52 protein-coding genes, 1 other RNA gene and 1 pseudogene (2 of these 54 cut by a window edge) are annotated in these 56786 nt (G+C 63.9%); 27 read left to right on the plus strand and 27 right to left on the minus strand.

The annotated features are described in order from the left end of the window. The 10 genes from LPB260_RS00240 to LPB260_RS00285 all read right to left on the minus strand — a co-directional run. Positions 1-1235, minus strand: the 5' portion of a protein-coding gene (locus tag LPB260_RS00240; protein ID WP_208706652.1) for an NCS1 family nucleobase:cation symporter-1. Its footprint begins 244 nt before the window's first position; the window shows 1235 of its 1479 coding nt (coding positions 1-1235); its start codon is at positions 1233-1235; the stop codon falls past the left edge of the window. Between the two features lie 396 nt (positions 1236-1631). Further along, on the minus strand, positions 1632-2504 hold the full coding sequence (locus LPB260_RS00245; protein WP_208706653.1) for an outer membrane protein OmpK: 873 nt from the start codon (positions 2502-2504) through the stop codon (positions 1632-1634). An 89-nt stretch (positions 2505-2593) separates the two neighbouring features. After that, positions 2594-2833 carry a hypothetical protein gene (locus LPB260_RS00250; RefSeq protein ID WP_208706654.1) on the minus strand — a complete coding sequence of 80 codons (240 nt, stop codon included), beginning with the start codon at positions 2831-2833 and terminating at the stop codon, positions 2594-2596. Positions 2834-3093: 260 nt separating this feature from the next. Next, entirely contained in the window at positions 3094-4644 is a 1551-nt protein-coding gene (locus LPB260_RS00255; RefSeq protein WP_208706655.1) for a cation:proton antiporter family protein, read from the minus strand. Positions 4645-4830: 186 nt separating this feature from the next. Next, positions 4831-6120: a urate hydroxylase PuuD gene (locus LPB260_RS00260; protein WP_208706656.1), complete on the minus strand. Its 1290-nt coding sequence runs from the start codon at positions 6118-6120 to the stop codon at positions 4831-4833. A gap of 49 nt (positions 6121-6169) precedes the next feature. Then, a complete protein-coding gene (locus LPB260_RS00265) occupies positions 6170-6673 on the minus strand; it encodes an ureidoglycolate lyase (protein ID WP_208706657.1) in 504 nt (167 codons plus the stop codon). A 60-nt stretch (positions 6674-6733) separates the two neighbouring features. Beyond that, entirely contained in the window at positions 6734-7729 is a 996-nt protein-coding gene (alc, locus tag LPB260_RS00270; RefSeq protein WP_208706658.1) for an allantoicase, read from the minus strand. A 50-nt stretch (positions 7730-7779) separates the two neighbouring features. Continuing rightward, positions 7780-8295 carry a 2-oxo-4-hydroxy-4-carboxy-5-ureidoimidazoline decarboxylase gene (gene uraD, locus LPB260_RS00275; RefSeq protein ID WP_208706659.1) on the minus strand — a complete coding sequence of 172 codons (516 nt, stop codon included), beginning with the start codon at positions 8293-8295 and terminating at the stop codon, positions 7780-7782. Further along, on the minus strand, positions 8292-9224 hold the full coding sequence (gene puuE / locus LPB260_RS00280) for an allantoinase PuuE (RefSeq protein ID WP_208706660.1): 933 nt from the start codon (positions 9222-9224) through the stop codon (positions 8292-8294). The genes uraD and puuE overlap by 4 nt, the downstream gene beginning before the upstream one ends. After that, positions 9214-9528, minus strand: a complete 315-nt coding sequence (locus tag LPB260_RS00285) for a hypothetical protein (RefSeq protein ID WP_208706661.1) — start codon at positions 9526-9528, stop codon at positions 9214-9216. Before LPB260_RS00285 ends, puuE begins: the two co-directional genes overlap by 11 nt. 116 nt (positions 9529-9644) lie before the next feature. Between LPB260_RS00285 and uraH the strand changes: the two genes are divergently transcribed. Next, entirely contained in the window at positions 9645-9998 is a 354-nt protein-coding gene (uraH, locus tag LPB260_RS00290; RefSeq protein WP_208706662.1) for a hydroxyisourate hydrolase, read from the plus strand. Between the two features lie 181 nt (positions 9999-10179). Here the strand turns inward: uraH and LPB260_RS29195 are convergent, their stop codons facing one another. The 4 genes and pseudogenes from LPB260_RS29195 to LPB260_RS00305 form a co-directional block, all read right to left on the minus strand. After that, complete coding sequence (locus LPB260_RS29195) at positions 10180-10947, minus strand: methyl-accepting chemotaxis protein (RefSeq protein ID WP_371926173.1); 768 nt, start codon at positions 10945-10947, stop codon at positions 10180-10182. An 87-nt stretch (positions 10948-11034) separates the two neighbouring features. Further along, positions 11035-12126: pseudogene (locus LPB260_RS29200) on the minus strand (cache domain-containing protein); the annotation flags it as partial. Between the two features lie 168 nt (positions 12127-12294). Further along, entirely contained in the window at positions 12295-12921 is a 627-nt protein-coding gene (locus tag LPB260_RS00300; protein ID WP_208706664.1) for a LysE family translocator, read from the minus strand. 69 nt (positions 12922-12990) lie between these two features. Next, a complete protein-coding gene (locus tag LPB260_RS00305; protein WP_208706665.1) occupies positions 12991-14340 on the minus strand; it encodes an NCS2 family permease in 1350 nt (449 codons plus the stop codon). 635 nt (positions 14341-14975) lie between these two features. On the opposite strand from LPB260_RS00305, the gene LPB260_RS00310 reads away from it, so the two are divergent. Then, positions 14976-15743 carry a GntR family transcriptional regulator gene (locus LPB260_RS00310; protein WP_208706666.1) on the plus strand — a complete coding sequence of 256 codons (768 nt, stop codon included), beginning with the start codon at positions 14976-14978 and terminating at the stop codon, positions 15741-15743. Positions 15744-15821: 78 nt separating this feature from the next. Here LPB260_RS00310 and guaD read toward each other — a convergent pair whose 3' ends face one another. From guaD to xdhA, 4 genes are all read right to left on the minus strand, one after another. Next, complete coding sequence (gene guaD / locus LPB260_RS00315; protein ID WP_208706667.1) at positions 15822-17126, minus strand: guanine deaminase; 1305 nt, start codon at positions 17124-17126, stop codon at positions 15822-15824. 67 nt (positions 17127-17193) lie between these two features. Then, on the minus strand, positions 17194-18027 hold the full coding sequence (gene xdhC, locus LPB260_RS00320) for a xanthine dehydrogenase accessory protein XdhC (RefSeq protein WP_208706668.1): 834 nt from the start codon (positions 18025-18027) through the stop codon (positions 17194-17196). Positions 18028-18325: 298 nt separating this feature from the next. Next, a complete protein-coding gene (gene xdhB, locus LPB260_RS00325; RefSeq protein WP_208706669.1) occupies positions 18326-20722 on the minus strand; it encodes a xanthine dehydrogenase molybdopterin binding subunit in 2397 nt (798 codons plus the stop codon). After that, positions 20715-22154, minus strand: coding sequence for a xanthine dehydrogenase small subunit (gene xdhA, locus LPB260_RS00330; RefSeq protein WP_208706670.1), 1440 nt, complete (start codon positions 22152-22154; stop codon positions 20715-20717). Before xdhA ends, xdhB begins: the two co-directional genes overlap by 8 nt. Positions 22155-22552: 398 nt before the next feature. On the opposite strand from xdhA, the gene LPB260_RS00335 reads away from it, so the two are divergent. The 4 genes from LPB260_RS00335 (at position 22553) to ligA (ending at position 30253) form a co-directional block, all read left to right on the plus strand. Then, complete coding sequence (locus LPB260_RS00335; protein WP_208706671.1) at positions 22553-23212, plus strand: GntR family transcriptional regulator; 660 nt, start codon at positions 22553-22555, stop codon at positions 23210-23212. Positions 23213-23215: 3 nt separating this feature from the next. Beyond that, a complete protein-coding gene (gene smc / locus LPB260_RS00340) occupies positions 23216-26704 on the plus strand; it encodes a chromosome segregation protein SMC (RefSeq protein ID WP_208706672.1) in 3489 nt (1162 codons plus the stop codon). A 256-nt stretch (positions 26705-26960) separates the two neighbouring features. Continuing rightward, entirely contained in the window at positions 26961-27788 is an 828-nt protein-coding gene (gene zipA, locus LPB260_RS00345) for a cell division protein ZipA (RefSeq protein ID WP_208706673.1), read from the plus strand. 62 nt (positions 27789-27850) lie between these two features. Further along, entirely contained in the window at positions 27851-30253 is a 2403-nt protein-coding gene (ligA, locus tag LPB260_RS00350; RefSeq protein WP_208706674.1) for an NAD-dependent DNA ligase LigA, read from the plus strand. Positions 30254-30299: 46 nt separating this feature from the next. On the opposite strand, the gene LPB260_RS00355 is transcribed toward ligA, so the two are convergent. After that, on the minus strand, positions 30300-31175 hold the full coding sequence (locus LPB260_RS00355; protein WP_208706675.1) for a response regulator transcription factor: 876 nt from the start codon (positions 31173-31175) through the stop codon (positions 30300-30302). A gap of 432 nt (positions 31176-31607) precedes the next feature. On the opposite strand from LPB260_RS00355, the gene LPB260_RS00360 reads away from it, so the two are divergent. From LPB260_RS00360 to LPB260_RS00425, 14 genes are all read left to right on the plus strand, one after another. Next, positions 31608-31784, plus strand: coding sequence for a Flp family type IVb pilin (locus LPB260_RS00360; protein ID WP_208706676.1), 177 nt, complete (start codon positions 31608-31610; stop codon positions 31782-31784). A gap of 51 nt (positions 31785-31835) precedes the next feature. Then, positions 31836-32354: a prepilin peptidase gene (locus LPB260_RS00365; RefSeq protein WP_208706677.1), complete on the plus strand. Its 519-nt coding sequence runs from the start codon at positions 31836-31838 to the stop codon at positions 32352-32354. 16 nt (positions 32355-32370) lie between these two features. Then, positions 32371-33693, plus strand: a complete 1323-nt coding sequence (locus tag LPB260_RS00370) for an AAA family ATPase (RefSeq protein ID WP_208706678.1) — start codon at positions 32371-32373, stop codon at positions 33691-33693. 12 nt (positions 33694-33705) lie between these two features. Continuing rightward, positions 33706-34515 (plus strand): Flp pilus assembly protein CpaB, encoded by an 810-nt coding sequence (gene cpaB, locus LPB260_RS00375; protein ID WP_208706679.1) that lies wholly within the window; start codon positions 33706-33708, stop codon positions 34513-34515. Positions 34516-34580: 65 nt separating this feature from the next. After that, entirely contained in the window at positions 34581-36032 is a 1452-nt protein-coding gene (locus LPB260_RS00380; protein WP_208706680.1) for a type II and III secretion system protein family protein, read from the plus strand. A 15-nt stretch (positions 36033-36047) separates the two neighbouring features. Beyond that, on the plus strand, positions 36048-36320 hold the full coding sequence (locus LPB260_RS00385; RefSeq protein WP_208706681.1) for a hypothetical protein: 273 nt from the start codon (positions 36048-36050) through the stop codon (positions 36318-36320). A gap of 7 nt (positions 36321-36327) precedes the next feature. After that, positions 36328-37668: a TadE/TadG family type IV pilus assembly protein gene (locus LPB260_RS00390; RefSeq protein WP_208706682.1), complete on the plus strand. Its 1341-nt coding sequence runs from the start codon at positions 36328-36330 to the stop codon at positions 37666-37668. Positions 37669-37781: 113 nt separating this feature from the next. Continuing rightward, positions 37782-38252, plus strand: coding sequence for a TadE/TadG family type IV pilus assembly protein (locus tag LPB260_RS00395; protein ID WP_208706683.1), 471 nt, complete (start codon positions 37782-37784; stop codon positions 38250-38252). Further along, complete coding sequence (locus LPB260_RS00400) at positions 38252-38740, plus strand: TadE/TadG family type IV pilus assembly protein (RefSeq protein WP_208706684.1); 489 nt, start codon at positions 38252-38254, stop codon at positions 38738-38740. The genes LPB260_RS00395 and LPB260_RS00400 overlap by 1 nt, the downstream gene beginning before the upstream one ends. After that, positions 38734-39954 carry an AAA family ATPase gene (locus LPB260_RS00405; RefSeq protein ID WP_208706685.1) on the plus strand — a complete coding sequence of 407 codons (1221 nt, stop codon included), beginning with the start codon at positions 38734-38736 and terminating at the stop codon, positions 39952-39954. Before LPB260_RS00400 ends, LPB260_RS00405 begins: the two co-directional genes overlap by 7 nt. Positions 39955-39957: 3 nt before the next feature. Continuing rightward, positions 39958-41391 carry a CpaF family protein gene (locus LPB260_RS00410; RefSeq protein ID WP_208706686.1) on the plus strand — a complete coding sequence of 478 codons (1434 nt, stop codon included), beginning with the start codon at positions 39958-39960 and terminating at the stop codon, positions 41389-41391. Beyond that, positions 41388-42374: a type II secretion system F family protein gene (locus LPB260_RS00415; protein WP_208706687.1), complete on the plus strand. Its 987-nt coding sequence runs from the start codon at positions 41388-41390 to the stop codon at positions 42372-42374. The genes LPB260_RS00410 and LPB260_RS00415 overlap by 4 nt, the downstream gene beginning before the upstream one ends. Before the next feature lie 30 nt (positions 42375-42404). Next, complete coding sequence (locus LPB260_RS00420) at positions 42405-43373, plus strand: type II secretion system F family protein (protein ID WP_208706688.1); 969 nt, start codon at positions 42405-42407, stop codon at positions 43371-43373. Between the two features lies 1 nt (position 43374). Next, a complete protein-coding gene (locus tag LPB260_RS00425; protein ID WP_208706689.1) occupies positions 43375-44421 on the plus strand; it encodes a lipopolysaccharide assembly protein LapB in 1047 nt (348 codons plus the stop codon). Positions 44422-44481: 60 nt separating this feature from the next. Here LPB260_RS00425 and LPB260_RS00430 read toward each other — a convergent pair whose 3' ends face one another. Further along, entirely contained in the window at positions 44482-44760 is a 279-nt protein-coding gene (locus LPB260_RS00430) for an HU family DNA-binding protein (RefSeq protein WP_208706690.1), read from the minus strand. A 317-nt stretch (positions 44761-45077) separates the two neighbouring features. Between LPB260_RS00430 and ffs the strand changes: the two genes are divergently transcribed. Together ffs and LPB260_RS29205 are read left to right on the plus strand one after the other, a co-directional pair. After that, an RNA gene (ffs, locus tag LPB260_RS00435) (signal recognition particle sRNA small type) lies at positions 45078-45174 on the plus strand. A 142-nt stretch (positions 45175-45316) separates the two neighbouring features. Beyond that, entirely contained in the window at positions 45317-45460 is a 144-nt protein-coding gene (locus LPB260_RS29205; RefSeq protein WP_371926152.1) for a hypothetical protein, read from the plus strand. Positions 45461-45574: 114 nt separating this feature from the next. On the opposite strand, the gene LPB260_RS00440 is transcribed toward LPB260_RS29205, so the two are convergent. After that, positions 45575-45862: a DUF3509 domain-containing protein gene (locus LPB260_RS00440; RefSeq protein WP_208706691.1), complete on the minus strand. Its 288-nt coding sequence runs from the start codon at positions 45860-45862 to the stop codon at positions 45575-45577. Positions 45863-45934: 72 nt separating this feature from the next. Beyond that, positions 45935-46156, minus strand: a complete 222-nt coding sequence (locus LPB260_RS00445) for a hypothetical protein (RefSeq protein ID WP_208706692.1) — start codon at positions 46154-46156, stop codon at positions 45935-45937. A 468-nt stretch (positions 46157-46624) separates the two neighbouring features. On the opposite strand from LPB260_RS00445, the gene dnaX reads away from it, so the two are divergent. The 3 genes from dnaX (at position 46625) to recR (ending at position 49908) form a co-directional block, all read left to right on the plus strand. Beyond that, positions 46625-48754, plus strand: a complete 2130-nt coding sequence (gene dnaX, locus LPB260_RS00450) for a DNA polymerase III subunit gamma/tau (protein ID WP_208706693.1) — start codon at positions 46625-46627, stop codon at positions 48752-48754. A gap of 79 nt (positions 48755-48833) precedes the next feature. Continuing rightward, positions 48834-49160, plus strand: coding sequence for a YbaB/EbfC family nucleoid-associated protein (locus tag LPB260_RS00455; RefSeq protein WP_208706694.1), 327 nt, complete (start codon positions 48834-48836; stop codon positions 49158-49160). A 148-nt stretch (positions 49161-49308) separates the two neighbouring features. Beyond that, positions 49309-49908 carry a recombination mediator RecR gene (gene recR / locus LPB260_RS00460; RefSeq protein ID WP_208706695.1) on the plus strand — a complete coding sequence of 200 codons (600 nt, stop codon included), beginning with the start codon at positions 49309-49311 and terminating at the stop codon, positions 49906-49908. Here recR and LPB260_RS00465 read toward each other — a convergent pair whose 3' ends face one another. Both LPB260_RS00465 and LPB260_RS00470 read right to left on the minus strand, forming a co-directional pair. After that, positions 49909-50376 carry a GNAT family N-acetyltransferase gene (locus LPB260_RS00465; protein ID WP_256625639.1) on the minus strand — a complete coding sequence of 156 codons (468 nt, stop codon included), beginning with the start codon at positions 50374-50376 and terminating at the stop codon, positions 49909-49911. Positions 50377-50387: 11 nt separating this feature from the next. After that, entirely contained in the window at positions 50388-50831 is a 444-nt protein-coding gene (locus LPB260_RS00470) for a rhodanese-like domain-containing protein (RefSeq protein WP_208709983.1), read from the minus strand. A gap of 92 nt (positions 50832-50923) precedes the next feature. On the opposite strand from LPB260_RS00470, the gene ftrA reads away from it, so the two are divergent. Together ftrA and LPB260_RS00480 are read left to right on the plus strand one after the other, a co-directional pair. Next, the gene (ftrA, locus tag LPB260_RS00475; RefSeq protein WP_208706697.1) at positions 50924-51931 is read left to right on the plus strand and encodes a transcriptional regulator FtrA; all 1008 of its coding nucleotides are present in this window, start codon (positions 50924-50926) and stop codon (positions 51929-51931) included. 125 nt (positions 51932-52056) lie between these two features. Further along, positions 52057-53205 carry an acyl-CoA dehydrogenase family protein gene (locus tag LPB260_RS00480; protein ID WP_208706698.1) on the plus strand — a complete coding sequence of 383 codons (1149 nt, stop codon included), beginning with the start codon at positions 52057-52059 and terminating at the stop codon, positions 53203-53205. A 131-nt stretch (positions 53206-53336) separates the two neighbouring features. Here the strand turns inward: LPB260_RS00480 and LPB260_RS00485 are convergent, their stop codons facing one another. The 3 genes from LPB260_RS00485 to LPB260_RS00495 all read right to left on the minus strand — a co-directional run. Further along, complete coding sequence (locus LPB260_RS00485) at positions 53337-53765, minus strand: organic hydroperoxide resistance protein (RefSeq protein ID WP_208706699.1); 429 nt, start codon at positions 53763-53765, stop codon at positions 53337-53339. A 533-nt stretch (positions 53766-54298) separates the two neighbouring features. Further along, positions 54299-54748: a MarR family winged helix-turn-helix transcriptional regulator gene (locus tag LPB260_RS00490; protein WP_208706700.1), complete on the minus strand. Its 450-nt coding sequence runs from the start codon at positions 54746-54748 to the stop codon at positions 54299-54301. A gap of 101 nt (positions 54749-54849) precedes the next feature. Beyond that, positions 54850-56786, minus strand: the 3' portion of a protein-coding gene (locus LPB260_RS00495; RefSeq protein ID WP_208706701.1) for an EAL domain-containing protein. The gene runs 1294 nt beyond the window's last position; only the last 1937 of its 3231 coding nucleotides appear in the window; its start codon lies off the right edge, out of view; it ends in the stop codon at positions 54850-54852.

A 56786-nucleotide genomic window follows, 5' to 3' on the forward strand; every position in this document is an offset into this window, starting at 1 on the left:
TGCTGCAGGTCCAGGTGCTGCCTGCGCACCAGGTAGTAGTCGGCGACGATGATGCCGTACAGCGGCGCGAGCACCGCACCCAGGGTGTCGACGAAGGCGGCGATGCCGACGTTGCTGATGAACGATACCCACAGCGCGCCGATGAAGAAGGCGATGGCCGCGGTGATGAAGCCGCCGGTGCGCGCGCTGATATGGGCCGGCGCCAGGTTGGCGATGTCGTAGGCCGGCGGAATGAAGTTGGCCACCAGGTTGATGCCGACCGTGGCCGCGAAGAAGGTCAGGGCAGCGATCACGGTCAGGGTCAGGTTGTCGACCCGGGCGACGATGTCGGTGGGGTTGGTCAGGGTTTCGCCGAACACCACGACGGTGCCGGCGGTGATGACCAGGGCGATCATCGAGAAGATCGCCAGGCTGACCGGCAGGCCGAGGAAGTTGCCGGCGGTCATCTGCTTCTCGCTCTTCACGAAGCGGGCGAAATCGCCGTAGTTGATCACCACCGCGGCAAAGTAGGCGACCATGGTGCCGACCACCGCGATAAAGGCCGCTACCGGGCCGGCGGCGTACTCACCGGTGCCGCGGAAGATCTCGCCCAGCTCGCTGAGCAGGCTGGGACCGGCCTTGTACCAGATCATCAGCATCAGCGCGATCATCACCAGGTAGACCAGCGGGCCGGCCCAGTTGAGGAACTTGGTGATCCAGTCGATTCCGCGAATGAACAGGGCGACCTGGAAGGCGCAGACGATCATATAGGAGAGCCAGCCGACGGCCGTCATGCCGAGGAACGTGGCGCCGGCGCCGCTGGCATTGCCCATCAACGAGTTGATCAACAGTGCCACGGCGGTGGAGGCGAAGTAGGTCTGCACGCCGTACCAGAAGATCGCCACGATGCCGCGCACCACGGCGGGGAAGTTGGCGCCGCGTACGCCCATGCTGGCGCGCGCCATGACCGGGAAGGGGATGCCGTACTTGACGCTCGGTTTGCCGGTCAGTTGCACCAGGCCCATGACGATGAAGCCGGCCAGGACGATTCCCGCCAGCACCGCCCAACCGTTCAAGCCGTAGGAAATGAACAGGGTGGCGGCCAGGGTGTAGCCGAACAGGCTCTGGATGTCGTTGGACCAGACGTTGAAGATCTCGAACCAGCCCCATTTGCGTTGCGCGGGCGGCAGGGGCGCCAGGTCCGCGTTATGCAGCGAGGTGTCGATCTGCTTGATGTGGAAGTCTTGTGAGGACATGGACAGCTCCTGAAGTCTTGTTTTTGGGCGCCGGCGAAGGGCGCATCTGAGGAGGATTGTCGGCACGTTCCGTTCGGATTTCGTTGTTCAAGTCCTTGGCGAGCAGCGTGCTGGGCCATGGCGACTGGCGAAAGTGGAAGGATCGTTTGCATGTTGTACACATAAAAAAATCACATGAACATAAAAAAATACAAAATTGTGCACATAAATATTGATTTATGAGTACAAAAACTTGACTAGGCAGTCAGTTTGCTGTGCGCGATTCTCGCGCTGGGCGACGCCTTGGCGCCGTCGGCCACACCTACGCAGCAGACGAAAAAGGGGGCTACGCATGGCGTAGCCCCCTTTTCTGTTTAGCTGCCGGATGCCGCCTACCTGGCAGCCGGCCAGTTGCCTTTAGAAGTGATACTGCACCAGTGCCTGCACTGCGGTCTGATCGAAGCCATCGGTGGATCCGTCGATCGGCTTCATGCCGTACTTGTTGTGCCACATGTTCAGCTCGGTGCCGACGTAGAGCTGGCGCTCCTTGCCGAACAGGGCCTTGCCGGCGTCCCATTTGACCTGGATCGAGGAACCGAGGGAGGTCTGGGTGTTGGCCTCCTTCGATGGCGAGCGCCAGTCGAGGTAGCCGTCGACCACGAAGTCCTGGGCACCGATGGCGAAGGGGTAGGCGCCGGCCACGGTCAACTGGGTGGCATAGCCGTTGCCGGCGTCGCTGGCCTTGAAGTCGTGGTCGAAGAAGATGTGGTTGTTGATCTTGACCCGGTACAGGTTGGTGTTGAGGAAGGCGAAGCCGGGCACGTCCCAATCCAGACCGATGCCGTACAGGTAGTTCTCGGTGCCGGGGCCACCGTTGCCTTTCTCATAGGTGAAGGCGGCCTTGACGTCCTTCAGCGGGCCGACCGAGAGATCCTGGCCGGTCAGCCAGCTGAGGCTGATGCGCGGCTTGAACTCCATGTAGTAGAAGCTGTTCTTTTCCTTGACTTCGAGGTTGCCGAAGTTGCTGCCGCGGTACTGGGTGTTGTCGGCGTCCACGTAGTCGAGGAAGAAGAACACGTCGCCCCACACCCAGCCGCTGGCGTGTTCGAAGGTATAGGTGGTCTGCGAGCGTTGCTCTTCGCCGTTGAAGTTCAGGCGTTGGAAATTGCTGCCGTTGAGGTAGGTCAGGCTGTTGTCCTGCCAGAACATCAGGTCGCCGGCGTTGACCTGGTTGCCGGCGAGCAGGCCGGCAGACAGGACGAGGCAGTGGGGGAGGTGCTTGAGCTTCATCGGGGTTTCCTCAGGTTTAGGACGGACAGGGTTTGCCACCCCGCGGCTGGGCGCGGGGCGATGCAGGGGGGGATTCGGGAGCGCTTGGCTCAGCTTTTGCGGTTGGCCGCGCCGCACGCGATGGCTGGCACGGCGCGCGCCTCGATGCAGGTCGCGACGCTCGCGAGCAGGGTCAGGGGGCGGGCGCCGATAGCGACCAGGCGGGCCAGCAGGTGCGCCAGGGCGGGGGCGATGGCTGGCGCGCAGGCGGGGCGGTCAACCAGCGGGAGGATCGGCTCGCTGCTGGCGGCAGACGGAGCTGGGGTGTTCGGCGTACGAGTCGTGGTCATGTCAGAGCCTGCCAGTTGTTTTTATATGGTCATGGGCTTGCACGAGGCTTCACGGCGCCTCCTTCCGATCGCCAGAAAGCTGTCTTAGCGGTCAGGATGTGCCGACTATAACAATGTGGGCACAGTTATGGGAACAAGGTATTTCACGATTGTGTACAAAAAAAGACGCCGCCGGTCGCTTGAGGGCGGCCAGGCGCGCTGGCACGGCGCAGGTTGTCCTGGGAGGGCGCTGCCAGGAGGGAGGGTGAAGGAGGGGCGGTTCAGTCGTCCCGTCGCAGTTCGTGGAAGACGTGCTCGGCCAGGCCGGCGCCGGCTTCGCTCATGGTCAGGTAGGTGCGGTCGGCGCCGGCTTCGATGATCCGCTTGGCGATGTCTTCGTACATGGCGTGGGAGGCGATCAGCCCGGGAAAGCCGCGTTCGCGCAGCTTGCCGATGGAGATGATCTTGGTCTCCGGGTCGTTGAGCGCCAGGACCACCGCTTCGATGCTGGGCATTTCCAGGCGTTGCCAGAGCATCTGGTCTTCGCCATCGGCGAACAGTGCGCGGCGCCCGGCCTTGGCGCAGGCTTCGATGACCACCGGGTCCGAGTCCAGCCCGACCACCTCGAAGCCCTTGCCCTTGAGATAGTCATAGGCGGCGCGGCCGGTGCGGCCCATGCCCACGATCAGGATCTGCGCATCGCCGAGCGACACCGGTTGCTCGTCGGGGTGGCGGGTGTCGCGCTCCAGGGGGATCAGCCAGCGCGACAGGCGCTCGTAGAGCGGGTGGGCGAGGCGGCTGAGCGGAGCGGAGATGACGAAGGACAACGCCACGCTAATGGCCAGGGGAATCAGCCACTGTGGCAGTACCACGCTGGCGACGATCAGGCCGAATTCGCTGTAGTTGGTCAGGCTGACGCTGCTGAGAAAGGCGCTGCGCGCGCGCAGGCGGAACATCACGAACAACAGGAAGAACAGAAAGCCCTTGAGCGGCAGCAGCAACGCCATGACCACGGCGAACGCCAGGGCGTCGGCCCCGGGCAGGCCGCTGATGCCGATCTGCAGGAAGAAACCGACCAGGAACACCTCCTTGATGCTCCACAGCGCGTTGGACAGCTCGATGGCGCGTTTGTGCTTGGCCAGCATGGCGCCGAACGCCAGGGCGCCGAGTTCCGAACTGAGGCCGAGGGACTCGAAGCCGTAGCCGCCGATGACCAGGGCCAGCAGCAGCCCCAGCAGGACCATCAATTCCTCGTGGCCGCTGGCGTCCAGCAGGCGGAACAGCAGCGGTCGCAGCAATGGCAGGGCGAACACCAGCAGGGCCCAGGGCGAGGGCGCGTCGCCATTGGCCAGGCTCATCACCAGCAGGGCGAGGAGGTCCTGAATGATCAGCACGCCGATGGCCAGTCGGCCGTGGAAGGAGCGCAGCTCGCGCTTGCTCTCCAGCACCTTGGCCGCCAGCACCGTGCTGGAGAAGGACAGGGCGACCGACAGCAGCAGCGCCTCGCGCAGGGGCAGCTCGAGGATCAGCACGATGGCGCCGAGGAACAGCAGGCTGGATATGAAGAAATGCAGCAGGCCGCCGGCGATCACCTCGCGCCGCACCAGGTTGCTCAGCTTCAGCTTCAGGCCGACGGTGAACAGCAGCAACAGCACGCCGAGGTGGGAGACATGGCTGAGGATGGTGCTGTCCAGGGGACCGATGCGCAGGTACTGGCTGAGCCCCGCCAGGGTGAAGCCGGCGGCCAGGTAGCCGACCAGGGGCGGTAGGCCGATGAAGCGGGCGGCCAGTCCCAGCATGAAGGCGAAGGCGATCCAGCTGGCTTCGAGCATCGGCAAGTACCTGTCGGCTTTCGCGTGGGCGGTGGACTCCAGTCAATTGTAGCGGGCCGCTCCTGGCCGGCGTCGCCGGGTGGCCCGTAGGCCGCTGCGGGAGCGGCGTGCTGGTGCCAGAAATGACACAAGCCCGCCGGGTGGCGGGCTTGTGCTGGATCGCGGTGCGGCCCTGGGGCCTTGTGCTCAGTTGATCTGCGCGCCCTGGGCAATCCAGGCGCCGATCAGGTCGCGTTCTTCCTGGGTCATCTGGGTGATGTTGCCCAGCGGCATGACCTGGCTGGCGACGCTCTGCGCGTGAATCTTCGCCGCCTGTTGCTGGATCTGCTGCGGGGTGTCGAGCATAAAACCAGCCGGCGCGCTGCTGAACATCGGGCTGCTCGGGCTGGCCGAATGGCATACGGTGCAGCGTTCCTGGATCACGCTGTTGACCGTGGCGAAGGGCGGCTCACTGGTTTGGGCCGTTGCGGGGGCGGCGCTCGGCTCGGCGAGCGCCGTGGCGGGCGCGACCTCCTCGACCTTGGCGACGGTGGCCGCCGGCTCGCTGCTGACCGCCGCGACAGGCGCGGCGCTCGGTGCCGGGCGCAGCGGGGCGGTGACGTAGGCCAGGCAGATCATTCCCAGGGCGGCGGCCGGCAGGGTCCAGGCGAACCTGTTGCTGTCGTGGCGGGTGTTGAAGTAGTGCCGCACCAGCACCGCCAGAATCGCGATGCCGGCCAGGATCAGCCAGTTGTACTGGCTGCCGTAGGTGCTCGGGAAGTGGTTGCTGATCATGATGAACAGCACCGGCAGGGTGAAGTAGTTGTTGTGGCGCGAGCGCAGCAGGCCCTTGGCCGGCAATACCGGGTCGGGTTCGCTGTTCTCTTCGATGGCCTTAACCAGGGCGCGTTGTGCCGGCATGATGGTGAAGAACACGTTGCCGACCATGATGGTGCCGATGATGGCGCCGACATGGATATAGGCCGCGCGACCGCTGAAGATCAGGCTGAAGCCCCAGGCCGCGGCGATCAGCAGGACGAACAGCACCGCGCCGAGCAGCGCCGGCTGCTTGCCCAGGGGCGAGTCGCAGAGGACGTGATAGGCCGCATAACCGGCCACCAGCGAACCGAGGCCGATGGCGATGGCGACGGCCGGGGCCATGTCGCTGCCGGGGGCGATCAGGTACAGCGAAGGGTTCAGGTAGTACACCACCATCAGCAGGGCGACGCCCGACAGCCAGGTGAAGTAGGCCTCCCATTTGAACCAGTGCAGGTTGTCCGGCATCTTCGGCGGGGCCAGCTTGTACTTTTCCAGGTGGTAGATACCGCCGCCGTGGATGGCCCACAGGTCGCCGGCCAGGCCGTCGCGTGGGTTGCTGCGGTTGAGGTTGTTCTCCAGCCAGACGAAATAGAAGGATGCGCCGATCCAGGCGATGCCGGTGATCATATGGATCCAGCGGATGCCCAGGTTCAGCCATTCAGTCAAATGTGCTTCCACAGTGTGTACCTCTTTCCCAGTGCCGGCAGGCCGGTCCCCTGGGCTTCTCTTATTGGTGGGGGTCGAGGAGCAGTTGCTCTGCCTCGGTAAAGAAATGCTCATCGCAGTTGTTGCCGGAACCACTGCGATCAACCACCAGGAAGTCATCCCGCTTTTCGATCGTCAGCACCGGATGGTGCCAGACGCCGCGATGGTAATTAATGCCCTGCCTGCCGTTGCTGCGGAAGGCGCGGACCAACTCCGATTCAGGTGCATCGCCAAGTGGCGCGACCACAATCAGAAAGGGGTGGCCGAGCAGCGGCACGAAGGCCTGGCTGCCCAGCGGATGGCGCTCCAGCATGCGCACGGTCAGCGGCATGTCCAGTGCCTCGGCACTGAAGATGCTGATGATCGCCTGATCCCCAGGCTCCGCGGTCTCGACCGTCGCCAGCTTGTGGTAGCGGCGAGTGGAGCCGTTGTTGATCATGAAGAACTCGCTGCCTTCGGTTTCGATAACGTCGCCGAAGGGGGCGAAGGCTTCTTTGCTCAGGGGCTCGATGATCAGTTTGCGCATGTCGGTCTACTTGTTCTCTATTGCGTGATGCCCCCCGGCCGCAGACCGGGGGCCGTTGCCTTACTTGCTGACCTTGCCGAACAGACGCAGGCGACTGACGCCGCCGTCCGGGAAAACGTTCAGCCGCACATGGGTGATCGGGCCGAGGGCCTGGATCTGCTCGACGAATTCGTGCTCGGCGTGCATCGACAGTTTCTGGCTCGGCAGCAGTTCGCGCCAGAACAGGCTCTGGGTCTCGATCTGGCTGTCGGTGCCGCCCTTGACGAAGGCGCCCTGAATCGAGCAGCTGTCCGGGTAGTTGCCCTTGAAGTGCAGGGTGTCGACGACGATGCGCTCGATTTCGCCGGGGTGGCCGAGGGCGACGATTACCCAGTCGTTACCCGGGGTGCGGCGGCGCGCGGTTTCCCAGCCGTCGCCCATGTTGATGCCGCGGCCCGGGTTGAGGATGTTGCTCATGCGCCCGAAGTGTTCGTCGGAGCAGGCCAGGGCGCGCCCGCCATTGAGGGCCGCGGCCAGGTCGACCTGTTCGTTGTCGCCGATCGAGGACCAGTCGCGGAACGGAATGCCGTAGACGCGCAAGCGGGCGACGCCGCCATCCGGGTAGATGTTGAAGCGCAGGTGGGTAAAGGCCTGCTGGGTGTGGATCTCGTGGTAGTGGTGGGCGTTGCCCTGCAGCTCGACCGCGCCCAGTACCTCGGTCCACTCGGTGGCGTCAGTCGGGTCGCCCTCGGCGACGAAGCAGCCTTCCAGGGAGGCCGACGGCGGGAAGTTGCCGGTGAAGAAGCTGGTGTCGATGTCCACGCCCTTGATCGAGCCCGCCACGCCCAGGCGGATCACCGCGCTGTCGTAGCCCTCGAAGCGCTTGCGCCGCGACTCCCAGCCGTCCATCCACTTGCCGTTGTCGTCGAACACGCCTTCCTTCCACACCGCCGGGGTCGGTTGGAACAGACGGTTGACGTCGGCGAACCAGTCGTCGGTGACCGAGATGGCTTGGGTGCCGAGGCGTGCGTCGGCCAGGTTGACGTATTTCTCGAAGGGTACGGCGTAAGCTTTCATGTGGTCTCTGCCTTGGGTGGTGGCGATTGTAGGGGGCGGTGCCTGGGCGCCTAGAGCTGCTGCAGGCGGAACAGGGCTATCCGGTTGATTTCGCTCAGGGCGCGGGCGAATTCCTGCTCCGGCGAGTTGTGGATGCGCTCCTCGAAGGCCGCCAGTATCTGATGCCGGTTGCTGCCCTTGACCGCCATGATGAAGGGGAAGCCGAACCTGGCCTTGTAGGCATCATTCAGTTCGGTGAAGCGGGCGAACTCCTCGGCGGTGCATTCGCTGATCCCGGCGCCGGCCTGCTCGGAGGTGCTGGATGCGGTCAGCTCGCCGCGCACCGCGGCCTTGCCGGCCAGGTCCGGGTGGGCGTTGATCAGCGCCAGCTGGGCCTCGCGGCTGGCGCCGAGCAGCAGCTCGGCCATGCGCCGGTGCAGGCCTTCGATTTCGTCGACACTGGGGTCCAGACCCAGCTCATAGGCCTGCTCGGCGACCCAGGGCGAGTGCTCGTAGATGTCGGCGAAGGCGTTGACGAAGTCCGCGCGGTCGAGTCGCGACGGCGTCAGGGTCTGAAAGCGGCTCATTGCGCGCGCTCCTCCTTGAACGGGTGGGTGGCGTACCAGTGGCGGGCGATGTCGACGCGGCGGGCGAACCAGACCTTGTCATGGCCCTTGGCGTACTCGATAAAGCGCGCCAGGGCGGCCAGGCGGGCCGGGCGACCGAGCAGGCGGCAGTGCATGCCGATAGAGAGCATCTTCGGTGCACCCTCCAGCCCTTCGGCATAGAGCACGTCGAAGGCGTCCTTGAGGTAGTTGAAGAAATCGTCGCCGGTGTTGAAGCCCTGTACCTGGGTGAAGCGCATGTCGTTGGTGTCCAGGGTATAGGGGATCACCAGGTGCGGCTTGGCTGGGCTGCTGGCCGGGTCCCAGTAGGGCAGGTCGTCGTCGTAGGTGTCCGAGTCGTAGAGGAAGCCACCTTCCTCCCTGACCAGACGCCGCGTGTTGGGGCCGGTGCGGCCGGTGTACCAGCCCAATGGGCGTTCGCCGGTCAGGTCGGTGAGGATGCGGATGGCTTCGAGCAGGTGCTCGCGTTCCTGCGCCTCGTCCATGTACTGGTAGTCGATCCAGCGATAGCCATGGCTGCAGATCTCGTGGCCGGCCGCCACCATGGCCTTGATCACGTCCGGGTGGCGCTGCGCCGCCAGGGCCACGGCGAACACCGTCAGCGGGATGCCGTGCTTGTCGAACAGCTTGAGCAGGCGCCAGACGCCGGCTCGGCTGCCGTACTCGTAGAGCGATTCCATGCTCATGTTGCGCACCCCCTGCAGCGGCTGCGCGGACACCATCTCGGAGAGGAAGGCCTCGGATTCCTTGTCGCCATGCAGCACGTTGCGCTCGCCGCCTTCCTCGTAGTTGAGGACGAACGACAGGGCGATGCGGGCATCGCCCGGCCAGTGGGGATGGGGCGGGTTGTTGGCGTAACCGATCAGGTCGCGTGGATAGTCAGCGCTCACTGCAGTCTTCCTTCTTGGCGATGTTGCGGTCTGTGCGCAATCCATGGCTCTCATGGCTGCGCAACCGTGATGGGATAATTGTATACAAAAGCAATTGTGTTTTGTAAATCAAAAAATCGCTGCGTTTTTCGCTTCGAGCACTCCAGTATCGACTGCCAGTCGGCCTTGGAGCAAACGCGGCGATCCATTGGGCGCTCGCCTGGGTGGATAGCATCGACGGCGAGGCTGGCAGTGTTGGCAAGGTGCTGGAGCTTAACTGCTTGTATACAATATTGCTGAAAACTGTTTTAAATAACTTCGCCATGCTATGCTTCGCCGAACTCGGGGCTGCTCCAGCCCGCGCGAGCCGCTGATTTCCGACAAGAATAGAGGAGGAGTGGTGTCCGTGAGACCCCAGGTCGCCGCGGATGCCCGGAACCAATGGGACGATTGACGACACATGTTCTAGATGCTGCACACGGTTGCCCGGGCAGCGCGCTGAAGGTCGAGCTGTACCGTGTCGAAGGTGAACAGCTGGAGCTGCTCGCCAGCGTGCGGACCAACCACGATGGCCGCTGCGATGCGCCGATCCTGCAGGGCGCGGACTATCGCAGCGGCGTCTATCAACTGCACTTCCACGCCGGCGACTACTACCGTGGGCGCGGCGTGGCGCTGCCCGATCCGGCATTTCTCGATGTGGTGGTGCTGCGCTTCGGCATCGACGCCGGCCAGGAGCACTACCATGTGCCGCTGCTGATTTCGCCCTACAGCTATTCGACCTATCGCGGTAGCTGATACCCAATGCTTGTCACCCTCTGACTCCGTCAACGAGTCGTTAGCCCGCGCACTGCGGGCTTTTTTATGCATGGGGGTGGAGGGGGACTTGCCCAGGCACAAAAAAAGGCCGGCTGCGATGCCGGCCTCTTTCTGTTCTGGACGTCCGATGATGCGGGGCGCCCGGGCGTCCGTTCTCGCCTCAGGTGCGGAAGCGATGGACCAGGCTGTTGAGCTCCTCGGACAGGCTCGAGAGGTTCTGCGAGTCGCTGCGCGCCGACTCTGCCAGGCCGGCCACCAGCTGCGCGTCGCCGTGGATCCGCGTGATGTGCCGGTTGATGTCCTCGGCCACCTGGTGTTGCTCTTCGGCGGCCGTGGCGATCTGCGCATTCATGTCGCGGATCACATCCACCGACTCGCGGATCAGGCCGAAGCTGGAGCTGGCCTCGTTGATGCTGGCCACGGTGCGCTGCGACACCTCCAGGCTGGCGTGCATCTGCTTGGCCATCTCGCGAGTGCGCTGGGCCAGGCCGCTGAGCAGACCGTCGATCTCCGAGGTCGAGTCGGCGGTACGCTTGGCCAGGGCGCGCACCTCGTCGGCAACCACGGCGAAACCGCGGCCCTGCTCGCCGGCGCGGGCCGCTTCGATGGCGGCGTTGAGGGCCAGCAGGTTGGTCTGTTCGGCGATCGAGCGGATGGTGCCGAGAATCGACTGGATGTTGTTGTTGTCCTGCTCCAGCTGTTGCATGGCGGCGGCCGACTGGGAGATTTCTCGGCTCAGCTGTTCGACGCTGTGCACCGCCGCGTCGATCTGCAGCTGGCCTTCGTGGGCCTGCCGTTGCCCGCTGTCGGCGGAGTCGGCGGCCTGGCTGCAGGAGCGGGCCACTTCGTTGGCGGTGGCGACCATCTCGTGGAAGGCGGTGGACACCATGTCGACCGATTCGCGCTGGCGCCCAGCCGCCTCGGCCATGTCGCCGGAGACCTGGGCCGAGGTGCCGGAGGTGTGGTGGATCTGCTTGGCCGCCTGGCCGATGCTGAGGATCAGTTGGCGAATGCTGGCGAGGAACTGGTTGAACCAGCCGGCCAGCTGCGCTGTTTCGTCCTGGCCGCGCACCGTCAGCGAGTGGGTCAGGTCGCCCTCGCCCTGGGCGATGCCTTCCAGGCCGTTGGCCACGGCGCGGATCGGGCTGACGATCAGGCTGGCGAAGCTGGCGCCGACGAAGGCGAACAGCAGGGCCAGCAGTGCGGCCATGCCGATGATGATCCAGGTCAGCTGGGTCACGCTGCTCATCACGTCGTCCTGGCGGATCAGGCCGATGAAGCGCCAGCCCAGGCGGTCCGAGGACCAGACGTTGGCCATGTAGCGCACGCCGTCGAGTTCGACTTCGGCCAGACCCTGGCCGGCCTTGGCCAGCTCGGCATAGCCGCCGCCCAGCTCGCCGAGCTTCTTGAAGTTGTGCTCGGGCTGGCTCGGGTCGACCAGCACGGTGCCGTTGTTCTCCATCAGCATCAGGTAGCCGCTTTCGCCCAGCTTGATGCCCTTGACGATATCGGTCAGCTGGTTGAGCGATACGTCGATGCTGAGCACCCCGCCCGGGTTGCCCAGGCCGTTGGCCACGCTGCGCACGCTGGCCACCAGGGTCGCGTTGTCATTGGCCCAGTAGTAGGCGTCGGTGCGCACGGTCTTGCCCTGGGCGTTGATGCCGGCCTGATACCAGGGGCGTGGGCGCGGGTCGTAGTTGCTCAGGCCCACGTCGTTGGGCCAGCTGACGTAGCCGCCGTCGATGGTCGCGGTGGTGACATAGGCGTAGGCCGGGTGGCTGGCGGCGACGTCGGCGAACAGCGCCAGCAGTTTCTCGCCGTATTCACCCAGCGGCGCCTGGGCGGCATTGGCGTCCATGTACTTCTTCAGGTTGCCGTTCACCCCGGTGACCAGCGGATGCTTGGCCAGGTAGTCGACGTTCTGGCTGATGCCGTCGAAGAACAGCTGCATGGCGTTTTCGACCTGGCGGATCTCGCGGGAGCTGCTGTCGACGAACTCGTCGCGGGCATCGCTGCGCAGGTTGAGCACCACCAGGATGGCGACCAGCATGATCGGCACGCAGGCGATGATCGCAAAGGCCCAGGTGAGTTTTTGTTTTATGTTCATCGGAGGTCCCCGGACGGTTGTAGGCGGCTCCTATTCTGTCGGCTGGACAACAGGGAGCTTTACCGAATACGACCGTTATTGTCGCAAGCGCGCGCTAAGTGTCGCGCCTAGGCATCTGCGCCGCAGAAGCGCGGGGCCACCCCGCGCCGGGCCGAGCGCCCGGCGCGATCAGCGACTCAGCAGGGACGCGGTGCCGGCGCTGGCGAACAGACCGGCGCTGACCCGGTTGAACCACACCTGGCCCTTGCCCGAGCGCAGGTAGCGCGCCGCGCCGTGGGCGCTGAGGCCGTAGAACAGCTTGCAGCCCAGATCCAGGGCCGCCCAGGTGAGGATCAGCACCAGCAATTGGCTGAGGAGCGGCTGGTCGGCGCTGATGAACTGCGGCAGGAAGGCGGCGAAGAACAGGATGTCCTTGGGGTTGCTGGCGCCGAGGCCGAAGGCCTTCCAGAACATGCTCCTGAAGCCGGGGTTGACCGCCTGCTCCTCGGCCTTCACCGGCTTGGCGGCCTGGCGCGACTGCTGCCAGCTCTGCCAGGCGAGATAGAACAGGTACAGCGCGCCGATCAGCTTGAGCAGGCTGAACAGTTGTTCCGAGGCCAGCAGCAGGGCGCCCAGGCCCAGGGCCGAGGCGCTGAGCAGGCAGATCGAGGCCGAAACTCCGCCGAGAAATGCCGGCAGGGAACGACGCAGGCCGTAGTTCAGGCTGTTGCTGACCATCAACAGGGACAAGGGCCCAGGGATCAGGATCACGATCAGCGCGGCGCTGCTGAACAGCAGCCAGGTCTCCAGGCTCATGCACTTCACTCCAGATGCGGAAAAGCCCCAGCGCGTGAGCGCCGGGGCCGGGTAGGGCTAAGGCCAACCTTACAGGAAGGCGAACTTGGCGATAAAGATGATGCACAGCACATAGAGGCTGACGGAGACCTTGTCGCGCTGGCCGGTCAGCAGCTTCAGCGTGGCATAGGTCAAAAAGCCCAGGGCGATGCCGTTGGCGATGGAGAAGGTCAGCGGCATCATCACCACGGTGACGATGGCCGGGATGGTGTCGGTGAGGTCTTCCCAGTCGATATGCGCCATGCCGCTCATCATCAGCATCGCCACATAGATCAGCGCGCCGGCGGTGGCGTAGGCCGGAATCATCCCGGCCAACGGGGCGAAGAACATCGCCGCGAGAAACAGCACACCGACGGTGACGGCGGTGAGGCCGGTGCGACCGCCGGCGGCCACGCCCGAGGCGCTTTCCACGTAGCTGGTAACAGGCGGGCAACCGACCATGGAGCCGATCACGCTGGAGGTACTGTCGGCCTTGAGGGCCTTGGACAGGTTCTGGATCTTGCCGTCTTCGTCCACCAGGTTGGCGCGGTGGGCGACGCCCATCAGGGTGCCGGCGGTGTCGAACATGTTCACGAAGAGGAACGCCAGGATCACGCTGACCATGGCCACGTTGAAGGCGCCGGCGATGTCCATGGCCAGGAAGGTCGGCGCCAGGCTCGGCGGCAGCGATACCAGGCCGTTGTATTCGACCAGGCCCAGGGCCCAGCCGATGGCGGTGACGCCGAGCATGCTGAAGAGAATGGCGCCGAACACGTTGCGATGGCTGAGCACGGCAATCAGCAGGAAGCAGGTCGCCGCCAGCAGGGCCGACGGCTCGCCGAAGGAGCCCATGGTCAGCAGGGTGGCGGGGCTGTCGACCACTATGCCGGCGGTCTTCAGGCCGATCAGGCCGAGGAACAGGCCAACCCCGGCGCCCATGGCGAAGCGCAGGCTCATCGGAATGCTGTTGAGCAGCCACTCACGGATGCGCGACAGGCTCATGATCATGAACAGGATGCCGGAGATGAATACCGCCCCCAGCGCAACCTGCCAGCTGTAGCCCATCTCGCCGACCACGGTGTAGGTGAAGAAGGCATTGAGCCCCATGCCCGGCGCCAGGCCGACCGGCCAGTTGGCGTACAGGCCCATGAGGAAGCAGCCGAGGGCCGCGCCGATGCAGGTGGCGACGAAGGCGGCACCGTGGTCGACGCCGGCATTGGCCATGATGTTGGGGTTGACGAAGATGATGTAGGCCATGGTGACGAAGGTCGTCAGTCCGGCCAGCAGTTCGGTCCTGATGCTGGTGCGATGCTCGGTCAGCTTGAAGAAGCGGTCGAGCAGTCCGGCATCTGCCGTTCCTTGGGTGTGAGTCGCAAGTTGTTCTTGTTTGGCGCTTTCCACAGCAGGTACTCCTCATTTCTCTTGTTGTGTTCCACCCAGAGTCATGGCCGCGGCAGGCTTCGACTCTCTGAGGCTGGTGGTTCGTTTGAGGGTGCTCGCTGGCTAAGTTGTTGACCGAGCGGTCAGGAAGTCACCCTGTCGCGATTATGCGTTTGTATACAAAAAAAGCAAATAATGTTTTCCCTGGTGCGCGAGCCCTGCCCATGGCGGCAGCGCGCGGGGAAAGCGAGGGGGATCGGCAATCATGCGGCCGTGGTATGGTCTATAAAGTCAGTAAAAACAGTTAGATAGCGATTAAAAGCGACTCCGCCAACGGGATCGGTGGACGGCCGCATCTGATTTGTGCCGCGGGCCATGGCGCTGGATTTGCCATTTAATCTTTATGAGGAAAACAATTTTTATACGAAATGGATTTAGCCGAATCCGGGACGGCGCCTGCCGATGCTCCCTGGGTGGGCGATAACGCAGGCGCCCGCCGTCGCTGGCCAGCGAGGGGATTGCTGCAGCGAGTGGTTAAATTGTGTACAATGCCCGCACTGTATTCTTTGCGTCATGCCCCACTCTTGCTTGCCAGATGTGGGGTAAAACGCAGTAGAGTTCCCGGTAACCGGTCGACCCTCTAGACGCGAGTCAGCATGAACGAACAATTGCAGCCCCTTAAGAAGCAGCCGCGTGCAGGCAAGAGCAGCCGCAGCGGGACTCAGGACGACGTCGTATACGCCCATATCTTCGATGCCATCCTCGAGCAGCGGCTGGCACCCGGCACCAAGTTGAGCGAGGAGGCCCTGGGCGAGATATTCGGCGTCAGCCGCACCATCATCCGTCGTGCCTTATCGCGCCTGGCTCACGAGGGCGTGGTGCTGTTGCGTCCGAATCGCGGTGCGGTGGTGGCCAGCCCCAGCGTCGAGGAAGCCAGGCAGATCTTCTATGCCCGGCGCATGGTCGAGCGCGCCATCACCGAACTGGCGGTACAGCACGCCACCCCCGAACAGTTGGCCGAGTTGCGCCAGATGGTTGTGGATGAACATGCGAGCTTCGCCAGGGGCGACCGCGGCGCCGGCATTCGCCTGTCCGGCGAGTTCCATCTGAAGCTGGCCGAGGCGGCGAAGAACGCCCCGTTGATCAGCTTCCAGCGCAGCCTGGTGTCGCAGACTTCGTTGATCATCGCCCAATACGAGAGCGGCAGTCGTTCGCACTGCTCCTACGACGAGCACAACCAGCTGATCGATGCCATCGAGGCAGGGGATGCGGCCAAGGCCGTGACCCTGATGATGCATCACATGGACCACATCGACAGCAAGCTCAACCTCGACGAGGACAGCGCCTCGGACGATCTGCACACGGTGTTCTCCCATGTACTGCAGACCAAGAAGAAGCCGGGGCGCAACGGCGCCAACCGCTGATTGACGATCCGCCAGAAGGCCCCGCGGTGTGAGCCGCGGGGCTTTTCTATGGTCGGTCGTTAAGCCAGGAGCGGCGGATCAGTCGCGCCGATGCACCGACTGGCCGGCGGCGAAGGTTTCCTTGACCGCGCGGTCGTCGCCGAGAATGGTCAGGGCGAACAGCTTCTCGGCCAGGCTCGTGGCCTGCTGCATGCGGTAGGCGATCAGCGGCGTGGCTTGATAGTCGAGCACCACGAAGTCGGCGTCCTTGCCGCTCTCGAAGTTACCGATCTTGTCGTCCAGGTACAGGGCATTGGCGCCGCCGAGGGTGGCCAGGTACAGCGACTTGAACGGATCGAGCTTCTTGCCCTGCAACTGCATCACCTTGTAGGCCTCGCTCAACGACTGCAGCTGGCTGAAGCTGGTGCCGGCGCCGACATCGGTGCCCAGGCCGACGCGCACGCCGTGCTGTTCCAGGGCCTGCAGATCGAGCAGGCCGCTGCCGAGGAACAGGTTGGAGGTGGGGCAGAAGGCCACCGCCGAGCCGGTCTCGGCCAGGCGCTTGCATTCCTCGTCGCACAGGTGCACGCCATGGGCGAACACCGAGCGTGCGCCAATCAGCTGGTAGTGGTCGTACACATCCAGGTAGCCCTTGCGCTCGGGAAACAGCTCCTTGACCCATTCGATTTCCTTGCGGTTCTCGGACAGGTGGGTGTGCATGTAAAGACCCGGGTATTCGCGATACAGCTTGCCGGCCAGCGCCAGCTGCTCAGGCGTGCTGGTCGGGGCGAAGCGCGGGGTCACCGCGTAGTGCAGGCGGCCCTTGCCGTGCCAGCGCTCGATCAGCTCCTTGCTGTCGGCATAGCCGGATTCCGGCGTGTCGGTCAGGTAGTCCGGGGCGTTGCGATCCATCAGCACCTTGCCGGCGATCATCCGCAGGTTGAGCGCCTGGGCCGCCTCGAAGAACGCATCCACCGACTGCTTGTGCACGCTGCCGAACACCAGGGCGGTGGTGGTGCCGTTGCGCAGCAGCTCCTTGAGGAATATCCCGGCCACGTCGCCGGCATGAGCCTTGTCGGCGAACTGCCGCTCGGTGGGGAAGGTGTAGGTGTTGAGCCAGTCCAGCAACTGCTCGCCGTAGGAGGCGATCATGCCGGTCTGCGGGTAATGGATATGGGTGTCGATGAAGCCGGGGGTGATCAGCGCATCGCGGTACTCGACGACCTCCACGCCCTTGAGTTTGGCCAGTAGCTCGGTGGCGTGGCCGAGCTGCGCCACCTGGCCGTCCTCGACGACCAGCAGGCCATCTTCGAAATATTCATAGGAGTGTTCCACGCCGACCACGGCCGGGTCGGCAATGCTGTGCAGGATGGCGGCGCGGTAGGCTTTGATAGTGCTAGTCATCTAATACATCTCGATCATGCATGGGGTGCGCCAGGCGCACCAAGCTCAATGGGGTATCGGGCGCGCCCTACTGGGAGCGGCGTGAGGCGGGTAACAGCCTGGCGATGCTCGACTCGCCTTTCTTCACGTCCTGGCCAAAGGCGGCGTTGTAGGTGGCGATTACCTCGCCGGCGATGGACACGGCGATCTCCGCCGGAAGCTTGCCCTTGACCTCCGCCAGGCCCATCGGGCAGCGCATGCGCTGGACCACTTCGGCGGCGAAGCCACGCTCGCGCAGGCGGTGTTCGAACTTGCCGCGCTTGCTCTTGGAGCCGATCAGCCCGTAGTAGGCGAAGTCGTTGCGCTTGAGGATGGCGGCAGTCAGTTCCAGGTCCAGCTGGTGGTTGTGGGTCATGACGATGTAGTAGCTACCGGCGGGCATGGCCGCCACTTCATCGACCACCTCGTCGTTGACCACTTTCTCCACGCCGGCGGGAATCTGCGCGGGAAACTCGTTCTCGCGCGAGTCGATCCAGCGCACCTTGCAGGGCAGGCTGGCGAGCAGCGGGACCAGGGCGCGGCCGACATGGCCGGCGCCGAACACGGCGATCTGCGCCTGTGGCTGGCCCATGGGTTCGAACAGCAGCACGGTGGCGCCGCCGCAGCACTGACCGAGGCTGGCGCCGAGGCTGAAACGCTCCAGGCGGGTATCCTGGCTGCGGCTTGCGAGCATCTCGCGGGCCAGTTCCATGGCCTTGTATTCCAGGTGGCCGCCGCCGATGGTCTCGAAGATGCGTTCGGCGGTGACCACCATCTTCGAGCCGGCATTGCGCGGCGTCGAGCCGCGCTCCTCGATGATGGTCACCAGTACGCAGGGTTCGCCTTTTTCCTGCAGTTCAGCCAGGGCACTGATCCAGCTCATTTGCTCAGCCTCCAGGTCGGTGGCAATTGTCCCGGCCGCGGCAGGCGCCAGTTGCTCAGCGAGGGTTCCAGCAGTGGAACCGGCGCCGGCCGAGGCGGTTGGCTATTCGGCTCGGTGTGTTTTGTCATTGTTCTACACCTGTATTCGTTCGGTACGTAGCCCGGATGCAATCCGGGAGAGGGTTTCCCCGGATTTCATCCGGGCTACGGTTCTGGTGGAAAACGCTTCGCGGTTTTCCACCCTACGGAGCGGCCCGTAGGGTGGGTGTCGCGCAGCACATCCACCAAGGTGGATGGCGTTACGCCGGTTCGACCTCTGCAGCCGCGGCCTTGGCCGGCTGCTGCAGTTTCTTCATCTGCTCCACGCCCCAGAGTACGCGCTCCGGGGTGGCCGGGGCGTCGATCGCCGGCTGCACGCGATAGTCGGCGAGGCTGGCCACCGCATCCTTGATCGCGCACCACACGGCGATGCCGAGCATGAACGGCGGCTCGCCCACGGCCTTGGAGTGGAACACCGTGTCTTCCGGGTTCTTGCGGTTCTCCACCAGCTTGACCCGCAGGTCGAGCGGCATGTCGGCGATGGCCGGGATCTTGTAGCTGGCCGGGCCGTTGGTCATCAGCTTGCCCTTGGCGTTCCACACCAGCTCCTCCATGGTCAGCCAGCCCATGCCCTGGACGAAGGCGCCCTCGACCTGGCCGATGTCGATGGCCGGGTTCAGGGAGGCGCCGACGTCGTGCAGGATGTCGGTGCGCAGCATCTTGTACTCGCCGGTCAGGGTGTCGACTATCACCTCGGCGCACGCCGCGCCGTAGGCGAAGTAGTAGAACGGCCGGCCGGCGGCCTTGTCGCGGTCGTAATAGATCTTCGGCGTGCGGTAGAAACCGGTGCTGGAGAGCGACACCTGGGCGAAGTAGGCCTTCTGCACCAGCTCCTCGAACGACAGGAACAGCTCACGCACCCGCACCTGGCTGTTGCGGAACTCGACGTCCTCCGGGGTGACCCGGTACTCGCGCACGAGGAAGTCCACCAGTCGCTGCTTGATGATCTCGGCGGCGTTCTGCGCGGCCTTGCCGTTGAGGTCGGCGCCGCTGCTGGCGGCGGTCGGCGAGGTGTTGGGCACCTTGTCGGTGTTGGTCGCGGTGATCTGGATGCGCGAGATGTCGACCTGGAACACCTCGGCCACCACCTGGGCGACCTTGGTATTGAGTCCCTGGCCCATCTCGGTGCCGCCATGGTTGAGGTGGATGCTGCCGTCGGTGTAGATGTGGATCAGCGCGCCGGCCTGGTTGAGGAAGGTGGCGGTGAAGCTGATGCCGAACTTGACCGGGGTCAGCGCCAGGCCCTTCTTCAATACCGGGCTCTTGGCATTGAAGGCGCGGATGGCCTCGCGGCGCTTGGCGTATTCGCTGCTGGCCTCGAGCTCGGCGGTCATCTCGGCGAGCAGGTTGTGCTCGACGGTCTGGTGGTAATGGGTGACGTTGCGCTCGTGCTTGCCGTAGTAGTTGAGCTTGCGCACCTCCAGCGGGTCCTTGCCGAGGGTGCGGGCGATGTGGTCCATGACCTGCTCGATGGCGACCATGCCCTGGGGGCCGCCGAAGCCGCGGTAGGCGGTATTCGAGGCGGTGTTGGTCTTGCAGCGATGGCCGTTGATGGTGGCGTTGCCGAGGAAGTAGGCGTTATCGGAGTGGAACATTGCGCGGTCGACGATCGAGCCGGACAGGTCCGGCGAATAGCCGCAGTTGCCGGCCAGCTCCATCTGGATGCCGTGCAGCAGGCCGTCGTCGTCAAAGCCGACGTCGTACTCGACGTAGAAGGGGTGGCGCTTGCCGGTGATGCTCATGTCCTCCATGCGCGGCAGGCGCATCTTGGTCGGCCGGCCGGTGAGGTGGGCGATGACCGCGCAGAGGCAGGCAGGCCCGGCGGCCTGGGTCTCCTTGCCGCCGAAACCGCCACCCATGCGGCGCATGTCGATGACGATCTTGTGCATGGGCACGCCGAGGACCTCGGCGACCAGTTTCTGCACCTCGGTGGCGTTCTGCGTCGAGGTGTAGACGATCATGCCGCCATCTTCGGTGGGCATCACCGAGGAGATCTGCGTCTCCAGGTAGAAGTGCTCCTGGCCGCCGATGTGCAGCCTGCCCTGCAGGCGGTGCGGGGCCGTGGACAGCGCGGCGGCCGAGTCGCCGATGCGGTGCTGGTGGCTGTCGAGGACGAAGTGCTTCTTGCGCAGGGCGTCCTCGACATCCAGCACCGGCTCCAGGTCTTCGTATTCGATGACCGCCGCCATGGCCGCCTTGCGTGCGTTTTCCAGGCTGTCGGCGCCGACCGCGACCACCACCTGGCCGACGTACTCGACCTTGCCGTCGGCCAGCAGCGGATCGCCGGCCACCACCGGGCCGATGTCCAGCTGGCCCGGTACGTCCTGGCTGGTGATGGCGATGGCCACGCCCGGTATCGCGTAGCAGGGCGAGGTGTCGATGCTGACGATGCGCGCGTGGGCACGTTCGCTCATGCGGGCATAGACGTGCAGCTGGTTGGGGAACTCCAGGCGGTCGTCGACATACACCGCCTCGCCGGACACGTGTTTGTCCGCGCTCTCGTGCTTGACGCTGCGGCCGACGCCGGTGGTGATGTCGGCGCGGAACAGTTCTGCCAGTTCGGCCTGGGTCTTCGGGGTTTTGTGATGGTTAGACATAGGCGGTCACCCGGGTTTCGACTTCGGGAGCTTGCAGCTCGAGGAAGAATTTACGCAGCAGGTTCTGCGCGGTGAGCAGGCGGTATTCCTTGCTGGCGCGGAAGTCGCTGAGCGGGGTGAAGTCCTCGGCCAGGGCGGCGCAGGCTCGCTCGATCACGCCGGGGTACCAGGCCGATCCGGTCAGGGCGGCCTCGCAGGCGGCGGCGCGCTTGGGAATCGCCGCCATGCCGCCGAAGGCGATGCGGGCCCCTTTCACCACGCCATCCTCGACCCGCAGGTTGAAGGCGGCGCACACCGCCGAGATGTCGTCGTCCAGGCGCTTGGACACCTTGTAGGCGCGGAACGCCTGGTTGGCCTGGGCGCGCGGCACGATGATCTTCTCGATGAACTCGGCCTCCTGGCGGGCGGTCACCTTGTAGTCGAGGAAATAGTCTTCCAGGGCCAGGGTGCGGGTGCTGTTGCCCTGACGCAGGACAATCTGCGCGCCGAGGGCGATCAGCAACGGCGGGGCGTCGCCGATCGGCGAGGCGTTGCCGATATTGCCACCCAGGGTGCCTTGGTTGCGGATCTGCAGGGAGGCGAAGCGATGCAGCAACTCGCCGAAGTCCGGATATTCGCGGGCCAGCGCCGCGTAGCAGTCGGTCAGCGCAGTGGCGGCGCCGATCTCGATGCTGTCGTCGGTGATTTCCACCCGCTTCATGGCTTCGATGTGGCCGACGTAGATCATCACCGGCAGCTCGCGGTGGAACTGGGTCACTTCCAGGGCCAGGTCGGTGCCGCCGGCGAGCAGGCGAGCCTCGGGATTGGCGACATAGAGGTCGGCCAGGTCGGCCACGTTCAGTGGCAGCAGGCAGCGCTTGTCGCCGCTGTTCAACTCGGCGGTTTGCCGTGGGGCGATGGCTTGCAACTGGGCGACAGTCTCGGCTTCGAAGGCGTCGAACTGATCGGGCTGCTTCTGGCAACAGGCCTGCTCGGCGGCGTCGATGATTGGCCGGTAGCCCGTGCAGCGGCAAAGATTGCCTGCCAGGGCTTCCAGGGTGGCGCCCTTGTCGAAGCCATCTGCCTGCTTCTGCAGGGCGAACAGCGACATGACGAAGCCAGGCGTGCAGAAACCGCACTGCGAACCGTGGCAGTCGACCATGGCCAGCTGCACGCTATGCAGCTTGCCCTGGTGCTTGAGGTCCTCGACGGTGATCAGCTGCTTGCCGTGCAGCGAGGCGACGAAGGTCAGGCAGGAGTTGAGGGTGCGGTAGCGTACGCGATCGCCATCCAGTTCACCGACCACCACGGTGCAGGCGCCGCAGTCGCCCGAGGCGCAGCCCTCCTTGGTGCCGGGTTTGCCGACGTGCTCACGCAGGTAGTTGAGCACTGTGAGGTTGGGATCGAGTCGCTGCTCGCTGCGCAGCTCCCGGTTGAGTAAAAACTGGATCAAGGGCGACCTCCAGGCATTTTATTGTTCTTTACGAGCGGCTCGTAGCGGCGGAGAAGAAGCGGTGGTGCGGCTTTTCCGGCGTTCTCGCCCCGCCTGTCATGGAGCAAATCTAGAGTTTTCTGACTTTTGGGTCAACAAATATTTGACCCTCTGGTCAGATGTTCGTCATGCAATTCGGTTATGAGCCTGCCAGGGACGTCTCACGCCCATACATACGCCGCAGGATAGGCGACTCCAGAAGCGTCTGAGGGGCCTGAAATGCTTGCCGGTGCTGCCGTTGGCCCGGTAACACCCTGTGTTACACTCGCGCCCCGCGCCCGCCAGACCAGCGCCTGTCGAGCGGGCCCGCAGCCACAATGCCGCCTGTCCCAATAGGTCAACAGAGCCTAAGGAAAATCATGACGTTCAAGGCACCGGACAGCCTCGCCGAGCAGATCGCCCAATACCTGGCAGAACGCATCATTCGCGGTGAAATGCAGGCGAACGAGCGCATTCAGGAGCAAAAGGTCACGCAGTCGCTCAACGTCAGTCGCGGCTCGGTGCGCGAGGCCTTGTTGATTCTCGAGCGTCGTCACCTGGTGGTGATTCTGCCGCGCCGCGGCGCCCAGGTCAGCGAGCTGACTCCGCACAGGGTGGTGAGCCTCTATGCCCTGGTCATCGAGCTGTACGCCCTGCTGGCCCGCGCAGTGGCCGATGGCTGGCGTGTGAAAGCGGACCTGGCCCCCTTCGTGGCCATTCAGCAGCGCCTGCTGGACAGCCAGCAGCGCGAGGATATCGACGCCTTCGTCGAGCAAAGTTTCGACGTAATGCGTGCGGCCTATCCGTTCGCGGACAATCCCTACCTGCAGGAAACCGTGGAGAATCTGCTGCCGGCGATCAGCCGCACCTATCATCTGGTGCTGGAACGGCGCAGGGGCGAGATGACCCAGTACCTGGAGACCTTCGCCCAGCTGCTGCAGGCGATCAGCGAGCGCGATCATGCGCGTGCCCGGGAGCTGCTGGTCCGCTACGGCGAGCACAACTGCCAGTTGGTCCTGGCGACCCTGGGAGAGCGCTGAGCCATGCGCCTGAAATGCATCAAGCTGGCGGGCTTCAAGTCGTTCGTCGATCCGACCACGGTCAGCTTCCCGAGCAACATGGCGGCGGTGGTGGGCCCCAACGGCTGCGGCAAGTCCAATATCATCGATGCGGTGCGCTGGGTGATGGGTGAAAGCTCGGCGAAGAACCTGCGCGGCGAATCGATGACCGACGTCATCTTCAACGGCTCCAACACGCGCAAGCCGGTGACCCAGGCCAGCATCGAGCTGATCTTCGACAACTCGGATGGCACCCTGGTCGGCGAATACGCCGGCTACAACGAGATTTCCATCCGCCGCCGGGTGACCCGCGACAGCCAGAACACCTACTTCCTCAACGGCACCAAGTGCCGGCGCCGCGACATCACCGATATCTTCCTCGGCACCGGTCTGGGGCCGCGCAGCTATTCGATCATCGAGCAGGGCATGATCTCCAAGCTGATCGAGGCCAAGCCCGAGGAGCTGCGCAACTTCATCGAGGAGGCCGCCGGCATCTCCAAATACAAGGAGCGCCGCCGCGAGACCGAGAACCGCATTCGCCGCACCCACGAGAACCTGGCGCGCCTGACCGACCTGCGCGAGGAGCTGGAGCGCCAGCTCGAGCGCCTGCATCGCCAGGCCCAGGCCGCGGAGAAGTATCAGCAATACAAGGGCGAGGAGCGCCAGCTCAAGGCCCAGCTCACGGCTCTGCGCTGGCAGGCCTTGAACGAGCAGGTCGGCCAGCGCGAGGCAGTGATCGGCAGCCAGGAGGTCAGCTTCGAAGCGCTGGTGGCCGAGCAGCGCAACGCCGACGCCAGCATCGAACGGCTGCGTGACGGTCACCATGAGTTGAGCGAACGCTTCAATCTGGTGCAGGGGCGCTTCTACTCGGTCGGCGGCGATATCGCCCGGGTCGAGCAGAGCATCCAGCACGGCCAGCAGCGCCTGCGCCAGTTGCAGGACGACCTGCGCGAGGCCGAGCGGGCACGCCAGGAAACCGAATCGCACCTGGGCCACGACCGCACCCTGCTGGCCACCCTGGGCGAAGAGCTGGCGATGCTCGAGCCGGAACAGGAGCTGACCGCCGCCGCCGCCGAGGAAGCCGCCGCCGCGCTGGAGGAGGCCGAGAGCGCCATGCATGGCTGGCAGGAGCAGTGGGATGGCTTCAACCAGCGCAGCGCCGAGCCACGCCGCCAGGCCGAGGTACAACAGTCGCGCATCCAGCAGCTGGAACAGAGCCTTGAGCGTCTGGCCGAACGCCAGCGGCGCCTGGCCGAGGAGCTGCAGCAGCTGGCCGCCGATCCGGAAGATGCGGCGATTATGGAGTTGGGCGAGCAGATCGGCGCCGCCGAGCTGGATCAGGAGCAGCTGCAGGCTGACGAACAGCAACTGGCCGAGCGCCTGCAGCAGCTGCGCGACGAACTGCTGCAAGCCGGCCAGGCGCAGCAGCAGGCCCAGGGCGAGTTGCAACGCCTGAATGGTCGCCTGGCCTCGCTGGAGGCCTTGCAGCAGGCGGCGCTCGACCCGGGGCAGGGCGCCGGCGAATGGTTGCGCGAGCAGCAGTTGAGCGAGCGTCCGCGACTGGCCGAGGGGCTGCGGGTCGAGGCAGGCTGGGAGCTGGCGGTGGAGACCGTGCTCGGCGCTGACCTGCAGGCCGTGCTGCTGGACGATTTCGAGGGGCTGGATTTCACCGGCCTGAGTCAGGGCGAGCTGCGCCTGCTCAGTCCGGGCGCTGGCGCACCAAGGACTGCCGGCAGCCTGCTGGACAAGGTCGAGGCGAGCGTCGACCTGGCGCCCTGGCTGGCTCGGGTGCGTCCGGTGGAGTCCCTCGAGGAGGCCCTGGCCGGCCGCGCGGCGCTGGGCGAGGGCGAAAGCCTGATCAGTCGCGACGGTTATTGGGTCGCGCGGCATTTTCTGCGAGTGCGCCGCGCAGGCGAGGCGGACAGCGGGGTGCTGGCCCGCGGCCAGGAGCTGGAGCGCCTGGCATTGGAGCGCGAAGAGCGCGAAGCGGCCCTGGAGCTGCTCGACGAGCGCCTGCAGGGCCTGCGCGCGGCGCAGCGCCAGCAGGAGGAGCAGCGCGAGCAGCAGCGCCGCCAGTTGCAGGACCGCACCCGCACCCTTGGCGAGCTGAAGGCGCGGCTGTCCGCCAGCCAGGCCAAGGCCGAGCAGTTGACCCTGCGTCGGCGTCGACTCGATGGCGAGCAGGCCGAGCAGGCCGAACAGCGCGAGCTGGAGCAGGAGCAGCTGGGCGAGGCGCGCCTGCAGTTGCAGGAGGCCCTGGAGGCCATGGCCCTGGACAACGAGCAGCGCGAGGGCCTGCTGGCCAGTCGCGATGCCCTGCGCGAGCGACTCGATCGCGTGCGTCAGGAGGCGAGGGCGCACAAGGATCACGCCCACCAGTTGGCGGTGCGCCTCGGTTCGCTGCGGGCCCAGCACGACTCCACCCGTCAGGCCCTGGAACGCCTGGAGTTGCAGGCCGAGCGCCTGCATGAGAAGCGCGAGCAGCTCAGCCTCAACCTGGAGGAGGGCGAGGCGCCGCTGGAGGAACTGCGCCTGAAGCTCGAGGAGCTGCTCGACAGGCGCATGGGCGTGGAGGAAGAGCTCAAGCACGCCCGCCTGGCCTTGGAAGACGCCGACCGCGAGTTGCGTGATGCCGAGAAGCGCCGCAGCCAGGCCGAGCAACAGTCGCAGCTGCTGCGCGGCCAGCTCGAGCAGCAGCGGATGGAGTGGCAGTCGCTGAACGTGCGCCGCAAGGCCCTGCAGGATCAATTGGCCGAAGACCAGTACGACCTGCATGGTGTGCTCGCCAGCCTGCCGCCGGAGGCCAGCGAGCAGGCCTGGGAGGAAGAACTCGAACGGCTGGCGGCGCGCATCCAGCGTCTGGGGCCGATCAACCTGGCGGCCATCGACGAGTACCAGCAGCAGTCCGAGCGCAAGCGCTATCTGGACGCCCAGGACGCCGACCTGGTGGAGGCGCTGGACACCCTGGAGAACGTCATTCGTAAGATCGACAAGGAAACCCGCAACCGCTTCAAGGAGACCTTCGATCAGATCAATGGCGGCCTGCAGGCGCTGTTCCCCAAGGTGTTCGGTGGCGGCAACGCCTACCTGGAGCTCACTGGGGACGACCTGCTGGATACCGGTGTGACCATCATGGCGCGGCCGCCGGGCAAGAAGAACAGCACCATTCACCTGCTGTCGGGGGGCGAGAAGGCGCTGACCGCGCTGGCCCTGGTGTTCGCGATCTTCCAGCTCAACCCGGCGCCGTTCTGCATGCTCGACGAGGTGGATGCACCGCTGGACGACGCCAACGTCGGACGCTACGCCCGCCTGGTCAAGGAAATGTCGGAGAAAGTGCAGTTCATCTATATCACCCACAACAAGATCGCCATGGAAATGGCCGATCAACTGATGGGCGTCACCATGCACGAGCCGGGCTGCTCGCGCCTGGTCGCGGTGGATGTGGAGGAGGCGCTGGCCATGGTGGACGCCTGATTAAGCCGGTACTCGCCAGTCAGGGTCGATACCGTCGGTCACAGGGGTGAAATGCAGTGCCGGCATGGGCTGAGGGCGTTTATAACGGCCTTCTGGCTGTGTAAAGTTGCCTTTCGTCGTGCTAGCTTAATGCGCACTTTTATTGTTCGTGGAAAACGCCTGTCAGAACATGGAGTTGGCGCCACGTTTAAGGTCATCGAAGTAAGGGCCGGATGCCCTTTATTCATCGCAAATTCATTAGGGGTCAGGGTATTTCATGGAATTCGGTCTGCGCGAGTGGCTGATCGTCATCGGTATCATCGTCATCGCTGGCATCTTGTTCGATGGCTGGCGACGCATGCGCGGTGGCAAGGGCAAGTTGAAGTTCAAGCTCGATCGGAGCCTGGTCGGTGGCGTGGATGACGATGGCGATCCCGACCTGCTCGGCCCGCCGCGCGTGGTCGAGCGCCACCAGGAGCCTTCCCTGGACGAGCACGATCTGCCGGCCATGAGCGCCCGCGAGTCGAATCGCCGCCGCTCCGCCGAGCCACGCCAGGGCGACCTGAACCTGGGGCTGGAGGAACCGGTTCCGACCCTGCTCAATCCGGTCGAACAGGACGCCGCCGAAACTCATAACGGCGCCAAGAAAGCGGTGGCCAAAGAGCCGGCCGCGGTGGAAGAGGTGCTGGTGATCAACGTGGTGGCCCGCGATGGCGAGGGCTTCAAGGGGCCGGCCCTGCTGCAGAACATTCTCGAGAGCGGCCTGCGTTTCGGCGAAATGGACATCTTTCATCGCCACGAGAGCATGGCCGGCAACGGCGAGGTGCTGTTCTCCATGGCCAACGCGCTCAAGCCGGGCACGTTCGACCTGGACGATATCGAGGGCTTCAGCACCCGCGCGGTGAGCTTCTTCCTCGGCCTGCCGGGGCCGCGTCACCCGAAACAGGCGTTCGACGTGATGGTCGCCGCCGCGCGCAAGCTGGCCCATGAGCTGAACGGCGAACTTAAGGACGACCAGCGCAGCGTGATGACCTCGCAGACCATCGAGCATTACCGCCAGCGCATCGTCGAGTTCGAGCGCAAGCAGTTGACCAGCAAACGCTAAGTACCAATGGTTTCGCGAAGAAGAGCAGCCCAGGCTGCTCTTTTCGTTTGAGAGATGAATCCATGACCGACACCACCCCATCCGCCAAGAGTGCCGCCGAACGCATCGCCCAGTTGCGCAGCGAACTGGATGAGCACAACTACCGCTACCACGTGCTCGACGAGCCGAGCATTCCGGACGCCGAGTACGACCGCCTTTACCATCAGCTCAAGGCCCTGGAGAGCGAGCATCCGCAGCTGGTCACGCCTGATTCGCCGACGCAGCGGGTCGGCAGCCTGGCGCTGAGCGCCTTCGGCGAGGTCAGGCACGAGGTGCCGATGCTCAGTCTCGGCAACGCCTTCGAGGAAGCCGACCTGCTCGACTTCGACCGCCGCGTGCGTGAGGGCCTGGACTTGCCGGCCGGCGAGCATACCGGGGACCTGTTCGGTGGCGGCGTGGACATCGAGTACAGCTGCGAGCCCAAGCTCGATGGCCTGGCCGTCAGCCTGCTGTACGAGAACGGCCTGCTGGTGCGCGGCGCCACCCGCGGCGACGGCAGCACCGGCGAGGACATCAGCGTCAACGTGCGCACCGTGCGCAACATCCCGCTGCGCCTGCACGGCAGCGGCTGGCCCGCGGTGCTGGAGGTGCGCGGCGAGGTGTTCATGTCCAAGGCCGGCTTCGAGGCGCTTAACGCGCGCCAGCTGGAAAGTGGCGGCAAGACCTTCGCCAACCCGCGCAACGCCGCGGCGGGCAGCCTGCGCCAGCTCGACCCGAAGATCACCGCCAGCCGCCCGCTGGAGCTGTGCGCCTACGGCGTCGGCCGGGTCGAGGGGGAGCTGGCGCAGACCCATATCGGCATTCTCGAGGCGCTGAAGGGCTGGGGCCTGCCGATCAGCCGCGAGCTGAAACTGGCCAGGGGCGCGCAGCAGTGCCTGGACTACTACCGCGATATCGGCGAACGCCGCGAGTCGCTGCCCTATGAAATCGACGGCGTGGTGTTCAAGGTCAACAGCCTGGCCTACCAGCGCGAGCTGGGCTTCCGTGCTCGCGAGCCACGCTGGGCTATCGCGCATAAATTCCCGGCGATGGAGGAGCTGACCGAGCTGCTCGCCGTCGAGTTCCAGGTCGGGCGCACCGGCGCGGTCACCCCGGTGGCGCGGCTGAAGCCGGTGAAGGTGGCCGGCGTCACCGTGTCCAACGCCACCTTGCACAACATGGATGAGGTGGCGCGCCTGGGGGTGATGGTCGGCGATACGGTGATCATCCGCCGCGCTGGCGATGTGATCCCGCAGGTGGTGCAGGTGGTGGCCGAGCGCCGTCCGGCCGGCGCGCAACCGGTGCAGGTTCCGGCGCAGTGCCCGGTCTGCGGCTCCCAGGTCGAGCGCACTCAGCTGATCAAGCGCAGCAAGGGGCGTGAGACCGTCAGCGAAGGCTCGGTGTACCGCTGCGTCGGGCGCCTGGCCTGTGGCGCCCAGCTCAAGCAGGCGATCATCCATTTCGTCTCGCGCCGCGCCATGGATATCGAGGGCCTCGGCGAGAAGAGCGTCGAGCAGCTGGTGGACGAGGGTCTGGTGCGCTCACCGGCCGACCTGTACAACCTGTCGTTCGAGCAGATCGTCGGCCTGGAAGGCTTCGCCGAGCTGTCGAGCAACAACCTGCTGGCGGCCATCGCCGACAGTCGCGCGCCGAGCCTGGCGCGCTTCGTCTATGCCCTGGGCATTCCCGATGTCGGCGAGGAGACCGCCAAGCTGCTGGCCCGCGCCCTCGGATCGCTGGAGCGCATTCAGCAGGCGCTGCCCGAGGTGCTGACCTACCTGCCGGATGTCGGCTTGGAGGTCGCCCACGAGATCCGCAACTTCTTCGACGACAGCCACAACCAGCAGGTTATCCGCGATCTGCTGGCCCGGGGTGTGGCGCCGCAGGAGGAGGGTGGGCTAAGCGCCGAGTTCGCCGCCTGCGCGACCCTGGACGGGTTCATCGACAAACTGAATATCGCCGGCATCGCCGCTACCGGGGCGAAGAAACTGGCCGAGAAGGCTGGCAGTCTCGATGGGGTGATCGCCCTGAGCCAGGACTGGCTGGAACTGAGCGTGATGAAGGGCCTCAACGAGAAGGCCAAGCAGGCGCTGCGCGAATACTTCGCGGTACCGGCCAATGTCGAGCACGCCCGGGCGATCGAAGCCCAGTTGCGCGAATTCGGCATGCACTGGCAGAGCGAGCGCAAGAGCGTCGCAGGACTGCCCCTGGCGGGACAGACCTGGGTGCTGACTGGCACCCTGGAAGTCATGAGCCGCGATGTGGCCAAGGAGAAGCTGGAGAGCCTGGGCGCCAAGGTGGCCGGTTCGGTGTCGGCCAAGACCAGTTGCGTGGTCGCGGGGCCCGGCGCCGGCTCGAAGCTGGCCAAGGCCAGCGAGCTCGGGCTCAGGGTCATGGACGAGCAGGCGTTCTTGACGCTGCTCGAGGAGTATGCCGGCGGGCAATGATGGCTGGGAATAAGCAGTGCGCCGGGGCGTTTCGCCCTGGCCAGGTTCAGGCGCGGATTCCGGGAATCAGACTTTCCAAGGCGGCGGCGGTGGTCTCGTCCAGCTCCACTTCATCTTCGACCTTGTGGGGATGGGCCGCCTGGCGATACTCGCTGGGCGTGCAGCCATTGGCCTGTTTGAAGGCCCGGGCGAAGTAGGAGGGGTCCTTGAAGCCGGCCTCGTAGCCGATGCTGGTAATGGGCATCTGGCTGTTATCGAGCAGCTCCTTGGCCAGGTCCATGCGCTTGTTGAGGATGTAGTCCATAAAGCCCATGCCGATGACTTCCTTGAACAGGCGGCTGAAGCGGAAGGGCGTCATGCCACAGCGTTGCGCCAGGTCCTTCTGGTCGATGCTTTCGCGGAAATGTTGATCGATATGCTGCAGCACCTGGTTCAGCGCCTGGTGCTTCTGGTGCTTGGCGGTCAGGCGGATGCTGTCCGGAAAGGTCGGGTAGCGCTCTACCGATGGCTTCCTGGTACGGCCATTGGCGCCACGGCGAGCCTCGCAAAGCTGGGCCAGGGAGCGCAGGTAGCGGTTCTTCTCCGCTGAGGTAAGGGGCAGCACCATGTATTCCCAGACGCGCGAACGCATCGCCCATACGGCCAGCTCTTCCGAGTGCTGCACGGTGAACATGGTGATGGGGATCGACGGCACGCTGCGCTTGACCTCCAGCAGCAGGTTCAGGCCCAGGGCATCGGGATGGTCGAAGTGCATGCAGATCATGTCCGGCTGCTGTTCGCTGGCCCGCTCGGACAGGCTGGCGGACTTCGCCAGGCGGCACTCGCAGGCAGCACGAAACTGGTCGATAAGCTCCTCAACCGATCGGTCATGAGTCAGATCGAGCCATAACAGCAGTGGTTTTGTCGCCGAGTTAGACATCATTTTCTTAGCTCTGCGCCTGAAATTTTCTTGCGTACTTCTGCTGAAGTATTGTCAGTATGCCAGTACTGTAAAGATCAAAACATAATAAATAGTTCATTCTTATATTCCTCTTAAATCTAATTGACGACTGCATCGTTGTTTGGCGCGGCTTTGCTGCTGGTCGCGGCCTGCTAATAACCTATTGCCGTCCGTCGCATGCGAATCAGTTTCGCAATCATCTAAAGCGTGTTTCTTCGTTTGCGCCGTTCCTCCGCCAGGCAAGCTGGCAGTCGACAGAAATAGAAGAGCGTTGCGCAACCCGCGCAAAAATGTCCTAGGGATTAGCAAAAATCTCCTAACTGCAAATTAGCTGCCTGACTAGGGTTGCAAACAGGCGGGGCAAAAAAGTGCCGCCGTTTCCTGGAAGATCAACTTTCTAGTGAGGTGGGCGAAATGACTTTTGCAGATATCAAAACTTCGGTGATGAAGTTCGTGAAAGATGAGGACGGCCTGACCGTTGTGGAATATGCAGTAGCCGGTGGGCTTATTTCGCTGGCGGTGGTTACAGCCTTTACTACGTTGGGAACAACCGTAGAAGGCGTTATTAACAATATAGAACAAGCATTATAGGTGCGGTCACTCCCGTGCTTGGTGACTTCTAAGGGGCTAAGGAATGCAACGATGCTTATGGAACAGATGTTACCAGCTATCTTGCTAATTGGGCTGCTGAGTATTGCGGTGGCGAGTGACTTACGCCGCCACCGCATCCCCAACTTACTTGTGCTGTCTGGTCTGGTGACAGGGCTGGTCGGCCAGTTTTTATGGGGGGGAGGGGGCGCCTTGGGCGATGGTGTCTTGGGCATGCTGGTCGGATTAGGCATGTTTTTACCGCTCTACGCTCTGGGCGCCATGGCCGCCGGCGACGTCAAACTGATGGCCATGGTCGGCGCCTTTCTAAGCCCGCTAGACGCACTTTGGGCAGCCCTGTTCAGCCTGGTGGCTGGCGGCATATGTGGCCTCCTGATCGTGCTGGTGCGTGGCGAGTTACTGAGAACTTATTCGCGTTATGTATTGATGTTGAGGGCTCGCAGTTACTTTCCTCCGGCTGAAGGGGAAGTGGCCGGTAAACCCTTTCCCTATGCGATCGCGATACTTATTGGAACCCTGGTCAGCCTGCTTTGGCTGTCTACAGGACAATAGCCCTAGGAGGCCCGTCATGTATGCCATCAGCGACAGCGGCGCCTATCCCAGTCAACGCGAGGCGGTGCAACGATTGGCGCCGCAACCGCGTACGGTTCGCGACACCGGTCTGGCGGACAACTTTCTCGGCGATCTGCTGTGCAAGCACTTGCACGACGCCGGCGTGCTGGACCTGGCGCAACTGGTCAAGCGCCTGGCGCTGACCGGCGCCGTGCTGGAGGAAGTGCTCGGCTTTCTGCGCAAGGACGGGCGCGTCGAGGTGCTCGGGCAGACAGGGGGCCAGACGCTGCGCTATGGCCTGACCGAGCGTGGCCGCAGCGCCGCTCGCGACGCCCTGGCGCGCAGTGGCTACATAGGCGCGGCGCCCTTTCCGGTAAGCGCCTATCGCTCCTTGATCAAGCTGCAGACCATTCACCATGGCCGCATTACCTCCCGCGACATGCACAAGGCCTTTGCCGGGGTCGTGCTCTCGGAGGCCATGCTCGATCAACTGGGCGCGGCCATGAACTCCGGCCGCGCCATCATGGTTTACGGGCCGGCCGGTACCGGCAAGACCTACATCAGCAGCCGCCTGATCCGGCTGTTTGCCGAAGCCATCTGGGTGCCTCACGCCATTGCGATCAACGAAGCGGTGGTCGAGATCTACGATCCCCAGGTGCACCAACTGCTCGATGACAAAGAGCAGCAGGGCAGCCTGATGCTCAATGAAGGCATCGACCGGCGCTTGCTGTGCTGCAAGCGCCCGGTGGTGATCACCGGCGGCGAGCTGACCATGGAGCAGCTGGACATTCGCTACGACCCGTTCAGCCGTCAGTACCAGGCACCCTTGCAGCTAAAGGCCAGCAACGGCCTGTTCATCATCGACGACATGGGCCGTCAGCGCATGGCGCCGGCCGAGTTGTTCAACCGCTGGATCGTGCCGATGGAGGAGAAGCGCGACTTTCTCAACCTCGGCGGTGGCCGTCACTGCGAGCTGCCGTTCGACCTCATCCTGCTGTTCTCCACCAATCTCAACCCGCTGGAGCTGGCCGACGAGGCCTTCCTGCGGCGCATCGGCTACAAGCTGCACTTCGACTACCTCAAGCCGCAGGAATACGAGCGCATCTGGCGCCAGGAAACCGAGCGCCTGGGCATCGACTATGACCCGCTGCTGCTGCGCTATGTCCTGCAAGGCTTGTACGAGACCGAGGGCGTGCCGTTGGTGCCGTGCCATCCGCGTGATCTGTTGGGTATGGCGCTGGACCGTCAGCGCTACCTGGACAGTTCCGACCCGCTTTCCCCACGCGAGCTGGAGTGGGCCTGGCAGAACTACTTCGTTCAGCTCGACTTTCTTGGATAAGGAGATACAGACATGAGCTCTCGTACTCTCGGCTTGGTAACGCTTTCCCTGGTTCTCGGCCTGGGCGCCGCCTGGATGGCCAACAACTGGCTGGATGCCCGGCTCAACGCCAGCCCCGATGACAACCTGCAGAACGTGGTGGTCGCCACCACCGAGATCCCGTTCGGGCAGATGGTCGAGCCCCAGCAGGTCACCGTGGTGCGCATGCCCAAGGGCACGGTACCGGACGACTCCTTCGCCGAGCCTGAGATGGTGGTGGGCAAGATCGCCACCTTCAGCATGCTGCGCGGCGACATCCTGCGCGAAGCGCGGCTGGCCGAACACCTGGGCGGCAGCACCCTGGCTTCGCTGATCGAAACGGACAAGCGCGCCGTCACCGTTCGGGTCGACGATGTGGTCGGCGTCGGTGGTTTCCTCCTGCCGGGCAACCGGGTCGATGTGCTGGCCACCAAGCGCGTGGGCAACGGCAACGACTCCGAATCCAAGACCATTCTCGAAGACTTGCGCGTGCTGGCGGTCGATCAGACCGCCAGTACCGACAAGACCCAGCCGGTGGTGGTACGCGCAGTCACCCTGGAAATGACTGGAGAAGAGGCCGAAGTGCTGGTCAAGGCGCAGAGCGAAGGCAAGCTGCAACTGGCCTTGCGCAATCCGCTGGACAACCAGAAGAAGCCGGAACCCACCGTCGCCGCAGTGGAGCCGGTCGCGGCTCCCGCGCCGGCCCCGGCTCCGGTGAAGCGGGTGCTGCGGCGTCGTGCGGAGGGTGGTGGCGTCACCATCATCCGCGGTACCGACGTCAAGGTGACGAAAGTACAGATCTAGTCTCGGACTGCTCAAGCCCAGCTTACTGCGATCGGGCAAGCGACCTGTCAGGCAAGGAGAGGGATATGCAAAGCATTCTAAAAATAGCGTCCATGGCCGCACTGCTGGGCGCCTGGCTGATACCGCTCGCCCAGGTCGAGGCGGCGGAGGTGACGGCCATGCCGGCCGCCAACACCAGCAATATCCAGGTGCCGATCTACAAGTCACGGATCCTGTCCACCCGGGCGGCAGTCAAGAAGGTTTCGGTAGGTAATCCGGAGATCGCCGACATTCTGATCACCAGCCCGACCCAGCTGTATCTGCTCGGTCGTTCCCTGGGCAGCACCAACGTGCTGCTGTGGGATGGACGCAACCGCCTGATCGACAGCCTGGATCTGGAGGTGGTTCACGACCTCGGTGGGCTCAAGAGCAAGCTTCATCAGTTGATGCCCAACGAGCGCATCGAGGTGTTCAGCGCCCAAGGCGCGCTGGTTCTGCGTGGGCAGGTCAGCAGTGCCGTGGCCATGGACACGGCGGTCAAGCTGGCCAAGACCTATACCGCGCAGACCGCCAGTGTGGTGCAGGGCGAGGGCGAGGCCGCGGCGGCCGCGCCGACCCAGTCGCTGGAGGTCATCAACCTGCTCAGCGTCGGTGGCACCCAGCAGGTGATGCTCGAGGTCAAGGTGGCCGAGATGCAGCGCAGCCTGGTCAAGCGCCTTGGCGTGCGCTTCCTGGCCGTCGGTGATTCAGGCAACTGGAGCCTGGGCGGCTTCAACAACAGCGCCTCCCTGGTCGACGGTCTGCTGAGCCCGGACAAGGGCTTCCTGGCCCAATTCACTTCGGCGAGCTTCCTCCTCGATGCGGTGCTCGAGGCGGCCAAGGAGAACGGTTCGGCCAAGGTGCTGGCAGAACCGACCCTGACCACCCTGACCGGGCAGCAGGCCGAGTTCATCTCTGGCGGCGAGTTTCCCATCCCGGTCTCCGACGACGATGGCATCACCATCGAGTACAAGGAATTCGGCGTCGGCGTGAAGTTTCTTCCGGTGGTGCTCGATGCCGAACGCATCAACCTCAAGCTGAACGTCTCGGTGAGCGAACTGGTGGCCGCCAACAGCCTGGTGGTGGATACCGCGGCGGAGGCCGGCGCCTCGTTGCTGGTACCGGCGCTGACCAAGCGCAGTGCGCAGTCCACGGTGGAGCTGGGCAACGGCCAGACCATCGCCATCGCCGGCCTGATCAGCGAGAACACCCGTGACTTCGTCAGCCGCTTCCCCGGTCTGGGCGATATCGCGGTGATCGGCCACCTGTTCCGCAGCCAGGAGTTCATCAACGGTGAAACCGAGCTGGTGATCCTGGTCACTCCGCACCTGGCCAAGCCGGTGGATGCCAGGAGCGTGCGCCTGCCGACCGAAAAATTCGTCGAGCCGGGCGACATGGATTTCTACCTGATGGGCAAGACCAAGGGGCGCCAATTGCATCGTCCGGTGCCCGTCAGCCTTGGCGTCAGCGAAGGCAGTTTCGGCCATGACCTCAACTAGCAGGAGACAGTAACCATGAAAAGCATGATTCCGTTAAGCCTGCTGCTCGCTGCGCTGGCTGGCTGCATGAGCTACGAAGAAGGCCGGGTCGGTACGTTGGGTTACAGCGTCTACCAGACCCAGTACCAGCAGATCGCCGACAAGGAGCGGGCGGCCAACCCGGGTACCGACGTCGCCCAGGCCGGCACCGATGGCCCCCTCACCGAACAGGTGATGGACGGCTACCGCGGGGTGACCGGCGACGCGCAGCAGGTCGGCCAGCCAATCCAGATCAATATCAGCAATTGAGGGTTGGATGATGAAACCCTGCATGCAACGGCCGTTCACCAGCTTGCCGCTGCGTCAGCGAGGAGCGGTGATGGTGCTGATCGTGGTGGCCTTGGCATCCATGTTGCTCATGTCCGCCCTGGCGCTGGACGGTGGGCACATGATGCTTAACAAGGCGCGCCTGCAGAATGCCGTGGATGCCGCCGCCCTCAGTGGTGCCAAGACCCTGAGTCAGGTCATGGGCAGCGGCAACGCTTCCAGCCAGGCGCGCGATGCCGCATTGAACACCCTGTCGCTCAATGCCAACGCCAGTGGCAATGGTGAACTGGCGGCGGCGATCGCGGCAGCCGGCGGCATCGGTGCATTCGCGCAGGTGGAGTTGGCTACCAATGTCGAAGGACCGTTCATCTTTCCAGGGCCGGTGGATGCTCGCTTCGTTCGGGTCACGGTAGCGGACTACTCGCTGCCCGGTTTCTTCTGGGGTTTCGCCCAGGCGTTTGGCGCTGGCAATTTAGCCGACAAGGCAGTGGCGGCTATCGCCACTGCCGGACCAAGCCAGACCGCGCCCTGCGAGCTCACCCCACTACTTGTGTGTGGCGACCCGAACCAGTATCGGCCAGAAGACGACATGTTCTGGGGCTATCGGTTTGGCGATCTGGAGGTGCTGAAGAGTGCAGCGGGCGATGCCCCAGCAATTGGTCCCGGCAACTTCCAGTTGCTTCGCCTGGACGAAATGAGCGGCGCCAGGGATGTCCGCGAGGCCCTGGCTGGGGGCATCAATCACTGCCTGACCCCGGGTGAGCCCGTGGAAACAGAGCCGGGCAATACAGTGGGGCCGGTGGCCCAGGGATTGAACACCCGTCTTGGTCAGTACTCCGGGCCGATCAGTCCGGGCGACTATCCGCCGGATAAGGTGATCAGTTTCACCACGCCCCGGATGACCTACAACGATCGCGCGTCACCGCCTCGGGTGGAGCACCGGAACCAGCCGGTCACATCGAATAACGGTGATCTGACTGCGGGCAACTGGAGTGTGCGCGGCTACAACGACTGGATGAGGAGCGTGGCCGACTGCCCAGATGGCTGCGAAGCCAATGGCGTAGCAGAGAGGCGTTTGCTGAAGATTGTGGTCGGCAACTGCAACGGTGTTTCCGGTGGGCAGACCTCGGTACCGGTATTGGGCTACGGCTGTTTCTTCCTGCTCCAGACGGTCAGCCAGCAGGGCAACCAGGCGCAGATCTTCGGCCAGTTCGTGATGGATTGCGCAGGGGATAGCGTGCCGGGACCGGTGGTGGATGACGTAGGGCCGAAGATCATCCAGCTATACAAGACCTATCTAACGCCCACGACGCCGAGCCCCGACTCGTAGGGATTGTCGCTGGCGCCTGTTGACGGCAGGAAGCAACCCGAGCAACTGGGGCTGCTGACGGTAATGCAGGGCAAGCCGGTCAGTGGGCCAATTTTTTTGAATAGAGGTGAGCGATGAGCACTAGTGCATTCAAGCCGCTTCATACGCAACGAGGCGTAGCCATGGTGGAGTTCGCCATCGCCTTGCCGTTGTTGCTGTTGCTGTTGCTGGCCATCGGCGAGTTCGGACGCTTGCTCTACCACTACAACAACCTGCAGCAGGCCAGCCGCGACGCCGGCCGCTACGTCGCCGGACAGGCCTGGAACGCCACACTTGGGCAGATCGAACTGAGTGGCGATTTGCAAACCAGAACCAAGAACGTCGCCGTTTACGGTGTGCCGGCCAACCCGAGCGGCTATGCGTCCGTGGTGCCAGATCTAAGTACAGGCGACGTGCAGGTCAGCTCAGTGGGTGCCGAGCACGTGCGCGTTAGCATCACCTATACCTTTCGCCCGGTTATCGGCAATGCGTTGCCAACATTTTTCGGCTCGTCGATCCCTTTGAATATTGCGCTGAACTCCACCGTTGTCATGAGGGCTCTGTGATGAATAAGAAGCGCATGCAGGGTGTCTACGTGGTGGAGTTCGCCATCATCGGCTTGCTTCTTTTCACACTGTTGTTCGGCGTGCTGGAAATGGGGCGGCTGTTATTTACCGTCAATGCACTGGACGAGGTGGTGCGCCGAGGCGCGCGGCTCGCAGCGGTATGTGCCATAAGCGATGAGTCTACAGTGAAGCAGCGGGCGATCTTCAATGACGCAGGGGACAGCAGTGCGAGCCCGCTGATCGCCAGCCTGCGAACCAGTGACCTGAGCCTGACCTATCTGGATGAGAACGGTGCCGTGGTGGCCAATCCCGGTGATCCTGCGAACCTGAGTTCTATCCGCTTCGTCCAACTCAGCGTGGAAGATTTTCCCTTCACCCTGTTGATACCGCCACCGCTGGGCGGGGCCATCACTTTGCCGGTGTTTAGGGCGATTTTGCCTCGTGAAAGCCTTGGTTCCGATGGCGACGGGGGTAACACATCATGTTGACATCCAAAGAGGTTATGCCAGTGCGCCGTGCTTCCAGTAAGCAGCGGTTGCAGCTCTTGATCAGCAGCCGTGATGCCACGGCTCTGAATCACCTGAAAACCCTGAGTGAGCGTATTTCCAGCCTGCAGGTGACCACGCGCCTGGTGAGTAACGGCCATGCCGATCCGTTGTACGGCCTGGAACGCATGCCAGATTTTCTGCTGCTGCGGGTCAGTCATCTGTGGCGCGAGGAGTTGGCGGCCCTGCTGCAGAGGCCAGCCCATGAACGACCGCCGTTCCTGATCTGTGGTCCGCTGGAGGAGCACGAAGGAATACGGCTGGCGATGCAGGCTGGCGCCCGGGATTTCTTGCCCGAGCCGTTGGCCGCCGATGATCTCCTTGCTGCCTTGGGTCGGATGATTCAGGAGACGCCAGCCGGGCAGGCTGCCAACGGCAAGTTGGTCGCGGTGATGAATGCCAAGGGCGGCTCGGGTGCCACCCTGCTGGCTTGCAATCTGGCCCAGCAACTCAGCGTACGAGGTGGCAGCACACTGTTGTTGGATCTGGACTTGCAGTTTGGCAGCGTTGCCCATTGCCTGGATGTGGTGCCGGCGCACAGTCATGTTGAGGTGCTGCAACAGATCGAGGAAATGGACAGCGTCGCCTTGCGCGGCTTCTGCAGCCATTTCAGCCACACCTTGCATGTGCTGGGTGGGCGTGCAGGGGAGTTTTGCTTGCCTCAGGATGTACGGCTGGAGCAGCTCGAGGCGCTGCTGCGTCTCGCACGCAGTACCTACGACTGGGTCGTGGTCGACCTGCCGCGGCAGATCGACCATCTCACCGGTATCACACTGGAACAGTCCGATCACGTCTACATCCTGGTGCAGCAAAGTCTAAGCCATCTAAAGGACGCGACCCGCCTGATGCGCATCATGCGCGACGACCTCGGTGTGCAGAACAACCGTTTTCAGGTGGTAGTCAATCGCTACGACAAGGCAGCGCCGGTCAGCCTCAGGGATGTGGCCGAGTCGTTGCGCTGTTCGGAATTGCAGAAACTGCCCAATGACTTTGCCGTGGTCAGCGAAAGCCAGAATACCGGCGTACCGCTCGACCTCCATGCGCCCAGGGCTCCGGTGACCCTGGGGATACGCGAGTTGACTCAGGAATTGCTTGGCACCGAAGCAGCTGAGCAGGGCTTGCTGAAACGTACCTTCGACCGACTGTTCAGGGGGTAGACCATGCTCAGTGAATTTCGTAATCGGCTGCGCCAGCAGGCCGGCAAAAATGCCCAAGCTGCGCCCCAGGAAGAGCAAGTGATTGGTGAGTTGGGCGCGGCGATGGCCTGGGAGGCTAGTGTGCCGGATGCCATCTACGAAACCCGCACCCAGCTCAACCCGATGGAAGTCCAATGGCGCGAGCGCATCTATCAACAGCTGCTCAAGGTCATGGACCTGTCGCTGCTCGACTCGCTGGAGCCGGCGGAGGCCGGACGGCAGATTCGCGAGCTCAGCCAGCGGCTCCTAGAGGAGCACTCGGCTCCTGTGACCAGCAGCAGCCGGCAAGTGATCATCAAGCAGATCACCGATGAGGTGCTCGGCCTCGGCCCACTCGAGCCGTTGCTGGCCGATCACAGCGTCTCGGACATCCTGGTCAACGGGCATGCCTCTGTCTATGTCGAACGACACGGCAAGCTGCAGCGCACCGATGTGCGCTTTCGCGACGATCAGCACCTGCTCAACATCATCGACCGCATCGTCTCCAGCCTGGGGCGCCGCATCGATGAGTCCTCGCCGTTGGTCGATGCACGTTTGAAAGACGGCTCGCGGGTCAACGCGATCATCCCGCCGCTGGCCATCGATGGGCCGAGCATGTCGATCCGCCGCTTCGCGGTGGACCTGCTCAATACCGATAGCCTGGTGGAGATGGGGACCCTGACCCCGGCCATCGCCCTGGTGCTCAAGGCCATAGTGCGGGGGCGGATGAATGTGCTGGTGTCCGGCGGTACCGGTACCGGCAAGACCACCATGCTCAATGTGTTGTCCAGCTTCATTCCGCACAACGAACGGATCGTCACGATCGAGGACTCCGCCGAACTGCAGCTGCAGCAGCCCCATGTGGTGCGCCTGGAAACCCGCCCGTCGAATATCGAGGGTCGCGGCGAGGTCAACCAGCGCGAGTTGGTGCGCAACAGCCTGCGCATGCGCCCGGACCGTATCGTCATCGGCGAGGTGCGCGGCGCCGAGGCCCTGGACATGTTGACGGCCATGAATACCGGTCACGACGGCTCCCTGACCACCGTCCACGCCAACACCGCGCGTGACGCCCTGGGCCGCATCGAGAACATGGTGTCGATGACCGGCGCCACCTTCCCGATGAAAGCATTGCGCCAACAGATCGCCTCGGCGATCGATGTGGTGATCCAATTGGAGCGTCAGGAGGACGGCAAGCGCCGCCTGGTCAGTGTGCAGGAAATCAACGGCATGGAAGGCGATATCATCACCATGACCGAGATATTCGGTTTCGTCCGCCGTGGCATGGGCGAGCAGGGCGAAGTGCTCGGCGACTATCGCCCGACCGGCATGGTGCCGGCATTTCGCGACGTATTGTCCAAGCGCGGCATCGAGTTGCCGCTGACCTTGTTCCGCCCGGAATGGATGGAGGAACAGTCATGAACCAGATTCCCAGTGAATTCATTCTGGCTTTCCTCGGTATGGTGTTCGCCGCGGTCTTTCTGCTCAGTCAGGGGCTGGTAGTGCCAGTGTTCGGCGAGGCGGGAAAGGTACGCAAACGCATCCGTTCTCGCCTGCATGTACTGGAGCAAGCTAGCGATCTGCCTAATATGCAGACAGTGTTGCGACAGAAGTATCTGCGGCGCCTGTCACCGCTGGAGGCCAAGCTGGAACAGTTGCCGGCCATGGAGGCCCTGGCGCAGATGATCGAGCAGGCCGGTCATGGTTATCGTGCTTATCGCGTGCTGTTGCTTGGGCTGCTGCTGGGCGTGGCAGCGGGAGTGCTGCTGTGGTTGTTCACCCGACTCTGGTGGCTGGCACTGCCGGCTGCCCTGATCGTCTGCTGGATGCCGGTGCTAAAGATCGCCAGTGATCGTGCCAAGCGTTTCGCCCAGTTCGAGGAGGGCCTGCCGGATGCTTTGGACGCCATATGCCGAGCGCTGCGCGCCGGCCACCCGTTCAACGAAACCCTGCAACTGGTGGCCGAGGAGCACAAAGGCCCCGTAGCGCACGAGTTCGGCCTGACCTTCTCCGATATCAACTATGGCAACGACGTGCGTAGGGCCATGCTGGGTCTGCTCGAACGCATGCCAAGTATGACGGTGATGATGCTGGTGACCTCAGTGCTCATCCACCGGGATACCGGCGGCAACTTGACCGAGGTGTTGGAACGCTTGAGCAGCCTGATCCGCGGGCGGTTCCGTTTTCAACGAAAAGTCAAAACCTTGTCGGCCGAAGGGCGCATGTCCGCCTGGGTGCTGGTGGCCGTGCCGTTCGTGTTGGCTGCGGCGATCGTGGTTTCGAGCCCGACCTATCTACCCTTGCTGATCAAGGAGCCGATTGGTCAGAAACTGGTGATGGCGGCCTTCGCCGCCATGCTGGTCGGGATTTTCTGGATCCGCAAGATCATCAGGATTCAGGTCTAGCCAGCGGCGGTCGCCGGGGAGGAACTAGTCATGGACTATCTGCTTAGTCTGCTTAACCGAGTGGTGGAGAACGAAGAAGCGGCGCGCCTGCTGTTCGTCGGTGCCATCGGCCTCAGCGTGGTGCTCGTCCTGGTCACGGTGAGTTTACTGGTGATGGGTTTACAGGATCCGGTTCAGCGTCGCTTGGCCTTGATCAAGCGCGGGCATGGCGGGGAGAGCGCAGGGCACGGGGCACCGAGCAACCTGCAATTGATGCTGGAGCAGGTGGGCCAGCGGTTCACCCCCGATGAGCAGGGGCAGGACTCTGCGACCCGTACCCTGTTGACACATGCCGGTTATCGCTCACCCGCTGCAGTGCAGACCTACTGGGCAGTCCGCCTGCTGTTACCGCTGGTGCTACTGGCCCTGACGCTAATGGCTCTGCCGCTGGTTCCCGAGTTGTCCTTGGCTATGGGCTTTGGCTTGGTGGCATCGGCCGTCGCGGCCGGCTGGCTCGTGCCAGCTATCTATGTCGAAAAACGCAAACAGGCACGTATGACCCGATTGTTGGTGGCCTTTCCCGATGCTCTGGACCTGATGGTGGTCTGTGTGGAATCGGGGTTGGCCTTGCCCCAGGCCATTGAGCGGGTTGCCGACGAGATGGCGGTGAGCCAGCCAGAGCTGGCGGTGGAACTGGCCCTGGTCAATGCGGAAATCCGGGCTGGTATTACCAGCACCGAGGCACTCAAGCACCTGGCCGACCGCACGGGTTTGGAGGACATCCAGGGGTTGGTCAGCCTGCTGGCGCAGAGCATCCGTTTCGGCACCAGTGTAGCCGCTACGCTGCGTATATATGCGGAGGAGTTTCGCGACCGGCGCACCCAGAAAGCCGAGGAGACCGCGGCGAAAATCGGCACCAAGCTGGTATTCCCACTAATCTTGTGCCTGTGGCCGAGTTTTTTTCTGGTCGCCATCGGCCCTGCAATCATTGGGGTGCTCAAAGTCTTCGGGAAGGTATGAGATGAACAGGATCAGTCTGCTGCTGGCCATGACGGCCGTGTTGTCGGGATGCCAGACCATGGGGCCGGAGTCGGCGGTAAACACCCGCTCAGTCTACTCCGGCGGCAATTCAGTGCTGTACCAGGTGCAGAAACAGGCGACCACCGCCGAGCAGGCCATGCAGATAGCTGCCATGGCCTACCAGGCCGGCGATCTGGACCAGGCGTTGTTCCTCTACCTGCGCGCCATCGAACTGGACCCGCAACACTATCCGGCACTGGTCTGGATTGGCCGCATCCACCGCGAGCGCGGCAATACCGAGCTGGCCGCCATGGCTTTCAAGGATGTGCTGGCCAACGCGCCTGAAAACATAGACGCCCTGACCGAGATGGGCCTGTTGCAACTGGCCAAGGGCCGTCAGGCAGAAGCGCAGGAGTTGCTGTCCAAGGCGCTCCTGCTGGACCAGTATCGTCTGGGGCTGGACCGGGACACCGCTATGCCGGATGCGGACGCACTCAAAGTTGACAGTCAGTCGCCGTTGAAGCTCTACAACGGCCTGGGGGTGCTCGCTGATCTGCGTAACGACTTCCAGCTTTCCGGGGCCTACTATCGTCTGGCCATGCTTATCGAGCCGCGTTCGGCGCTGGTGCAGAACAGCCTGGGCTATTCCCATTACTTGGCGGGGCAATGGCCGGAAGCGGAGCAGCTCTATCAGCGTGGCATCAACTTCGACGCCGCCTACAAACCCCTGTGGCGCAACTATGGCCTGCTACTGGCGCGGATGGAGCGCTACGAGGAGGCCATCTCCGCCCTGGAGCAGGTCGGCAGTCGGGCACAGGCGAGCAACGATGTTGGCTATATATGCCTGGTGGAGGGCAAGCTGGATCTGGCCGAGCAGTTCTTTCGCAGCGCCATCGAACAGTCGCCTGCGCACTATGCCAGTGCCTGGGAGAACTTGAATCGAATCCAGCAGGTCAGGCGCATTCGCCAGATGGGCGGTGCCCAGTCGGCTGTCGAGCCGGCGGTGGGCGCGCCGGGCGCAGCCGTCACGGTAGTGGCTACGCCCTGAGCGACCCTGTATTCGTGAAGTGGCGCAGGCTGAACCCTCGGCCTGCGCGATCCCGTCAACTCAGTTGATTGCGTCGGTCAGCGCCTTGGCCGGGACGTATTTGACGACCTTCTTCGCCGCGATCTCGATCGCCTTGCCAGTTTGCGGATTGCGTCCGGTGCGGGCCGGGCGCTCGCTGACCTTCAGCTTGCCGATGCCGGGCAGGGTGATCTCGTCGCCGTTTTCCAGGGCATCGCTGACGATCTCGCTGAGTTGCTCCAGCGCGGCGCGCACTGTGGCCTTCGGCGTGTCGATGGCTTCCGCGATGTCGCTGATCAGTTGGTCTTTGGTCATGGCCATATTGTTGCTCCTTGATTGAGGTGTGGCGCTGAAATGCCCCGCGCAGGGTACTGCGATTTCGCCTCGCTGGCACCGCCGGATATGCGCCGTGGTGAATCGCATCCCGCCTTGTGGGCGGGCGCCAAGGTGGTCATTCCAGCGTTGGCCGCTCTCGCGAACCTGTATTCACCCGATACTCCGCAAGCTGCCTGCCGGTGCCATGGTTTCGCCGGCAGCAGGCCAGTTTTGTATCGTAAGTGCTTGAAGCAGTTGTAAGTTCGAGACAAGCCGGTACAATGGCGCGGCCCGCCGCCTGGTGGGCAACGTTATGGTGGCCCTGCCGGTCCCCCCGCAACGATCAGCCGTGAACCCGGTCAGGCCCGGAAGGGAGCAGCCGCAGCGGTGACATTGTGTGCCGGGGTGTGGCTGGTGGGGTCCACCTCCATATCGTATATCCTTGATTCCTAACGGTTTTTCGCTCTGATCACGCCAGTGATCCATAGGGTGATCCACCGTGTCTTATGTCCCTTCTTGCATCTGGTTATCCCGCCACTCGATCTTCTATTTCAGGATCGTGGTGCCTGGAGCTCTGCGCCCGTTTTTCCCCTGTTCTGAGATCCGTCGTTCGCTGCAGGCACGCTGCAAGCGCCAAGTGTTGATCCGTGGGCGGGAGTTACTCTTGCAGGTTCAGCAGCGATATACCCAGGCATTCCAGGGCTAGATTCCTTGCGCGGTGCCTAGGAGGCTGGTGGTAAGCAAGTGGCCAGTTGGCTGCGCCTTTCTGCGCACAATAAAAAGCCCCGCGTTAGGCGGGGCTTTTTACGGTCGTGGTGCCTCAGGGTGTTTGGTAGCTGAGCACGCTGTCCTGTTCCTTCAGGGCTTTGCGCATTTCCGCCGGGATGCTGCCGGAGCGCACGGCGAGTTCCAGGCGGATGTCCTCCAGGCTTTGGGCGAAGGCCTGTGGATCGGTCAATTGCGCGGTGTTGAGTACGCGGCTGTATGCGGTGGCGTCGCTTTCGTCGAGCAGGGACAAGACGATGCTGCCGTCCGGTCGTGGCGCGCCGAAGTTGGCCCGCAGGGGGGCGAACAGCTGATCGACGAATTGTTGATTGGGGTTGTCCATGACCAATACTCCATCCTGAGGGTGACAAGCTCTGACCATAGCATTGCGGCTAAGTTCAATGCCAATCGGGCATCAGGCCTGCAGCGATTGCCGTGCGCGGTGTATCACTTGTTGCAGGGATTCGTCGCTGTATTGCCCCGGGTAGAGGCGCTGGCTGTGCCGGGCGATGCCTGCCTGGTTGACGACGGTAAAGCTGAAGCTGCCTTTGCGCGTTGCCAGGATGCGGCAGTCGAGCGGGGCAAAAGCCTGGGACAGGGTGCGAACGGCAGCCTGCATCTGGTGTTGAGTGTTCATAATTCTGGGTAATTCCTAAAAACTAGCGAGCGCGTCACTGCGCAGATAAAGCTCCAGGCGCCGGCCCGTCGGGCAGGCAGGAAGATTCCGGTAGGAGCGAAGTTGCACGAGCAGGCTCCGCTTTTTCGGCGCCTGAACGGGTCGGTACTTCGGAGGCAGGCGACAGTCTGCGCTTGGGCGAGACGGCCTGATCAGTCAGCAGGGTGGGTCGGGGAGGGTATCTGTGCGGTACCGCTTGATAGGCGGATGCACGCTTTCACCTGGGAACCATCGTGGGGCAGGGAGGCCCGATTGACTTGCAGCGTGGTACGAACGGCGTGGATGTTAACCGCCTGGTCAATTTTATTCCAGTTATATCTGGGCTCGATCGGCCACGAGGCCGCTTCGGGTCTGTCCATCGGATGCAATTTGCCCCATGCTCCGTTAGCATTAGCCCACTTCAATGCTTTCCTCTCGTGACGGGTTTCGATGAGTTATCAGGTTCTTGCACGCAAGTGGCGTCCGCGCTCGTTTCGCGAAATGGTCGGCCAGACCCATGTGCTCAAGGCGCTGATCAACGCCCTCGACAGCCAGCGTCTGCACCACGCCTATCTGTTCACCGGTACCCGCGGGGTGGGCAAGACCACCATCGCGCGGATCATTGCCAAGTGCCTGAACTGTGAAACCGGCATCAGCTCGACGCCTTGCGGCGTCTGCTCGGTGTGCAAGGAAATCGACGAAGGCCGCTTCGTCGATCTGATCGAAGTCGACGCCGCCAGCCGCACCAAGGTCGAAGATACCCGCGAGCTGCTGGACAACGTGCAGTATTCGCCGAGCCGCGGGCGCTTCAAGGTCTACCTGATCGACGAAGTGCACATGCTCTCCTCGCACTCGTTCAACGCGCTGCTCAAGACCCTGGAGGAGCCGCCGCCTCACGTCAAATTCCTCCTGGCCACCACCGATCCGCAGAAGCTGCCGGTGACCATCCTCTCGCGCTGCTTGCAGTTCTCCCTGAAGAACATGCCGCCGGAGCGGGTGGTCGAGCACCTTACTCACGTGCTTGGCGCCGAGAGCATCCCCTTCGAGGAGGACGCCCTTTGGCTGCTCGGCCGCGCGGCCGATGGCTCGATGCGCGACGCCATGAGCCTGACCGACCAGGCCATCGCCTTCGGTGAAGGCAAGGTGCTGGCTGCCGATGTGCGGGCCATGCTCGGCACCCTGGATCACGGGCAGGTGTATGGCGTGCTGCATGCGCTGCTGGAGGGCGATGCCCGTGGAGTGATCGATGCCGTGCGCCACCTCGCCGAGCAGGGGCCGGACTGGAACGGCGTGCTGGCGGAGATGCTCAATGTCCTGCACCGCGTGGCCATCGCCCAGGCACTGCCTGAGGCGGTGGACAATGGGCAGGGCGATCGCGACCGGGTGCTGGCCCTGGCCCAGGCATTGCCTGCCGAGGACGTGCAGTTCTATTACCAGATGGGGTTGATCGGCCGGCGCGACTTGCCGCTGGCGCCGGACCCACGCAGCGGCTTCGAGATGGTGCTGCTGCGCATGCTGGCATTCCGCCCGGCGGACGGCGGTGACGCGCCGAGGGTGCCGCTAAAGCCGCTAGGGATTAGCCAGGCCACTGCTGATCCCCGAAACAACCCAGTGGCCGGCGCCGGCATGCCTGCGCCGGTTGCCGGCGTGCAGCCTGTCAGTGTCGAGCCGACACCTGTCGTCGAATCCGCTCCGGAGACGGTCGCCGCACCCTCAGCCGCGTCGGTTGCCCCGGTCGCAGTGCCGACACCGGTGCTTGCGCCTGCGCCAGCCGCCGCTGCCGTTGCTGCCGCACCCGCTCCAGTCGAACCAGCGCCTGCACCTGTTACGGAGCCGGCCTTGGCCGCGCCGACGGCAGTGCCGGAGCCGGTCATAGATCTGCCTTGGGAGGAGCCGCAGACGCAGTCCGCTACCGTCTCGTCGCCTGCAGCTTCAGAGGCAGAGGTGAAGGCAGAAGCGGAGGCAGAGCAGCCTGAAGCTCAACAGACCGAGCCGGAGCCAGTGATCGAGGCGGCCGGTTCGCCGCCGACTGACGATCGTCCACCGTTCGCCGCCGAGCGCGACGATGAGCCGCCGCCAGGGGACTACGACTATGTCGAGATGGATGCCGAGTCCTTCGACTACGACTTCGAGTCGGTGGCGCCAACGCTTCCTGCGGAGGTAGAACCATCACCGGCCGCGCAGCCGGCCACCGGCCTGGCTGCCGAATGGCTGGAGCTGTTTCCCAAGCTCGGTCTGTCCGGGATGACCGGCAGCATTGGCGCCAACTGCACGCTGATCGCGGTAGAGGGCGACAACTGGTTGTTGCATCTGGATCCCGGGCACAGCGCGTTGTTTAACGCCACCCAGCAGCGTCGCCTGAACGATGCCCTGAACCAGTTTCATGGGCGCGAGTTGAAGCTGCAGATCGAGCTACGCCAGCCCGAGCAGGAGACCCCCGCGCAGGCCGCGGCGCGCAAGCGTGCCAATCGTCAGCGCGAAGCCGAGGCGTCGATCCATAACGACCCCCTGGTCCAACAGATGATTCAGCAGTTCGCCGCCAGCATCCGTGCGGACAGCATCGAACCCATAGATACCTAGGACCTGCTGCGGCCAGGGCGTAAAGTACCCTCTGGCGTGAGCATGTCGAACTCAAACCCCGATTACGAGGACTAGCACCATGATGAAAGGTGGCATGGCCGGCCTGATGAAGCAGGCCCAGCAGATGCAGGAAAAAATGCAGAAGATGCAGGAAGAGCTGGCGAACGCCGAGGTGACCGGTCAATCCGGCGCCGGCCTGGTGAGCGTGGTGATGACTGGTCGCCACGACGTCAAGCGCGTCAGCCTGGACGACAGCCTGATGCAGGAAGACAAGGAAATCCTCGAAGACCTGATCGCCGCCGCGGTGAACGATGCCGTGCGCAAGGTCGAGCAGAACAGCCAGGACAAGATGGCCGGCATGACCGCCGGTATGCAGCTGCCGCCGGGCTTCAAGATGCCATTCTGATTCGCCGCCTCCCGCCAGTGCACCTGGGGGGAATTCCCCGGTGTGCGCTGGGCATGGATGCCCGGCTCGTGGAAGCCGAGCCTCCCGCCTGCGCGGTTCATTGCGCAGCGCCAGCTGATCAACCCACCCGTAGTAGTCGAGTTTCGCCATGAGCTTCAGCCCACTGATTCGCCACCTGATCGACTCCTTGCGCATTCTGCCGGGTGTCGGGCAAAAGACGGCCCAGCGCATGGCCCTGCACCTGCTCGAGCGCGACCGCAGTGGCGCGGTGCGCCTGGCCCAGGCCTTGACCCAGGCAATGGACGGCGTGGGCCATTGCCGGCAGTGCCGCACGCTCAGTGAAGACGAGCTGTGCCACCTGTGTCTGGATCCGCGGCGCGACGACAGCCTGCTGTGCGTGGTGGAAGGTCCGATGGATGTCTACGCGGTGGAGCAGACCGGTTTCCGTGGGCGCTATTTCGTGCTCAAGGGCCATCTGTCACCACTCGATGGTCTTGGTCCCGAGGCCATCGGTATCCCCGAGCTGCTGGCGCGTGTCGAGGCGGGGAGCTTCAGCGAAGTGATACTCGCGACCAATCCGACCGTGGAAGGCGAGGCCACCGCCCACTACATCGCGCAGTTGCTGGCTGGCAAAGGCCTGGTCGCCTCGCGCATCGCCCATGGCATGCCGCTCGGCGGGGAGCTGGAGCTGGTCGATGGCGGGACCCTGGCCCACGCCCTGGCCGGACGGCGTCCGATCAATCTCTGATCAGTCCTGCTGCAGTAGCCGCAGCGCCGCGTCATCCATTTCGTAGGCAAGCCATTTGCTCACCGGACGACCGCCCTGGCGTCGGTAGAACGCTTGCGCGCGCCGGTTGCCGGCCAGTACGTCCCAGTGCAGGCGCCCGGCGCCCTCGGTCAGTGACCAGTTCGCCACGGCGCCCAGCAGTTTCCTGCCCAGCCCTTGGGCTCGCTGGCCCTCCTTTACATAGAGTTCCTTGAGGCGCACGGTGGGGCGGAGGTCGTGGGTGAACGGGATCGTCAGCGCCACGGCGTAGCCGAGCAGTGCAGCCTCGCGTTCGACAACGAATATCTGGCACTGTGCCTCGTCGCCGAAGGCCCGCCGTTTCAGTGCCGGTTCGTCGACGGCGAAGCTCGTCAGGTAGTCCTCGAACGCCGCCAGCTCCCGCATCAGCCCCAGCAACTGCGGTGCATCCGCTGGCCTGGCACGGCGCACCAAGGCGTGCCTCAACATGCGCAGGCGACGCCGGTTGCAGTTGTCGCGACAACGCCTTCGTCGTCCACGACCAGGCTCAGGCCTTCGTCGAGCCAGCCGGTCACCCCGCCGAGCATTTCCTTCACGGCATAACCCAGGCTGGCAATGCGTACCGCCGCACGGTGCACCCCGTTGCAGTGCGGTCCGGCGCAGTAAACGATGAACAGGGTGTCGCGCGGGTAGGCGGCCAGGCGATCGGCGTCGATCTGCCGATGGGGCAGGCAGATTGCGCCCGGCAGATGGCCGGCACCGTAGGCTGCTTCGTTGCGCACGTCGAGCAGCACGAAGTCGGCTGCGCCGCTCTGCAGACTGTGATGGACGTCCGAACAGTCGGTCTCGAAACTCAGGCGCTGACTGAAGTGCATCAGCGCGACGGCGGCGGAGGCGGCTGGGTGTTGGCTGACCGGGCTCATGATGTGGCTCCTTGGGTGGTGTGTGCGGCCACTGTATCCAGCGTCTGGACTCGGCTACAGTGGCGTCTCGGACAGTGATCGGAAGTTTTCCGCCAATGCGCAACGACCCCGGCCTGGTGGCCATCCTCGCCTACGATGGCCTGTGCACCTTCGAATTCGGCATCGCCGTGGAGATATTCGGGCTGCCGCGCCCGGAGTTCGATTTTCCCTGGTATCGCCACCGTATCGTCGGCCTGGAGGTCGGCCCCATGCGCGCCATGGGCGGCATCCAGGTGCTGGCGGATGCCGGCCTGGAAGCCCTGACCGAGGCGCGCACCATCGTCATTCCCGGCTGGCGAGATCGCGCCGAGTTGCCGCCGGTGGAGCTGCTTCAGGCGCTGCGCGAGGCCCACGGGCGCGGTGCCCGGTTGCTGTCGATCTGCTCAGGGGTGTTCGTGTTGGCCGCCAGCGGTCTGCTGGATGACCGCAGTGCCACGACCCATTGGCGCTATACCGAGGAGCTGGCGCAGCGCTACCCGCGGATCGAGGTCGACCCCCAGGTGCTCTATGTCGATGCCGGGCAACTGATCACTTCGGCCGGCAGCGCGGCGGGCATCGACGCCTGCCTGCACCTGGTGGCGCGCGATTTTGGCAGCCAGGTGGCCAACCGTGTGGCTCAGCGCCTGGTCATGGCGCCCCAGCGCTCCGGTGGGCAGGCGCAGTTCATTCCCGCACCGGTTGCAAAACTCGCGCGTCACGATCTGTCCGGGCTGCTCGACTGGGCACGGCAGCGCCTGGAGGCACCACTGGCGGTAAGCGAGTTGGCGCAGCGCGCGGCGATGAGCGAGCGCACCTTCCTGCGCCGTTTTCGTCAGGCCACCGGGCTGACGCCCAAGGCCTGGTTGCAACACGAGCGGATGATCCGTGCCCGGGCCTTGCTGGAGGGTGGCAGGCAGAGCATCGAGTGGATTGCCGAGCAATGCGGCTTTCGCACGGTGGAGAGCTTCCGGAGCGCCTTCCGTAGCAGTGTGGGCCTGGCGCCGAGTGCCTACCGTGAACGCTTCGGCGCGAGTCAGGAGGCTGCCTTGCTAGCCTTGGATACCGCGGCGCTTGGCGACGCGTGAAGGTGCATCGGCCGTGCGTTGGTCGGCGACCGGACGAATCGCCCGCCGTTATGGCCGATATCCCGGCTTGATAACCAAGCAAGCGCTCGGTTAGGTTGCGAGGGTGCCTGTCCACGGAGCCGACCATGCCTGCCTTGCCCGATTACTTCGATCCGTCCCATCAGCTGATCCGCGATTCGGTGCGACGCTTCGTCGAGCGCGAGATATTGCCTCACGTAGACGACTGGGAGGAGGCGGAGGAGTTTCCCCGTGAGCTTTATCTCAAGGCCGGTGCGGCCGGTATTCTGGGCATTGGCTATCCGGAGCGCTTCGGCGGCAGCCACGAGGGCGACATCTTCGCCAAGGTGGCGGCCAGCGAGGAGCTGATGCGTTGTGGCTCGGGCGGGCTGGTGGCGGGACTGGGCTCGCTGGATATCGGCCTACCGCCGCTGCTCAAGTGGGCCCAGCCGGCGCTGCGCGACCGGGTGGCGCCCCAGGTGCTGGCTGGGGAAAAGATCATGGCGTTGGCGGTTAGCGAGCCATCCGGCGGCTCCGACGTGGCCAATCTCAAGACCCGTGCGGTGCGCGACGGCGACTGTTACCGGGTCAGCGGCAGCAAGACCTTCATTACCAGCGGCGTGCGTGCCGATTACTACACGGTGGCGGTGCGCACCGGCGGCGATGGCTTCGGCGGAATCAGCCTGTTGCTGATCGAGAAGGGCACTGCCGGCTTCAGCGTGGGGCGCAAGCTGAAGAAAATGGGCTGGTGGGCCTCGGACACTGCCGAGCTGTTCTTCGACGACTGCGGGGTTCCCTTGGGCAATCTGATCGGCGCGGAGAATGCCGGCTTCGCCTGCATCATGGCCAACTTCCAGAGCGAGCGACTGGCGCTGGCGATCATGGCCAACATGACCGCGCAGCTCGCGCTGGAACAATCCCTGAGCTGGGCAAGGTCACGCGAGGCCTTCGGCAAGCCGATTGGCAGGTTCCAGGTGCTCAAGCACCGCCTGGCGGAGATGGCCACCCAGCTGGAGGTGTCCCGCGAGTTCACCTATCGCCAGGCGGCGAAAATGGCGGCGGGGCAGAGCGTCATCAAGGAAATCTCCATGGCCAAGAACTTCGCCACCGATATCGCCGATCGCGTGACCCATGATGCCGTGCAGATGCTGGGGGGGATGGGCTACATGCGTGAAAGTCTGGTCGAGCGGCTGTACCGCGACAGTCGCATCCTCTCCATCGGCGGCGGCACGCGGGAGATCATGAACGAGATCATCGCCAAGCAGATGGGGCTCTAGCCGCAGTTGTTGTGAGTGGAGGTGGTCCGTCGGACGACGAGACCCTGGCGCTATGCGCCGGCGCGGCGGCAAAAGCGGATGCTTTGGATGGGTGGGGGCTCGCGGACGAGCGCCCCACTGCGTTACCTGGTTCAGTCGACCAGGGTCAGGGTGACATCGATGTTGCCGCGGGTGGCATTGGAGTAGGGGCAGACGATGTGCGCTCGTTCGATCAGCGTGCGTGCCTGCGCGCGATCCAGACCGGGAAGGCTGATGCGCAGCTCGACCTCGATGCCGAAGCCGTTGGGTATCGCACCGATACCGACCACCCCTTCGATGGAGGCATCGGCGGGGATCGCCAGCTTGTCGCGGGCGGCGACGAACTTCATCGCGCCGATGAAACAGGCCGAATAGCCGGCGGCGAACAATTGCTCAGGGTTGGTGCCCGCACCGCCGGCGCCGCCGAGTTCTTTCGGGGTGGACAAGGCGACGTCGAGTACGCCGTCGGATGAAATGGCGCGGCCGTCACGGCCGCCGGTGGCTTCTGCGTAGGCGCGGTAAGCAATGGTTTCGATCGACATGTGGTTGTTCCTCTGTGCTGGGGTAGGTGGATCTACTGGCTGAGCGGGTTCTGCTGTGGTGTGACGAATAACCTTCGCGCTAACTCCGGCCCCACGGATGTCCTGCAAGCGCGGTTGACTGCTGGCGAGGCTTGCCGCGACTGAGCGTGCGCAGTGGCTGGCTTCTGTAGTCATGCTCTTCATGGGGGTATCCGGCTCTCCGGTTGGCGGGGCGCTTGGCGTAGACTTGTTCCTCAGATTGCCTTGCTGACTAAAGGATTGTGCGCAAGCAAAAATCACGGAAAGAAAGTTAGCTCGAATAAATATTGTGCGCAAGATAATTGCCGGTCTTTTTTGCTATAACACCAGGCGCTTATGGAATAAGCGATCTCTCGGAGTGCCGCTTGAGCGCGGGTTTTTGCGCTGCAGGGGAGGCGGCGTTAGCGGGCTCTACGCTGGGGGGGCGTTCCGTCCGAGAAGGCGGAGTGCGGTGTCGCTCGCCGTTGGGAGCGGTGTGGAGGCGCAGCCGCGTGCATCGACCGCCTGCCGCGGCTTTAGAGCATCTCCTGCAGGCTGCTACGCAGCGCAGTCAATTCTTCCTTGAGCGCCGTCAGTTGTGCGGCAGAGCGACGACTGGCCTGGACGATGCAGCCGGGGATGCGCTTGGCTCGCTCGCGCAGGGCGCGGCCCTTGTCGGTCAGGTGCAGCTCGACCACGCGCTCGTCGGCGCTGCTGCGAACGCGATCGAGCAGGCCGTCGGCCTCGAGGCGCTTGAGCAGGGGCGTGACCGAGCCCGGGTCGGTCAGCAGGCGCGCGCTCATCTCGCTAACGGTGAGGCCGTCGCCTTCCCACAGCACCATCATCGCCAGGTATTGCGGGTAGGTCAGGCCGAGTTCCTGCAGCAGCGGCTTGTACACCTTGGTCATCAGCAGGGATGTGGAATAGAGGGCGAAGCACAGCTGATTGTCCAGCTGCAGCTCGGCGCAGGTGTCTGGCGAGGCCATGCGGCACTCCGGAGGCGAGGGATAAGGCGAACAATTTATCGCGCTAAAGGACGCGATGCCAAGCGAACTCTTGGTGACGACGCACCGGTGCGCCGATTGTTCTAGGACGGCTGTTCATCCGGAGGCGCCACGCTGTGCTCCTTCTCCTGGCCGAGCCTGTGGTGCTGAAACGCCTGGGTTACGGTGGCGCGCAGCTGCTCGTCATCCCAGGGCTTGGTGAGGAACTTGTAGATCGCGCCCTGGTTGATCGCGTCGGTCACCGACTTCAGATCGGTATAGCCGGACAGGACGATGCGGATGGTATGCGGATAGAGGTCCTTGACCCGGCTCAGGAACTCGGTGCCGTTCATTTCCGGCATGCGCTGGTCCGAGAGGATCACTTGGACTTCGTGCTTGGCCAGCAGGGCGAAGGCGTCCTGGGCGCGGTTGGCGGTCAGAATGCGGTAGCCATCGCGGCGCAGGACGCGAGTCAGGGCGCGCAGGATGTTTTCTTCGTCATCGAGCAATAGCAGGGTTTGCTCATTGCTGTCCTCCGCGGCCAAGGGCAAGCGCCCCGGCACTCCGTCTCGCTGCGCTCGGAGAAACTCCTCCAGCAGTGGCAGCGGCATGGGTTTGGCGAAGTAGAAACCCTGGAACTCGTTGCAGTGGTTCTTCTTCAGGAAGGCGTACTGGGGTTCGGTCTCCACCCCTTCGGCGACCACCTTGAGCTTGAGGTGGTGGGCCATGGAAATGATGCCTAGAGAGATCGCCGCGTCGGTGCTGTCGCTGATGACCTCCTGGACGAAGGAACGATCGATCTTGATCTTGTCGATCGGCAGACGCTTGAGGTAGTTCAGGCTGGAGAAGCCCGTGCCGAAGTCGTCGATCGCCAGGCTCACGCCAAGGTCCTTCAGGGCATGGAGGACAAAGATCGCCCGCTCGGCGTTGTCCAGCAGGACGGACTCGGTAAGCTCCAGTTCCAGCAGCTCGGGCGGCAGGCCGGTTTCCTCCAGCACGGCGCGCACGGTGTCGACGAAACCGGAGCGCTGGAACTGGATGGGCGAGATGTTCACCGCCATCACCCGGCCGCTCCAGCCCTTATCGAGCAGGGCGCGGGCCTCTCGGCAGGCGGTGTGCAGGACCCACTCGCTGAGCGGGATGATCTGCCCGGTATCTTCGGCCACCGGCACGAACTCGGCCGGGGAGATGAAGCCGAGTTCACTGTGCTGCCAGCGCAGCAGGGCCTCGTAACCCACGACGCGGCCGCTGCGGCCATCGATCTGTGGTTGGTAGTACAGCTGAAAGGCTTCGGCCTCGATGGCTTTTTGCAGCTCGTTGCGCAGGGTGACCCGCTCGTTGACCCGCTGGTTGAGGTCCTGGGTGTACCACTGGTAGTTGTTGCGGCCCTGCTGCTTGGCCTTGTACATCGCCAGATCGGCTTGCTGGATCAGGGCCATCGGCGGCTCGGTGGTGCCGTCGCTCAGGGTGATGCCGATGCTGGCGGTGATGTGCATCTCGATACCGGCCACCTTGTACGGCTGGGCGATGCTGGCGATGATCCGGTCGGCGACCAGCAGGGTATCCTCTTCGCGGGCCAGATCCGGCAGGATGACGATGAACTCGTCGCCTCCCAGGCGCGCCACGGTGTCGCCGGGGCGCACCTGCTGGTTCATGCGCCTGGCCACTTCGACCAGAATCTGGTCGCCGGCGCTGTGGCCCATGCTGTCGTTGATCGGCTTGAAGCCATCCAGGTCGATAAACATGACCGCCAGGCTGCGCTGGTAGCGCCGGCTGATCTGACAGCCCTGGACCAGGCGATCCTCCAGCAGCGAGCGGTTGGGCAGGCCGGTGAGCACGTCGTGGCTGGCGTTGTAGGCCAGCTGGGACTCGAAGTTCTTCTGCTCGGAAATGTCGTTCTGGATGCCGATAAAGTGGGTGATTCTGCCCTGTTCATCCGGAACCGGCGCTATGTACAAGGCGTTCCAGAACGGCGTGCCGTCCTTGCGGAAGTTGCGCAGCACCACGTGGGTTTCACGGATTTCCTTGAGGCCCTGGCGGA

The organism is Pseudomonas sp. LPB0260 (assembly GCF_013388395.1).

What these genes read in the sequence shown, in the direction of transcription:
- LPB260_RS00245 (WP_208706653.1), bottom strand. Translation starts at nt 2,504, where the DNA reads ATGAAGCTCAAGCACCTCCCCCACTGCCTCGTCCTGTCTGCCGGCCTG.
- LPB260_RS00250 (WP_208706654.1), bottom strand. Translation starts at nt 2,833, where the DNA reads ATGACCACGACTCGTACGCCGAACACCCCAGCTCCGTCTGCCGCCAGC.
- LPB260_RS00255 (WP_208706655.1), bottom strand. Translation starts at nt 4,644, where the DNA reads ATGCTCGAAGCCAGCTGGATCGCCTTCGCCTTCATGCTGGGACTGGCC.
- LPB260_RS00265 (WP_208706657.1), bottom strand. Translation starts at nt 6,673, where the DNA reads ATGCGCAAACTGATCATCGAGCCCCTGAGCAAAGAAGCCTTCGCCCCC.
- alc (WP_208706658.1), bottom strand. Translation starts at nt 7,729, where the DNA reads ATGAAAGCTTACGCCGTACCCTTCGAGAAATACGTCAACCTGGCCGAC.
- uraD (WP_208706659.1), bottom strand. Translation starts at nt 8,295, where the DNA reads ATGAGCCGCTTTCAGACCCTGACGCCGTCGCGACTCGACCGCGCGGAC.
- LPB260_RS00285 (WP_208706661.1), bottom strand. Translation starts at nt 9,528, where the DNA reads ATGGCGAAGTTATTTAAAACAGTTTTCAGCAATATTGTATACAAGCAG.
- uraH (WP_208706662.1), top strand. Translation starts at nt 9,645, where the DNA reads ATGGGACGATTGACGACACATGTTCTAGATGCTGCACACGGTTGCCCG.
- LPB260_RS29195 (WP_371926173.1), bottom strand. Translation starts at nt 10,947, where the DNA reads ATGGCCGAGGCGGCTGGGCGCCAGCGCGAATCGGTCGACATGGTGTCC.
- LPB260_RS00300 (WP_208706664.1), bottom strand. Translation starts at nt 12,921, where the DNA reads ATGAGCCTGGAGACCTGGCTGCTGTTCAGCAGCGCCGCGCTGATCGTG.
- LPB260_RS00310 (WP_208706666.1), top strand. Translation starts at nt 14,976, where the DNA reads ATGAACGAACAATTGCAGCCCCTTAAGAAGCAGCCGCGTGCAGGCAAG.
- guaD (WP_208706667.1), bottom strand. Translation starts at nt 17,126, where the DNA reads ATGACTAGCACTATCAAAGCCTACCGCGCCGCCATCCTGCACAGCATT.
- xdhC (WP_208706668.1), bottom strand. Translation starts at nt 18,027, where the DNA reads ATGAGCTGGATCAGTGCCCTGGCTGAACTGCAGGAAAAAGGCGAACCC.
- xdhB (WP_208706669.1), bottom strand. Translation starts at nt 20,722, where the DNA reads ATGTCTAACCATCACAAAACCCCGAAGACCCAGGCCGAACTGGCAGAA.
- LPB260_RS00335 (WP_208706671.1), top strand. Translation starts at nt 22,553, where the DNA reads ATGACGTTCAAGGCACCGGACAGCCTCGCCGAGCAGATCGCCCAATAC.
- smc (WP_208706672.1), top strand. Translation starts at nt 23,216, where the DNA reads ATGCGCCTGAAATGCATCAAGCTGGCGGGCTTCAAGTCGTTCGTCGAT.
- zipA (WP_208706673.1), top strand. Translation starts at nt 26,961, where the DNA reads ATGGAATTCGGTCTGCGCGAGTGGCTGATCGTCATCGGTATCATCGTC.
- ligA (WP_208706674.1), top strand. Translation starts at nt 27,851, where the DNA reads ATGACCGACACCACCCCATCCGCCAAGAGTGCCGCCGAACGCATCGCC.
- LPB260_RS00355 (WP_208706675.1), bottom strand. Translation starts at nt 31,175, where the DNA reads ATGATGTCTAACTCGGCGACAAAACCACTGCTGTTATGGCTCGATCTG.
- LPB260_RS00360 (WP_208706676.1), top strand. Translation starts at nt 31,608, where the DNA reads ATGACTTTTGCAGATATCAAAACTTCGGTGATGAAGTTCGTGAAAGAT.
- LPB260_RS00365 (WP_208706677.1), top strand. Translation starts at nt 31,836, where the DNA reads ATGCTTATGGAACAGATGTTACCAGCTATCTTGCTAATTGGGCTGCTG.
- LPB260_RS00370 (WP_208706678.1), top strand. Translation starts at nt 32,371, where the DNA reads ATGTATGCCATCAGCGACAGCGGCGCCTATCCCAGTCAACGCGAGGCG.
- cpaB (WP_208706679.1), top strand. Translation starts at nt 33,706, where the DNA reads ATGAGCTCTCGTACTCTCGGCTTGGTAACGCTTTCCCTGGTTCTCGGC.
- LPB260_RS00380 (WP_208706680.1), top strand. Translation starts at nt 34,581, where the DNA reads ATGCAAAGCATTCTAAAAATAGCGTCCATGGCCGCACTGCTGGGCGCC.
- LPB260_RS00385 (WP_208706681.1), top strand. Translation starts at nt 36,048, where the DNA reads ATGAAAAGCATGATTCCGTTAAGCCTGCTGCTCGCTGCGCTGGCTGGC.
- LPB260_RS00390 (WP_208706682.1), top strand. Translation starts at nt 36,328, where the DNA reads ATGATGAAACCCTGCATGCAACGGCCGTTCACCAGCTTGCCGCTGCGT.
- LPB260_RS00395 (WP_208706683.1), top strand. Translation starts at nt 37,782, where the DNA reads ATGAGCACTAGTGCATTCAAGCCGCTTCATACGCAACGAGGCGTAGCC.
- LPB260_RS00400 (WP_208706684.1), top strand. Translation starts at nt 38,252, where the DNA reads ATGAATAAGAAGCGCATGCAGGGTGTCTACGTGGTGGAGTTCGCCATC.
- LPB260_RS00405 (WP_208706685.1), top strand. Translation starts at nt 38,734, where the DNA reads ATGTTGACATCCAAAGAGGTTATGCCAGTGCGCCGTGCTTCCAGTAAG.
- LPB260_RS00410 (WP_208706686.1), top strand. Translation starts at nt 39,958, where the DNA reads ATGCTCAGTGAATTTCGTAATCGGCTGCGCCAGCAGGCCGGCAAAAAT.
- LPB260_RS00415 (WP_208706687.1), top strand. Translation starts at nt 41,388, where the DNA reads ATGAACCAGATTCCCAGTGAATTCATTCTGGCTTTCCTCGGTATGGTG.
- LPB260_RS00420 (WP_208706688.1), top strand. Translation starts at nt 42,405, where the DNA reads ATGGACTATCTGCTTAGTCTGCTTAACCGAGTGGTGGAGAACGAAGAA.
- LPB260_RS00425 (WP_208706689.1), top strand. Translation starts at nt 43,375, where the DNA reads ATGAACAGGATCAGTCTGCTGCTGGCCATGACGGCCGTGTTGTCGGGA.
- LPB260_RS00430 (WP_208706690.1), bottom strand. Translation starts at nt 44,760, where the DNA reads ATGGCCATGACCAAAGACCAACTGATCAGCGACATCGCGGAAGCCATC.
- LPB260_RS00440 (WP_208706691.1), bottom strand. Translation starts at nt 45,862, where the DNA reads ATGGACAACCCCAATCAACAATTCGTCGATCAGCTGTTCGCCCCCCTG.
- LPB260_RS00445 (WP_208706692.1), bottom strand. Translation starts at nt 46,156, where the DNA reads ATGAACACTCAACACCAGATGCAGGCTGCCGTTCGCACCCTGTCCCAG.
- dnaX (WP_208706693.1), top strand. Translation starts at nt 46,625, where the DNA reads ATGAGTTATCAGGTTCTTGCACGCAAGTGGCGTCCGCGCTCGTTTCGC.
- LPB260_RS00455 (WP_208706694.1), top strand. Translation starts at nt 48,834, where the DNA reads ATGATGAAAGGTGGCATGGCCGGCCTGATGAAGCAGGCCCAGCAGATG.
- recR (WP_208706695.1), top strand. Translation starts at nt 49,309, where the DNA reads ATGAGCTTCAGCCCACTGATTCGCCACCTGATCGACTCCTTGCGCATT.
- ftrA (WP_208706697.1), top strand. Translation starts at nt 50,924, where the DNA reads ATGCGCAACGACCCCGGCCTGGTGGCCATCCTCGCCTACGATGGCCTG.
- LPB260_RS00480 (WP_208706698.1), top strand. Translation starts at nt 52,057, where the DNA reads ATGCCTGCCTTGCCCGATTACTTCGATCCGTCCCATCAGCTGATCCGC.
- LPB260_RS00485 (WP_208706699.1), bottom strand. Translation starts at nt 53,765, where the DNA reads ATGTCGATCGAAACCATTGCTTACCGCGCCTACGCAGAAGCCACCGGC.
- LPB260_RS00490 (WP_208706700.1), bottom strand. Translation starts at nt 54,748, where the DNA reads ATGGCCTCGCCAGACACCTGCGCCGAGCTGCAGCTGGACAATCAGCTG.